General features: G+C 70.4%; 51 protein-coding genes and 1 pseudogene (2 of these 52 only partly in view). 16 read left to right on the forward strand and 36 right to left on the reverse strand.

Annotation, left to right across the window (positions count from 1 at the left end; all coding sequences use genetic code 11):
• The 3 genes and pseudogenes from ACZ5CR_RS15505 to ACZ5CR_RS15515 all read right to left on the reverse strand — a co-directional run.
• Positions 1–131 carry the 5' portion of a response regulator transcription factor gene (locus tag ACZ5CR_RS15505; protein WP_468857610.1) on the reverse strand. Its footprint begins 523 nt before the window's first position, so only the first 131 of its 654 coding nucleotides appear in the window; the start codon lies at positions 129–131; the stop codon falls past the left edge of the window.
• A 358-nt stretch (positions 132–489) separates the two neighbouring features.
• Positions 490–2,805 (reverse strand): helix-turn-helix transcriptional regulator, encoded by a 2,316-nt coding sequence (locus ACZ5CR_RS15510; protein WP_468857804.1) that lies wholly within the window; start codon positions 2,803–2,805, stop codon positions 490–492.
• Positions 2,806–2,982: 177 nt separating this feature from the next.
• Positions 2,983–3,423, reverse strand: a pseudogene (locus ACZ5CR_RS15515) (ATP-binding protein); the annotation flags it as partial.
• A 547-nt stretch (positions 3,424–3,970) separates the two neighbouring features.
• Here ACZ5CR_RS15515 and ACZ5CR_RS15520 point away from each other — a divergent pair.
• Positions 3,971–4,756 (forward strand): SAM-dependent methyltransferase, encoded by a 786-nt coding sequence (locus tag ACZ5CR_RS15520; protein WP_468857612.1) that lies wholly within the window; start codon positions 3,971–3,973, stop codon positions 4,754–4,756.
• Positions 4,757–4,832: 76 nt separating this feature from the next.
• On the opposite strand, the gene ACZ5CR_RS15525 is transcribed toward ACZ5CR_RS15520, so the two are convergent.
• Positions 4,833–5,240 carry a winged helix-turn-helix transcriptional regulator gene (locus tag ACZ5CR_RS15525; protein ID WP_468857614.1) on the reverse strand — a complete coding sequence of 136 codons (408 nt, stop codon included), beginning with the start codon at positions 5,238–5,240 and terminating at the stop codon, positions 4,833–4,835.
• Positions 5,241–5,343: 103 nt separating this feature from the next.
• Between ACZ5CR_RS15525 and ACZ5CR_RS15530 the strand changes: the two genes are divergently transcribed.
• On the forward strand, positions 5,344–6,252 hold the full coding sequence (locus tag ACZ5CR_RS15530; RefSeq protein ID WP_468857616.1) for an alpha/beta fold hydrolase: 909 nt from the start codon (positions 5,344–5,346) through the stop codon (positions 6,250–6,252).
• Between the two features lie 4 nt (positions 6,253–6,256).
• Here the strand turns inward: ACZ5CR_RS15530 and ACZ5CR_RS15535 are convergent, their stop codons facing one another.
• Together ACZ5CR_RS15535 and ACZ5CR_RS15540 are read right to left on the reverse strand one after the other, a co-directional pair.
• Positions 6,257–7,420, reverse strand: a complete 1,164-nt coding sequence (locus ACZ5CR_RS15535; RefSeq protein WP_468857618.1) for an FAD-dependent oxidoreductase — start codon at positions 7,418–7,420, stop codon at positions 6,257–6,259.
• A 46-nt stretch (positions 7,421–7,466) separates the two neighbouring features.
• Entirely contained in the window at positions 7,467–8,168 is a 702-nt protein-coding gene (locus ACZ5CR_RS15540; RefSeq protein WP_468857620.1) for a TetR/AcrR family transcriptional regulator, read from the reverse strand.
• A 239-nt stretch (positions 8,169–8,407) separates the two neighbouring features.
• On the opposite strand from ACZ5CR_RS15540, the gene ACZ5CR_RS15545 reads away from it, so the two are divergent.
• The 4 genes from ACZ5CR_RS15545 (at position 8,408) to ACZ5CR_RS15560 (ending at position 10,907) form a co-directional block, all read left to right on the forward strand.
• Positions 8,408–8,881: an ATP-binding protein gene (locus ACZ5CR_RS15545; RefSeq protein WP_468857622.1), complete on the forward strand. Its 474-nt coding sequence runs from the start codon at positions 8,408–8,410 to the stop codon at positions 8,879–8,881.
• Positions 8,882–8,935: 54 nt separating this feature from the next.
• Positions 8,936–9,292: a DUF779 domain-containing protein gene (locus tag ACZ5CR_RS15550; protein ID WP_468857624.1), complete on the forward strand. Its 357-nt coding sequence runs from the start codon at positions 8,936–8,938 to the stop codon at positions 9,290–9,292.
• A 199-nt stretch (positions 9,293–9,491) separates the two neighbouring features.
• Complete coding sequence (locus ACZ5CR_RS15555) at positions 9,492–10,676, forward strand: phosphodiester glycosidase family protein (RefSeq protein WP_468857627.1); 1,185 nt, start codon at positions 9,492–9,494, stop codon at positions 10,674–10,676.
• Between the two features lie 63 nt (positions 10,677–10,739).
• Positions 10,740–10,907, forward strand: a complete 168-nt coding sequence (locus ACZ5CR_RS15560; protein WP_468857629.1) for a hypothetical protein — start codon at positions 10,740–10,742, stop codon at positions 10,905–10,907.
• A gap of 36 nt (positions 10,908–10,943) precedes the next feature.
• Here ACZ5CR_RS15560 and ACZ5CR_RS15565 read toward each other — a convergent pair whose 3' ends face one another.
• From ACZ5CR_RS15565 to ACZ5CR_RS15625, 13 genes are all read right to left on the reverse strand, one after another.
• Positions 10,944–12,524 (reverse strand): hypothetical protein, encoded by a 1,581-nt coding sequence (locus ACZ5CR_RS15565; RefSeq protein WP_468857631.1) that lies wholly within the window; start codon positions 12,522–12,524, stop codon positions 10,944–10,946.
• Between the two features lie 84 nt (positions 12,525–12,608).
• The gene (locus tag ACZ5CR_RS15570; RefSeq protein ID WP_160503040.1) at positions 12,609–12,803 is read right to left on the reverse strand and encodes a hypothetical protein; all 195 of its coding nucleotides are present in this window, start codon (positions 12,801–12,803) and stop codon (positions 12,609–12,611) included.
• A 157-nt stretch (positions 12,804–12,960) separates the two neighbouring features.
• Positions 12,961–13,818, reverse strand: a complete 858-nt coding sequence (locus ACZ5CR_RS15575) for a phosphatidylinositol-specific phospholipase C/glycerophosphodiester phosphodiesterase family protein (RefSeq protein ID WP_468857633.1) — start codon at positions 13,816–13,818, stop codon at positions 12,961–12,963.
• 135 nt (positions 13,819–13,953) lie between these two features.
• Positions 13,954–14,646 carry an ABC transporter ATP-binding protein gene (locus ACZ5CR_RS15580; protein WP_468857635.1) on the reverse strand — a complete coding sequence of 231 codons (693 nt, stop codon included), beginning with the start codon at positions 14,644–14,646 and terminating at the stop codon, positions 13,954–13,956.
• Positions 14,639–15,553, reverse strand: a complete 915-nt coding sequence (locus ACZ5CR_RS15585) for an ABC transporter ATP-binding protein (RefSeq protein ID WP_468857806.1) — start codon at positions 15,551–15,553, stop codon at positions 14,639–14,641. The genes ACZ5CR_RS15580 and ACZ5CR_RS15585 overlap by 8 nt, the downstream gene beginning before the upstream one ends.
• An 86-nt stretch (positions 15,554–15,639) precedes the next feature.
• The gene (locus ACZ5CR_RS15590) at positions 15,640–16,518 is read right to left on the reverse strand and encodes an ABC transporter permease (protein ID WP_468857637.1); all 879 of its coding nucleotides are present in this window, start codon (positions 16,516–16,518) and stop codon (positions 15,640–15,642) included.
• Positions 16,511–17,476: an ABC transporter permease gene (locus ACZ5CR_RS15595; protein ID WP_468857638.1), complete on the reverse strand. Its 966-nt coding sequence runs from the start codon at positions 17,474–17,476 to the stop codon at positions 16,511–16,513. Before ACZ5CR_RS15595 ends, ACZ5CR_RS15590 begins: the two co-directional genes overlap by 8 nt.
• Before the next feature lie 32 nt (positions 17,477–17,508).
• A complete protein-coding gene (locus ACZ5CR_RS15600; RefSeq protein WP_468857640.1) occupies positions 17,509–19,122 on the reverse strand; it encodes an ABC transporter substrate-binding protein in 1,614 nt (537 codons plus the stop codon).
• Between the two features lie 124 nt (positions 19,123–19,246).
• Positions 19,247–20,401 (reverse strand): acyl-CoA dehydrogenase family protein, encoded by a 1,155-nt coding sequence (locus ACZ5CR_RS15605; protein WP_468857642.1) that lies wholly within the window; start codon positions 20,399–20,401, stop codon positions 19,247–19,249.
• Entirely contained in the window at positions 20,398–21,579 is a 1,182-nt protein-coding gene (locus ACZ5CR_RS15610; protein ID WP_468857808.1) for an acyl-CoA dehydrogenase family protein, read from the reverse strand. Before ACZ5CR_RS15610 ends, ACZ5CR_RS15605 begins: the two co-directional genes overlap by 4 nt.
• A gap of 8 nt (positions 21,580–21,587) precedes the next feature.
• Positions 21,588–22,556, reverse strand: a complete 969-nt coding sequence (locus ACZ5CR_RS15615) for an NADPH:quinone oxidoreductase family protein (RefSeq protein ID WP_468857644.1) — start codon at positions 22,554–22,556, stop codon at positions 21,588–21,590.
• Positions 22,557–22,635: 79 nt separating this feature from the next.
• Entirely contained in the window at positions 22,636–23,307 is a 672-nt protein-coding gene (locus ACZ5CR_RS15620) for a helix-turn-helix domain-containing protein (protein ID WP_468857645.1), read from the reverse strand.
• A gap of 31 nt (positions 23,308–23,338) precedes the next feature.
• The gene (locus tag ACZ5CR_RS15625; protein ID WP_468857646.1) at positions 23,339–23,923 is read right to left on the reverse strand and encodes a TetR/AcrR family transcriptional regulator; all 585 of its coding nucleotides are present in this window, start codon (positions 23,921–23,923) and stop codon (positions 23,339–23,341) included.
• 206 nt (positions 23,924–24,129) lie between these two features.
• On the opposite strand from ACZ5CR_RS15625, the gene ACZ5CR_RS15630 reads away from it, so the two are divergent.
• Entirely contained in the window at positions 24,130–25,182 is a 1,053-nt protein-coding gene (locus ACZ5CR_RS15630; RefSeq protein ID WP_468857648.1) for an aldo/keto reductase, read from the forward strand.
• Positions 25,183–25,223: 41 nt separating this feature from the next.
• Positions 25,224–26,147 carry an SDR family oxidoreductase gene (locus tag ACZ5CR_RS15635; protein ID WP_468857650.1) on the forward strand — a complete coding sequence of 308 codons (924 nt, stop codon included), beginning with the start codon at positions 25,224–25,226 and terminating at the stop codon, positions 26,145–26,147.
• A 39-nt stretch (positions 26,148–26,186) separates the two neighbouring features.
• Here the strand turns inward: ACZ5CR_RS15635 and ACZ5CR_RS15640 are convergent, their stop codons facing one another.
• The 8 genes from ACZ5CR_RS15640 to ACZ5CR_RS15675 form a co-directional block, all read right to left on the reverse strand.
• A complete protein-coding gene (locus ACZ5CR_RS15640) occupies positions 26,187–27,023 on the reverse strand; it encodes an enoyl-CoA hydratase/isomerase family protein (RefSeq protein WP_468857652.1) in 837 nt (278 codons plus the stop codon).
• A 73-nt stretch (positions 27,024–27,096) separates the two neighbouring features.
• Positions 27,097–27,849 (reverse strand): PIG-L deacetylase family protein, encoded by a 753-nt coding sequence (locus ACZ5CR_RS15645; protein WP_468857653.1) that lies wholly within the window; start codon positions 27,847–27,849, stop codon positions 27,097–27,099.
• A 41-nt stretch (positions 27,850–27,890) separates the two neighbouring features.
• Complete coding sequence (locus ACZ5CR_RS15650) at positions 27,891–29,225, reverse strand: alpha/beta fold hydrolase (RefSeq protein ID WP_468857654.1); 1,335 nt, start codon at positions 29,223–29,225, stop codon at positions 27,891–27,893.
• A gap of 49 nt (positions 29,226–29,274) precedes the next feature.
• Complete coding sequence (locus ACZ5CR_RS15655; protein WP_468857656.1) at positions 29,275–30,291, reverse strand: LacI family DNA-binding transcriptional regulator; 1,017 nt, start codon at positions 30,289–30,291, stop codon at positions 29,275–29,277.
• Between the two features lie 57 nt (positions 30,292–30,348).
• A complete protein-coding gene (rhaS, locus tag ACZ5CR_RS15660; RefSeq protein WP_468857657.1) occupies positions 30,349–31,452 on the reverse strand; it encodes a rhamnose ABC transporter substrate-binding protein in 1,104 nt (367 codons plus the stop codon).
• A 45-nt stretch (positions 31,453–31,497) separates the two neighbouring features.
• Positions 31,498–32,496: an ABC transporter permease gene (locus ACZ5CR_RS15665; protein WP_468857658.1), complete on the reverse strand. Its 999-nt coding sequence runs from the start codon at positions 32,494–32,496 to the stop codon at positions 31,498–31,500.
• Positions 32,489–33,529 carry an ABC transporter permease gene (locus ACZ5CR_RS15670; RefSeq protein WP_468857660.1) on the reverse strand — a complete coding sequence of 347 codons (1,041 nt, stop codon included), beginning with the start codon at positions 33,527–33,529 and terminating at the stop codon, positions 32,489–32,491. The genes ACZ5CR_RS15665 and ACZ5CR_RS15670 overlap by 8 nt, the downstream gene beginning before the upstream one ends.
• Positions 33,526–35,022 carry a sugar ABC transporter ATP-binding protein gene (locus tag ACZ5CR_RS15675; protein WP_468857661.1) on the reverse strand — a complete coding sequence of 499 codons (1,497 nt, stop codon included), beginning with the start codon at positions 35,020–35,022 and terminating at the stop codon, positions 33,526–33,528. Before ACZ5CR_RS15675 ends, ACZ5CR_RS15670 begins: the two co-directional genes overlap by 4 nt.
• 331 nt (positions 35,023–35,353) lie before the next feature.
• Between ACZ5CR_RS15675 and ACZ5CR_RS15680 the strand changes: the two genes are divergently transcribed.
• The 8 genes from ACZ5CR_RS15680 to ACZ5CR_RS15715 all read left to right on the forward strand — a co-directional run bounded on the left by ACZ5CR_RS15680 (position 35,354) and on the right by ACZ5CR_RS15715 (position 47,632).
• Positions 35,354–38,560 (forward strand): alpha-L-rhamnosidase, encoded by a 3,207-nt coding sequence (locus ACZ5CR_RS15680; RefSeq protein ID WP_468857663.1) that lies wholly within the window; start codon positions 35,354–35,356, stop codon positions 38,558–38,560.
• 33 nt (positions 38,561–38,593) lie between these two features.
• On the forward strand, positions 38,594–39,763 hold the full coding sequence (gene rhaI / locus ACZ5CR_RS15685) for an L-rhamnose isomerase (protein ID WP_468857664.1): 1,170 nt from the start codon (positions 38,594–38,596) through the stop codon (positions 39,761–39,763).
• Positions 39,764–39,768: 5 nt separating this feature from the next.
• Positions 39,769–41,808, forward strand: coding sequence for a bifunctional aldolase/short-chain dehydrogenase (locus ACZ5CR_RS15690; protein ID WP_468857809.1), 2,040 nt, complete (start codon positions 39,769–39,771; stop codon positions 41,806–41,808).
• Between the two features lie 141 nt (positions 41,809–41,949).
• Positions 41,950–43,476: a rhamnulokinase gene (locus tag ACZ5CR_RS15695; protein WP_468857665.1), complete on the forward strand. Its 1,527-nt coding sequence runs from the start codon at positions 41,950–41,952 to the stop codon at positions 43,474–43,476.
• A 65-nt stretch (positions 43,477–43,541) separates the two neighbouring features.
• Positions 43,542–44,303 (forward strand): (Fe-S)-binding protein, encoded by a 762-nt coding sequence (locus ACZ5CR_RS15700; RefSeq protein ID WP_468857811.1) that lies wholly within the window; start codon positions 43,542–43,544, stop codon positions 44,301–44,303.
• A 5-nt stretch (positions 44,304–44,308) separates the two neighbouring features.
• Positions 44,309–45,796 carry a lactate utilization protein B gene (locus ACZ5CR_RS15705; RefSeq protein ID WP_468857812.1) on the forward strand — a complete coding sequence of 496 codons (1,488 nt, stop codon included), beginning with the start codon at positions 44,309–44,311 and terminating at the stop codon, positions 45,794–45,796.
• Positions 45,793–46,446: a LutC/YkgG family protein gene (locus ACZ5CR_RS15710; RefSeq protein ID WP_468857666.1), complete on the forward strand. Its 654-nt coding sequence runs from the start codon at positions 45,793–45,795 to the stop codon at positions 46,444–46,446. The genes ACZ5CR_RS15705 and ACZ5CR_RS15710 overlap by 4 nt, the downstream gene beginning before the upstream one ends.
• A gap of 22 nt (positions 46,447–46,468) precedes the next feature.
• The gene (locus ACZ5CR_RS15715) at positions 46,469–47,632 is read left to right on the forward strand and encodes an ABC transporter ATP-binding protein (protein WP_468857667.1); all 1,164 of its coding nucleotides are present in this window, start codon (positions 46,469–46,471) and stop codon (positions 47,630–47,632) included.
• Positions 47,633–47,700: 68 nt separating this feature from the next.
• Here the strand turns inward: ACZ5CR_RS15715 and ACZ5CR_RS15720 are convergent, their stop codons facing one another.
• From ACZ5CR_RS15720 to ACZ5CR_RS15760, 9 genes are all read right to left on the reverse strand, one after another.
• Positions 47,701–48,666 carry an ABC transporter substrate-binding protein gene (locus ACZ5CR_RS15720; protein WP_468857669.1) on the reverse strand — a complete coding sequence of 322 codons (966 nt, stop codon included), beginning with the start codon at positions 48,664–48,666 and terminating at the stop codon, positions 47,701–47,703.
• The gene (locus ACZ5CR_RS15725) at positions 48,663–49,343 is read right to left on the reverse strand and encodes an ABC transporter permease (RefSeq protein ID WP_389913791.1); all 681 of its coding nucleotides are present in this window, start codon (positions 49,341–49,343) and stop codon (positions 48,663–48,665) included. Before ACZ5CR_RS15725 ends, ACZ5CR_RS15720 begins: the two co-directional genes overlap by 4 nt.
• A complete protein-coding gene (locus tag ACZ5CR_RS15730; RefSeq protein WP_249591883.1) occupies positions 49,340–50,020 on the reverse strand; it encodes an ABC transporter permease in 681 nt (226 codons plus the stop codon). The genes ACZ5CR_RS15725 and ACZ5CR_RS15730 overlap by 4 nt, the downstream gene beginning before the upstream one ends.
• A gap of 112 nt (positions 50,021–50,132) precedes the next feature.
• Entirely contained in the window at positions 50,133–51,053 is a 921-nt protein-coding gene (locus ACZ5CR_RS15735; protein WP_468857814.1) for a SigB/SigF/SigG family RNA polymerase sigma factor, read from the reverse strand.
• A 36-nt stretch (positions 51,054–51,089) separates the two neighbouring features.
• Positions 51,090–51,953, reverse strand: a complete 864-nt coding sequence (locus tag ACZ5CR_RS15740) for a VOC family protein (protein ID WP_468857671.1) — start codon at positions 51,951–51,953, stop codon at positions 51,090–51,092.
• A gap of 152 nt (positions 51,954–52,105) precedes the next feature.
• The gene (locus ACZ5CR_RS15745; RefSeq protein ID WP_468857673.1) at positions 52,106–53,470 is read right to left on the reverse strand and encodes a GH1 family beta-glucosidase; all 1,365 of its coding nucleotides are present in this window, start codon (positions 53,468–53,470) and stop codon (positions 52,106–52,108) included.
• Positions 53,471–53,523: 53 nt separating this feature from the next.
• Positions 53,524–54,420, reverse strand: a complete 897-nt coding sequence (locus tag ACZ5CR_RS15750; RefSeq protein ID WP_468857675.1) for a carbohydrate ABC transporter permease — start codon at positions 54,418–54,420, stop codon at positions 53,524–53,526.
• A complete protein-coding gene (locus tag ACZ5CR_RS15755; RefSeq protein ID WP_468857676.1) occupies positions 54,413–55,444 on the reverse strand; it encodes a carbohydrate ABC transporter permease in 1,032 nt (343 codons plus the stop codon). Before ACZ5CR_RS15755 ends, ACZ5CR_RS15750 begins: the two co-directional genes overlap by 8 nt.
• Before the next feature lie 5 nt (positions 55,445–55,449).
• A protein-coding gene (locus ACZ5CR_RS15760) for an ABC transporter substrate-binding protein (RefSeq protein ID WP_468857677.1) crosses the window boundary here: on the reverse strand, positions 55,450–56,455 show its 3' portion. The gene runs 314 nt beyond the window's last position; only the last 1,006 of its 1,320 coding nucleotides appear in the window; its start codon lies off the right edge, out of view — the gene reads right to left on this strand; it ends in the stop codon at positions 55,450–55,452.

Consider the following 56,455-nt stretch of genomic DNA (forward strand, 5'->3'; position numbering starts at 1 on the left):
TCGACAACCATTGTGCGCTCCAGTGCGTCCGACCCGTCGTACACGACGTCGACCGCCATCCCTTCGCGGCGCAGCACGCGCGCCACCGAATGTGCGAGCTCGGCGTGATCCTCGACCACCAGTACCCTCATCGCCCACCCCTCGTCCGGCACGTCACGAACGGAGGGGAGGAGGGGCGGACAACGCCGCCGCGGCAGAGGCTGATCATGCGGCACCACGTTGCCCGATCCCACGTCACACACCGGTCACAGCTCCGGCGACGGCCCCCCGCCAACGTGCTCTCGTGTTCGACCTTCCGCTGACGAAAGCCTACCGCCGCGGTGGCGGATCCTCCGGTCACAGATTCGCGGACCGCAGTGTGACCGCCCGCCGCGTAGAAACGGAAGCACGTTCGCAACGCCCGTACCTGGAACGCCCGTACCTGGTCGGAGAGAGGAGATGCAGGCCGTGGTCACCAACCCGCACGGCGACCCGCATCTCCCGCATCCTCTACACGACGCGAAGACGGTCGCAGGCCCCACCGTCCTTCCGCCCCTCGCGGTGCCCCTCCCGGCGCCCCTCCCGCCTGCCGGGCACCGCGACGGGTACGGGAACGGGGCTGAGTTTCGCCGCCAGGTCAGCCCGGCGTTGGACGGCGAGCTTGCGGTAGGCGCGCGTGAGGTGCTGCTCGACGGTACTGATCGTGATGAACAGCTTGTCGGCGATCTGCCGGTTGGTGTGGCCGCGGGCCGCGAGCGTCGCCACGCGCAGCTCGGCGTCGCTGAGCTCGTCGGCCTTGCGGCGGGCGCCGGACGGCCATGGCTCGGCGGCGGTGAGGGAGTTCCCGGTGTCGGCCACCGACGACACCCTGGGGACGGGAACCCCGCACTCCCGTCCCAACTGCTGTGCCTTGCGGGCCAGTGCCCGTGCCTGACCGCTGTTGCCGAGCTCTCGATGGGCGCGGGCCAGCTCGTCCGTCGCGCGCGCCAGCTCCACGCGGTGGCCGCGCTCCCGCAGGATGTCGATGGCTTCGCCGAGGAGCGGCAGCCTGCGCCCCGGGCGGAGCGCGCTCGCGAGGACCCGCAGCGAGACGCCTCGCGTCCACGCCTCCGGTCCGGGCTTGCCGCCGGACAGGACCAGTTGCTCCTGCGCGAGAGTCCGGGCCCGGTCCTCGTCACCGAGCAGCAGGTGGGCCTCGGCCGCGTCGGTCCGCCACGGGACGAGGGCGGGCAGGTCGAACTCCCAGCGGGCCATGAGGTCGCCGCAGGTGTGGAAGTCGTCGAGCGCGGCATAGGGGCGTCCGGCGGCGAGGTAGTAGTGACCGCGCGCCCGGAGGTAGAGCAGTCCGTCGGGGGTGTGGAACGCCGTCTCCGGTATCGGGACGCCCAGTTGGGCCGCGGCCTCGTCGAGCCGTCCCATGGCGGTCTTGGCGTAGACCGAGGTGGCGATCGGCGAGGCGATGGCCACGCCCCAGCCCTCGGGGGGTACGAGCGTGACCGCCAGGTCGGCCGACTCCGCCGCGGCGGCGAGCCCGCCCAGCCTGAGTTCGATGCGCGCCTTGGCCGCGGCGAGCAGGGCCTGCCACATGGGTGCGCGACGCTCGGCGGCTTCCTCGCACAGGGTCTCGCACCAGAAGGCCGCCGTGTCCAGACGGTCCGCGAGGACAAGGGAGTTGAGGGCGACCATGAGCGCCGTCAGCGTGCCGTCGTCGAGGCGGGTGCTCTGCAGGATCTGCTCCGCCCGGACCACCACGTCGTCGCCCGCGCCGTCGAGAACCGACTTCATCAGGGTCGCCGCACGCTGATGGGGACTGCGCGCCGGAGTCCGCGCGCGCCGCTCGGTTTCGCCGTGGCGGGCACGGGCGCGCGCGGAGCCGGGGAGTCCCGGATATTCGTACGCCATCCAGGACCGGACGGAGTCGAGCCCGCGCGAGGCTTCCGCCTCCGGCTGCCGGGAGACTTCGGCGCCGGTCCCGGTGCCGGTGCTGGTTCCGGTGCCGTTCCGCTCTGCGGCGCCGAGTATCTCCAGGGCCGGGTCCACCTGGCCGAACCAGAGCAGGTGGCAGACGAGTTCGAGGGTTTGCCGGCGGCCGAGGCCGCCGTCGAGCGCGTCGGCGGTGAGCTCGGGCAGATGCCGGGCGGCGGTGGCCGGGTTCTGCCGCCATCCGGCCCGGGTGAGCGCCTCCCTGATCGCCACGGACTGCCGGGCGTCGGTGCAGGTGTCGCGTGCCGCGCGCAGGCAGGTGAGGGCCAGCTCGACCTCGTCGTCGGCCAGCGCGCGCTCGGCCGCTTCGAGGAGCGTGCTGAGCGCCCATGGGGCGTCGATGGGCTCGGCCGCGATCAGATGCTGCACCACCACGGTCGCCGCCTCGCCGTGCTCGTGCAGCACTTGGGCGACGCGGGCCTCGAGGCGGGCGCGGTGTGCGGGCTCCATGCTCCGCAGGACCGCTGTCTTGCCCGCTTCGTGGCGGAACCAGCCGGAGTCGAGCAGCCCCGCGTCGTTCAGGGCGCGCAGGCTGCGGTGGACCGACTCCCGGCTGGTTCCCAGGACTTCCACCAGTTCGGCGAGCGGCACGTCCGGGCCGACGACCGCAAGGGCCCACGCGGTGTGCCGCGTCGACACGTCGTTGCGGAACAGGCCGGTGGCGACGGCCCGTGCGAAGGCCTCGCCCGGCACGAGGCCCGTGGTGCCGCAGCCGCCGCCGTCCGCCGCACGGCGGTCCTCGATCAACGCCCGCGTGAGGAGCGGGTTCCCGCCGCCCGTCCGATGGAGCTCCGAGACAAGCTGGCGCGTCCCCCACCCCTCGCCACCGAATCCAGAGATCATTTCGGCCACTCCATGCCGCCCGAGTGGCCCGAGCCTGATACTGCGGCAGCCCGGCAGACGCAGCAAGTCAACGTGCAATCGCGTTTTTCCGGCCAGAAATCCGCTGTTCTCTCCCAGGACCACCAGAATGCGGCTGGCGTCAAGTCGACGCGCCAGGTACAGAACGCATTCCAGGGAGTGCCTGTCGGCGTGATGCACGTCGTCGATGCTGAGGACCACGGGCCTTTCTCTGGCCTGCTCCAGGACAATCCCGCAGAGCTTGGGAATCTCATTCATCATGGCGGCCGGCAACACCCCCTCGGCCCGCCGAATCTGTGCGGCCACCGCCATCAGCTCCACGAGGCGGGCCGCCCGCTTGGCGTCGGCCCCCGACAGATCCGCGCCGAGCAGCAACTGCCCCATCACGCCAAGAGGCAGATCACTCTCCGCCTCTGACGCCGTGGCCTGCAGGAACAACGCACCCGCAGCATTTGCGCGTTCACTGAACGCGCGCAACAGCGCGGTTTTCCCGCTGGCCACCGCGCCGCTCACCAAGAGAACTCCACCATGCCCCGCCACGCAGGCGTCGAGCATGCCATCCATGATCGAGAATTCTTCCCCACGCTCCACCAAGTTCATGAGCCGACTTCTCCCCCGTGCCTGACGGCTGATCCTAGAGCGGCCGGACGGTCAGCCGGTTCTCACCTTTCGACTTGCCCGGCCACTTGCTTGAATACTCTGCCATATCTGAAAATCAACCACCAGCGTTATTTGACTCAATGGTGTCGAATAACCGTCGTGAACGCGCCACTCGGCCGATGACCGGACCTCCCTGTTCCATATCGACGACAAACTCCCGCGATATTGCCGGAGACACGGAAAACAATGGATTCTCGGATGGTTCTCCCGGAGCCGCGCAAAGAGACGCCAGAGACGGCGGACAACCCCTGTGACGGTTGAACCGACAGAACGATTGGCGCGATCGCCACGGCTCGGCCGCACGGGGCGTGACTGATTCATCACCCTCGCGCACTTGCGACGGCGTCCGCATCGCCCGTCGCTTCCCCACTGTGTGCGACGCATCCGTGACCTGCGGCGATCGGCGCCCAACACCCCATGCTCAAGGTGATGTTGCTATGGCAGACTGCGGCCATCCACGCGTCACTCAGCAGCAACGGAGTACGTCATGAACGCAGATGCGCCCAGGCAGACGATCGACACAAGCCACCCGCATCCCGCGCGTGTCTACGACTGGCTGCTCGGCGGCAAGGACAACTACCCCGTCGACGAGGCGGTGGGCGAGAAGCTGCCGCCCGAGGCGAAGGACGCCGCGCGGCAGAACCGCGCGTTCATGAACCGCGCGGCCGCCTGGCTCGCCTCCCAGGGCGTGGACCAGTTCCTCGACATCGGCACCGGGATCCCCACCGCGCCGAACCTGCACCAGATCGTCCAGGACGTCGTGCCGTCGGCGCGGGTCGTCTACACCGACAACGACCCCATCGTGCTGCGCCATGCGGAGGCCCTGCTGGTCAGCCGTCCCGAGGGGATGACCGACTACATCCAGGCGGATGTCCGCGAGCCGCAGGAGATCCTCGACCACGCCCGCACCCTGCTCGACTTCGAGCGCCCGATCGCCCTCTCCCTGATCGCGCTCATGCACTTCCTGCCCGACGACCAGGACCCGTACGGCATCGTGGGCACACTGGTCGGCGCCCTGCCCTCCGGCAGCCACCTGGTCCTCTCGCACGCCTCGTCCGACATCTTCCCGGAGCTGTCCGCGCAGGTCACCGCGGAGTACGCGAAGGGCGGCATCGAGCTCGGCTTCCGCACCCGCGCCGAGTTCGGCCGCTTCTTCGACGGCCTCGACCTCGTTGAGCCGGGCCTGGTGACGGCCACGGAGTGGTTCAAGGACACCGCGCGGCCGGACACGGCGGACGGCGGGATCTACGCCGCGGTGGCGCGCATTCCCTGACCCGCACGAGAGTGCCGGTCACCTGGTCCGGGGCGCAGAGGCTCAGGGTGAACACTGAGCCTCGTACGCCTCGGCCTCAGCCGTCACCCGAGCCGTCGGCCGCCGCTTCGCTGCGCTCATTGGCGCGGTCGATCTCCACCATGTGCTCCTCCGCCCACGCCCTGACCGCGGCGAGCGGAACCTCCAGGGAAAGCCCCAGGCCGGTCAGCCGGTAGTGCACGCGTGGCGGCACGGTCGGCTCCACCCGGCGGGCGACCAGGCCGTCGCGCGCCATGCCCTGCAGGGTCGTGGACAGCATCTTCTGCGATACGCCCGGCATCCGGCGCCGCAGCTCGGCGAAGCGCACCTCGTCCGGCTCGGCCTCCGCGAGGATCTTGACCGCCATCGACGTCCACTTCGTACCGATGCGGTCGAGGAGCCGACGCGTCGGGCATGCGGGATCGAAGAGATCGCCGCGCGTCCCCGCCTTGGGAGGGGTGGTCACTTCGGGCTCACCACCTGTCGAGAAAGTGCCTTCTTGGCAGGCCAGGCACGGTTACCTAACCTCATGCAGTCACCAATGGTAACCACATCGGAGCCAACCCACCATGCGCCTCCCCCCAGCTGAACCCGCCACCCCTGCGTCCGCCGTCTCCCCGCCTGGCATCTCCCTGCGGCAGATCACCACCAACGGCATCACGGCCAATGTGGCGATCGCCGGCACCGGCCCCGCCGTCCTGCTGCTCCACGGCTTCCCCCACACCTGGCAGCTCTGGAGCGAGGTCATACCGCGGCTCGCCCTGCGGCACCGCGTCATCGCCCCGGACCTGCGCGGACTCGGCGCCAGCACGCGCGCGGCCGACGGCTACGACGCGGGCACCCTCGCCACCGACGCCGAAGGTCTCCTCGACGCGCTCGGCGAGCGGAGTGCGGCGGTCGTCGGCATCGACGCGGGCACGCCGCCCGCCTTCCTTCTCGCACACCGACGGCCCGATCTCGTACGCGGGCTCGTCGTCATGGAGTCACTTCTGGGACCGCTGCCCGGCGCGGAGGACTTCCTCGCCGGTGGCCCGCCGTGGTGGTTCGGCTTCCACTCGGTGCCGGGGCTCGCCGAGCGCGTCCTGGCCGGGCACGAGGCGGAGTACGTCGACTGGTTCCTGAGCGCCGGCACGCAGGGCCGCGGTGTCCCCGAGTACGCCCGGGACGCCTTCCTCGGCGCCTACACCGGCCACGACGCTCTGCGTTGCGCCTTCTCCCACTACCGGGCCATGCCCACGAGCGGGCGGCAGATCCAGGACGCCGCCGCACACGCCCGGCTCACCGTGCCGACGATGGCGATCGGCTCCCACCCCGTCGGAGCGGCACTCGAACGGCAGCTGCGCCCCATCGCCGACGACCTGACCGGCCACCTCATCGAGGACTGCGGCCACATCATCCCGCTGGACCGCCCCCAGGCCCTGCTCGACCTGATCGGCCCTTTCCTCGCCGCCGATCGCCCCGGCCGGGAGGCCCGGTGACCGGCTAGTGACCGGCGAACATGTCGAGAAGGCCCTGCGGCGCGTCGTCCCGGAAGCAGCGGACGAGGCTGTCGGCGGACTCGGCGGCGGCGTTCTCGCCGCGCGGGAACAGCGCCTCTTCGTAGGCGGCGAGCGCGGCTTCGGTGTCGCCGGGGCGCGCGGCGATGGCACCGGCGAGTTCGGCTCCGTCGAACATGGCGAGGTTGGCGCCCTCCCCCGCGAAGGGGGACATGAGGTGGGCCGCGTCGCCGAGCAGCGTGACGCCCGGGACGCGGTCCCAGCGGTGGCCGATCGGCAGGGTGTGGACGCGGCGCGGGATCAGCGCGCCGTCGGCGTCGGCGACGAGCGCCTGGAGGCTCTTGTCCCAGTCGGCGAAGTGCTCGAGTACGGCGGCCTTGGCGAGGTCGGTGCGGTCGGGGGTGAAGTCGATGGAGGAGATCCAGTCCTCCGGGGCCTTGAGCGCGGTGTAGATGTGCAGGCTTCCGTCGATCTCGCGGTGGGCGAGGAATCCCTTGCCCTCGCCGAGCGCGAAGAGCATGCCGTCGCCCACGACGGCGGCGCTGTCGGGGTGACGGACGTCGGCGTCGACCAGGTCCACCTCGACGAAGGAGATGCCGGAGTAGGCGGGGGAAGCGTCCGAGACCAGGGGGCGGATCCGGGACCAGGCCCCGTCGGCGCCGATGAGCAGGTCGGTGGTGAAGGCGGAGCCGTCGGCGAGGGTCACCTCGTGGCGACCGCCACCGAGCGGACGGGCCCCGGTGACCTTCGCACCCCAGTGAACGGCGCCGTCGGGCAGCGAACCGAGCAGGAGGTCGCGCAGTTGGCCGCGCTCGACCTCGGGGCGCCCGCCGTCCCCGTCGTCCGACTCCTCCATGCGGACGACGGCGTCCTTGTCGAGGACGCGCATGGCCTGGCCACCGGAGTGGATGAGCGCGCGGAAGTCTTCGTACAGCTCGGCGGCGCGCAGGGCTGCCTGCCCGGACTCCTCGTGGATGTCGAGCATGCCGCCCTGGCTGCGGGCGGCCTGTGACGCCTCCAGGTCGTACAGGGCGGCGTCGATGCCGTTGACGTGCAGAACGCGGGCGAGGGTAAGGCCTCCGAGGCCCGCGCCGACGATGGCGATGGGGTGATGAGGCCGGTGCGCGGTGCGGGAGTGGTGGGCGGTCATGGCGTTGCTCCTTGGCGTGGCGGGGGTGCGGTGGGGGTGTCGGCGCTCAGCTCCGGATGCCGTCGGCCGGGACGGGCGTATTCAGGATTCCGTTGATCAGCGCGCGGAAGCCCCAGGAGACGCGGGCCTCCGGTCGGCCGGAGAGGAGCTCGGCAGCCAGCCCGGCGACGTGCGGATGTGTCTCTTCCGACGCGCCCCTCAGCGCTCCGGCGACCGCGTCCCACTCGCCCTGGGCGGCGCCGGGGGCCCGGTCGTCCGGGGAGTGCTCGGCGGCGGTCGCTGTGGCGTACTGCAGCAGCAGGTCGACGCCCCAGGCCGCCTGCCCGGACGGGGCCCCGCCCTCGTCGAGCAGGGCGAGCAGCGTCTCGATCAGACGCAGGTAGTGCTCACCGCTCGGCCGCGCCACCAGCGCGGCCCTGGCGAGGCCGCGGTACCGGAAGAGCACGGCGGTGTAGGAGGTGAGCACCTCCTCCAAGCGCTCGCGCCAGTCGCCCCCGTCCGGCGCCGCCTCGACCGTGCCGAGGAGCTCGTCGAGGATCGCCGCGTGCAGCTCGGCGGTGTTGCGGACGTAGACGTAGAGGGAGGCGGGCCCGGTGTCGAGCTCCTGGGCGAGCCGACGCATGGTCACCTTGCCCAGGCCGTCGGCGCGCGTGATCTCCACGGCGACGGCCACGATCCCGGCCCGTGTCAGGGCCGGTTTCGCCGGGCGCTCACGGCGGCTGCGCGGGGCATCGGAATCAGCTGTCATACGACCAGCGTAACGAACATGTTCGTCACGAGCACGTTCGGAGCGAACATGTTCGCCCTGACATCGCTCACAGGGTCGCGCGACGCTGTGACATCCGCGCTTGCAGGGGCTTGGTTGGCGATCAGCAGGGGCGGGCATCACCGTGGGGCAGGATCGACCACGCAAGACATGCCGGGGGCCCGGTGAGTGGATCCCGTCACGAACGCACCGGTTGTCCCAGGGGAGGGAAGTGAGTCGCCATGCGTGCGTACCAGCGCGCCCATCGGCACGTCGCCCGTGTCGAGTACGCACTGCCACAGGAAGCCGCATCGGCGGGCCGGGCGCGGAGGTTGACCTCCGCGTTCCTGACCCGGCCCCGTCGGCATCTGACGGAAGTGGACGCCGAACGGGTGGACGACGCCACGCTGATCGTGTCCGAACTCGTCACCAACGCCACCCAGCACGGCCACAGCCCATGCCGCCTGCGCCTTGAGGTGTCCGACGACCACGTGACCGTGGAAGTCCACGACGCGAGCCCCGTCGGCCCACGGGTCCTCAAGCCGAGCACCGAGCGGGACAGCGGACGGGGCCTCGCGATGGTGCGGCACCTCGCCGCGCGCCTCGAGGTCGTCGGCAGCGGCCGCCACGGCAAGGCGGTCCGTGCGGTGCTCGCCCTACGGCACCTGGAGCCCCGGCCTCGGCTGCAACGTCCGCGCAACCTCGTCCGGAGTTGACTGGGCCACCGCCTCGATGGCGGCCCGGTGACCGTGACCAAGGAGCGGCAGCCCATGACCGACGACCCGCGCGTGGAGCTGACCCCCGCCGCAGCCGATCTGCTGCGGCGGCTGCGGGAGGCCCACGGACCGCTGATGTTCCATCAGTCTGGCGGCTGCTGCGACGGCAGCGCGCCCATGTGCTTCCCGGAGGGCGAGTTCCGGACCGGCGACTCCGATGTGCGCCTGGCGTCGCTCGACGTCGCAGGCGTGGCGGAACCGGTCGCGTTCTGGATGTCGAAGAGTCAGTTCGACGTGTGGAGCCATACCCGGCTGATCGTCGACGTGGTGCCGGGCCGTGGCAGCGGCTTCTCGCTCGAAGCCCCGGAAGGCGTACGTTTCCTCATTCGTTCCCGGCTGATCAGCGCCTAGCCACCGGCCTTGCACCCGTCCGGCGGTGCCCTCTGGTGCGCTCTCCGACCGGCGCTCACACTGGGGCAGTTGGTCGGCCAGGGCGACTTCAGGGGGCACGGTGGCGACACGGCACAAGCAGACCTCAAGACGGTTCAGAACAGCGAGAGTCGCACTCTCGGCACTGACGGCATTCGGCACGCTGGCCGGTGCGGCTCTGATGGGAGCGGCACCGGCCGGCGGCGTGGAGGCGGACGGAAAGACGGTCCCGTCGCGGATCGCGCCGGGCGTGCAGTACTGGCACTTCGACATCCCGGCGTCCCACGGCACGACCCGCGCGCACGTACTCGACATCGACCTGAACGATCCCCGGACCGGCGTCGGACTGCTCTATCCGGGTGAAGTGGGCGCCCGTTCCGCCGTCTCCACGCTCGCGGACGGGGCGGGAGCGGTCGGCGGGATCAACGGCGACTTCTTCAACATCTCCGAGGGCCAGCATCCGGGCGTCGAAGCCACCGGCGCGCCCGTCGGCCCGGCGATCGCGCAAGGCCGCGCCCTCAAGGGTGCGGTGCCGGACGGTCAGCGCTTCGGCCCCGCGATGCCTCCCGGTGTGACCACCCAAGCGGTGCTCGGCGTGGGCTTCGACCGCCGGGCCCGCCTGGACAACCTCCGGCTCGAAGGCGAAGTACGCACCCGCCAGACCCGGCTGCCGCTCGGCGGGCTCAATCAGTACGCCCTTCCCGTGGGTTCCGTCGGCGCGTTCACCAGCGACTGGGGCAGCACCTCCCGGGTGCGCTCCACCTGCGGCACCGACACGAATCGCGGCGCCCCCTGCAGCACGGACACCCATGAGGTGACGGTGCGCGGCGGGCGTGTCGTGGAGTCGGCGGACACGCCCGGCAGCGGAGCCGTCGCCGCCGGCACCACGGTCCTCGTCGGGCGTGAGGCGGGCGCGCAGGAGTTGCGCAAGCTCTCGATCGGCGACCGGGTGCACGTGTGGCACCGCCTGGTGGCGGCCCAGTCGCACATCCCGTTCCGTTTCGCGCTCGGCGGCTTTCCGGTCCTGCGCGGCGGCGCCCCGCTGCCCGGCCTCGACTCCGTCACCTCGGCCGTGCGGACGGCTGCCGGAATCTCCGCCGACGGCAGACGCCTCCTGCTCCTCTCCCTCGACGGCTCCCCCGAGTTCCGTACGGGGCTGACCATCGCCGAAGTGGCTCAGACGCTCCAGGGGTTGGGCGCGCGGGAGGGCTTCAGTCTGGACGGCGGCGGTTCCTCCACCCTGGTCTCGTCCGCCACCCTGGTCGCGAGGGCCCCGGGCGCGGAGGCCGTCACCGTACGCAATCACCCGAGCGGCGGCGCCGAACGCCCGGTGGCGAACGGCATCGGAGTGTTCTCGCGGGGCTAGGACTCGCCCGCGAGGCCCGAGCTGCGTGCCACCCTCTTCCGGATCCTCGCGGACACCCTCGGCGTGAAGCTGATCGGTGACGTCGAGGACAGCAAGGGACGCCCTGGCGTCGCCTTCGAGATCAGGCGGTCGACGATCGGGTACGCGACCGGGCAGGGCAAGGACGTGAAGTACCGGACGACGGACCGCTACACCTGGCTGAGCCCGGGCCCGGCCGACCGCGTCGGCTGAGCCTCGGCCCATCGTGCGCGTGCGGGCGGGGCACCTTCACCCGGTGTCCCGGACCGCCACCAGACCGTTGAACACGCCCACGTACGCCGTGCCGTCCGGCCCCAGGGTGACCGGCGCCCAGTTGTTGTCGTACGCGATGCCCGTGCCGGCGAGACGCTTCCACTTGGTCTCGCCGGTGCGGAAGTCGACGGCCGTCAGGTACCAGGCATCGATGCCGAGGCTGTTGGGCTCCTTCGTGTAGAAGTACAGCAGTCCGGAGGCGGTCGACAGTTTGGGCACGTTCGAGGGGGCGCGGACGTCGCTCTCCCACACGGTGTCGCAGCCGCTGCCGTCCTCGCGTACGTCGATCCTGCTGACGCCGCCGACGACGCTGCGGCCGAAGGTGAGCGAGGTGATGTTCTCGTAGCCGTAGTTGTTCTCGACGACGAGGCTGTTGCCCCAGGTGATCAGCGAGTTGTCGGTGGTGGACGCGCCGGAGCCGAAGACGGGGACCTTGCACACGAGGCGCTTGTCGTCGGCGACGTCGGCGTCTCTGCGGTAGACGAGGACGTTCATGCGGTCGTCGGCGTTGTCGGTGATGGCCACGTAGTCGGCGTCGCCCTTGCCGAAGAGGTCGGGCGTGGTGCCCGAACCCTGGTTCACCGAGCCGGGCTTGGTGCCTGTCCCCCGGTCGTAGGTCTGGCGCCAGACGGCCTTCGGGGTGCCGTCCCCGTCGGCCCGGAAGCTGTAGAGCGCGTGGTCGGAGACGATCGACACGCCGTCCTGCGCGACGGAGAACGAGTTCTGGATCTCCTCGCCGTCGAGCCGGATGGAGTGGATGTCACCGGACCCGGGGTCGACCGTGCCGACGCGCCCCTGCCGGGTCACCCACCAGATGCGGCCTTCCCAGTCGGGCATCACCGAGGTGACCGGGTCACATTCGCCACTCGGGTAGAGATGTGACCAGGTGACGCAGTCGTGCGGGACGTGCGCCGTCAGATCCCAGTCCTTGTCGACGACGAAGCGCCAACTGCCGTCCGCCGCCTGCTCGTGCGCGAGCCGGACGATGTGCTGCCGGGAGTCGGCCAGGACGAGCCGGTCCTCGTCGTCGAGATACGAGTAGGCGCCGCCCGAGGTGTCCTTGAAGATCTTCGAGAAGTCGAGGCGCGTGATGGCCTCGACGGTGGAGGGGCGCTGCGGCAGCTTGTACTCGGCGAGCGTCGTCATCGTGTCCGGGGCGAGCAGCTTGACCAGGAAGCCGGTGAACGTGCCGCAGACAGTGACGATGCGGCCGTCCTTGTCGAAGGTGACGGTGGCGCACTCACCGCCGAGCGCCGCCATCTTCTCGCTGCTGACCTGCGGCTTCTTCCCCAGGGGTCCGTTCCAGGGGTACGTTCCGCTGCCCGCCGCGTCCGCGTGCATCCCGCTGCGGCCGTTGGCTGCCAGGTACGGGTGCTGGGGTGGCTGTTCGCCGGGCAGGGGGCGGGCGTCCGCGGGCCCGCCGGTGTACTGGTCGACGAGCCTGTGCCCCGGCGCCTTCGGTATGTCGTCCGCCTGGGCGGGATACGCGAAGGACGCGCCGAAGACCGTGAGCGCGGTCAGGGCGAGGGCACTGCTGAGGGTTCTGCGACGCGGCATGCGCCGAAGCTAGGGCCAGGTCCCTGAAGTGTCCATGGAAAGATGACAGTTGTTCATGAACACGCAATGATCATGACTGAGCGATCACGGTTGCAAGCCGCTGACGATGTCCGCGGCGGCCGTGACCCCGTTGTGAATGGTCGGCGCCATGCTCGAACTCGCCAGATAGAAGCCGAGCAGCGCACAGACCAGGGCGTGCGAGAACTTCAGTGCGCCGTTGCGCAGAAAGACCACCGCCAGGATCACCAGCAGCAGCACCACAGAGACCGAAATGGCCATGGGGACAACCTCCTCCGCCGCGTCAGCACCGCGGCTCTGGGCCGAGTGTGGCGCAGCGAAGGGACCGTCCGGGCGACCGGCATGTCCTCCGAACGGGTGTTATGTGCCGGGGCGTTGCTTCAGCCGAACGGCATCCGAACCGTATCCGGGCCGGGAACTACTGTCCGTGGGCTTCGAGGAAGGCCTCGAGCCCCGCGAGGTCGTCCGTGTTCAGGTGGTCGACACCGGCGGCGAGGAGCTCGCCCCACACCGCGTCGCGTGCCGGTCCCGCCAGATCCGGTGTCGCCCAGAAGCGGACGCGCTGCCCGCGCTTGTGGGCGGCCGAGACGATGCCGCGCAGCTTGTCGCGTTCGGCGGCGGGAATCTCGCCGACTCCCTGCCAGCTGAAGTTGAGCGTCCAGTTGTCGCTGATCAGCGGGATGAGCGAGGCAGCCGCCGCGCTGCCCAGGTCGGCGAGGCGGCCGTCGTAGAAGGCGCGGCGCACGCGCTGTGCCTCCATCGGCGCGCGGGCCGCCCGGTCGCCGGATATCACCGCCGTCACGGGGCCGCGGCGCACCTTGCCGTAGGAGTACGTGGTGAACAGGTGCCGGTAACGCCTCAGGTGACGGTCGAGTTCGAGGTACGTCGCCGCGCCCTCGGTCTTGATGTCGATCAGGAGTTGAAAGGGGGTGCGGTGGTGACCCCGGTACACGGACCCGCGGTTGGCGCGCACACGGGCGGCCAGGGGGTCCAGGTAGAGCGATTCGAGGGTGCGGGTGGGGTCGAGGTCGATCGGGTCGTGCGCGACCAGGAGTTGGCCGTCGACGAGGTAGATGTCGGCCTCGACACTGCCGAAGCGGTGGTCGAGCGCGTCGAACAGAGGCCGGGGGTGGTCGTAGTCGTTGTGCGCGTGGGCGCGGGTGAGGGGGCGGGGGCCGTGTCCGCGCTCGCTCGCCTGGGCGTACGCGGGGACGGCGGCGGTGCCGGCGAGTGCGGCGCCAATGGTGAGGGCTCTACGACGGGTGACAAGTGCCATGGAGACTCCAGGAAGGGGCAGGGACGACGGGCGGGCCTCAGTGAGTATGAGGCCATGCCCGCGTCAAGAAACCCCTCACAGAGCGGAGTTGGCGCTTTCGACGCTTTGCGTTGACTCCGGGAATAGCGCGCCGCCTCACGCCCGTCCCGCAGCACCTCGGGCCACGTTCTCATCGGCGACAAGATCGCCCCAGTGGACGGTCCGTTCGCACCAGCGCTCCAGGAGCACCCGGTCGTGCCCGACAGCGAGCAGCCCCGCGCCGCTCCCCCGCCGGTACTCCTCCACGGCGTGCACGAGTGCCGCCGTCGTCGAGGCGTCCAGCATCGCCGTCATCTCGTCGCAGATCAGCCAGCGCGGCCGGAGCACCAGGGCGCGGGCCAGGCAGGCGCGCTGCAACTGGCCGTCGCTCACCTCGTGCGGCCTGCGGCTCAGGAGGTCGTCGCCGAGTCCGACTGTGGCCGCCAGTTCCCGTACACGTGCGGCGGCTTCGCTCCCGCGCCCGGTCGCGCGGAGCGGTTCGGCGATCAGGTTCGAGAGAGTGAGGCGCGGGTCGGCGGACAAGCGGGGCTGCTGGAAGACGACGCCGAAAGCGGTGCGCTGGGCGCGGGGAGCACGGTGCCGCCAGCCGCGCGCGGGCTCGCCGTCGATGACGACACGACCCGCGTCGGGCTTGTGGAGCAGGGCGGCGACCCGGGCCAGGGTCGACTTGCCGCAGCCGCTGGGGCCGAGGAGGCCGACGGAGGCGCCGGGCGCGAGGGTGAGGTCGACGCCGCGCATGACGGGGGCGCGGCGGTCGTATCCGGCGGTGATGGAACGGAGTTCAAGCACGGGGCGCCTCCAGCACGGCCGCCGGGTCGGGGTGGTGGCAGGCGACGCCGCTCACGGGTCGCGGCACGGCTTCGCAGGCCTCGTCCGCCCTGGGGCAGCGCGCCGCGAACGCGCACCCCGAGGGCAGCGCGGAGAGTTCGGGCGGCATGCCGGGGATGGGCGTGAACTCCCGCTCCGGTAGGGCGTTCAGGAGGCCGCGCGCGTAGGGGTGCCGGGGCCCGGGGGCACCGAAGAAGTCCTCGGCATCCGCGATCTCGACGATGCGTCCCGCGTACATCACGGCGACGCGGTCCGCGATGCGTTCGGCGGCGGCCAGATCGTGGGTGATCAGGAGCAGCGCGCGGTCGTCGCCGACGTGCCGTCGCAGCTCGTCCACCGTGCGGTCGACGAGGTCGCGGTCGAGGCCCGTCGTCGGCTCGTCGGCGAGCAGCAGCGGCGCGTCACCGATGAGCGCGAGCGCGGTGGCGGCGCGCTGGGCGAGGCCGCCGGAGAGCTCGTGCGGGTAGCGGTCCAGGTGTCCGGCGGGGAACGCGGCACGCTCGGCGGCGGCCTCGGCTGCACTCCGCAGCTGCGGGCGGCGTACACCCGTCAGCTCCCGCAGGGTCTCCTCCAGCTGGGCGCGGACCGTCCGCACCGGCGTCAGGTGCGCGGCCGGGCTCTGCGGTACGAGACCGACGCGGCGCCCCCGGACCGTGCGGGCCAGGGTGCGTTCGTCGGCGGTCGGCAGGTCCACGTCGCCGATGAGCGCGGACCCGGCCGTCTCCGCGTTCCGCGGAAGGAGTCCGAGCAGCGCGGACGCGAGCACGGACTTTCCGCAGCCGCTCTCGCCGACGAGGGCCAGGCACTCCCCCGCCGCCAGGTCGAAGTGGGCGTCGGTGACGGCGGAGACGAAGGTGGCGCCGCGCATACGGAACCGTACGGAGAGACCTCGTACGGAAAGCACCGGGGACGAAGGAGATGAGGGCGAGAGGGACGGGTTCGAGACGGGCTCGGTCACAGCATCAGCTCCGATCGGCGCCGGGGATTGATCCGTTCCCGCCAGGCGCCCGCGAGGCCCGCGATCGCCAGGGTGGGCACGATGATGAACAGGCCGGGGAAGAGCGTCGGCCACCAGTCCCCCGCGAGGAGCGAGCCGCGCGCGCTCTGCACGAGGGTGCCAAGGCTCGCCTGGTGGGTGGGGAGTCCAAGTCCCAGGAAGGACAGCGCGGACTCGTGCCAGATGGCGTGCGGCACCATCAGGACGGCGGCGAGTCCGGCCTGCGGAAGGACGCCTGGCAGCAGATGGCGCAGGGTGACGCGTATGCGGGAAGCGCCGCCGGAGATGGCCGCGTCGACGTACGGACGCGAGCGCAGCGACAGGACCTCGGCGCGCACGATGCGGGCCGTGGACAGCCAGTGCGTGAGCGCGACGGAGACGACCACCGGCCACACGCCGGGCCGGAACATCGCCACGATGAAGATGCCGAGCAGCAGGTGCGGTACGGACGAGAAGACGTCCACGAGCCGCATCACGACCCGGTCCACCCAGCCGCCCGACGCGGCGGCGAGCGCGCCCACGGCCGTACCGATGACGGTCGCCACGACCGCCGCCACCACACCCACGAGCAGCGAGACCCGCAGCCCGTACACACAGCGCAGGAGCAGATCGCGCCCTACGTCGTCGGTGCCGAAGGGGTGTGACCAGGAGGGTGGTTGAAGCTTGGCCGCGAGGTTCACGGCCTGTTCGTCGAGGTTCACCAGCGGCGGTACGAGGAGCACGGCGAGCACGATGGCCGCGACGATCACCGCGGATGAACGCACCCGCCACGCGCGCGTGGAGCGAGTTCGGGAGGCGCCGCCCGAGGAGGGGCGCCACGTCGTCGTCTCAGCCATCGAATCCCACCCTCGGATCGGCGAGTCCGTACAGCAGGTCGGCGAGGAGGTTGCCCAGGAGTACCGCCACCGTGGCGAGGACCGTGAGCGCGGCGAGCAGCGGGAAGTCCACGGCGGTCGCCGCCGACACGGTGGCCGCCGCGATGCCGGGCCAGCTGAAGACGGTCTCCACCAGGAGCGCCCCGGTGATCAGTTCGGGCACGCGCGAGCCGATCAGGGTGAGTACCGGCAGCATCCCCGAGCGCAGTGCGTGTCCCAGGAGCACGGTCCGCTCGGCGAGGCCACGCGCGCGTGCACCTCGGACGGGGTCGTCACCGAGTGCGTCGCCGACCCCTTGGCGTACGTAGAGCACGAACCACGGAAGCTGCGAGATCGCCAGGACGGCGGCGGGCAGCACGAGATGGCTCGCGACCTGTCCGGCCGTGACGGCCGAGCTCGCGGTGTCCGTGAGCCCGCCCGATGGCAGCACCCCCAGCTTCAGGGCGAAGAGCCAGACGGCGAGCAGGCCGATCCAGAACGGCGGCGCCGCTTCGAGTGTGTACGCCAGCGAGGTCACGGCGCGGTCGAGCCAGCCGCCGGGGCGGCGCGCGGCGAGGACGCCGAGCGTGGTGCCGACGAGGATGGCGAGCAGGAACGCGGTCGCGGCGAGCAGGACGGACCAGCCGATGCGTTCACCGATGACGTCGGAGACGGGCTGGCGCAGGGTGCTCGAGTCCCCGAGGTCGCCGCTCACTGCCGACGTCAGCCAGTGCCACCAGCGCTGCACGAGCGGCTGATCGACGCCGAGGTTGGCGCGCAGCTGGTCGAGGTTCTCCTGCGACGCGGTGAGTCCGGCGGTGCCCGCGTACGCCTTGACGGGGTCGAAGGGGGACGCGGCGGCGATCACGAAGACGCCGAAGGTCACGGCGAGCAGGACCGGGACGGCGAACAGGGCCCGCCGTCCCGTCATGCGCGCCATCGGCCCCCAGGGGAGCTTGTGGAGCGCGGACCTCACTGCTCGGGCTGCCAGTCCTCGACGTTCCACCACGGCCCGGAGGCGAGGCCGTGGTCGTGCGGCTCGGTCTGGGTCGTCAGGTCGCCGAAGCGCTTGTCGACGACGTAGAGGTGGTCGATGTGGGTGAGGAAGGTGTAGCCGGGGTTCTTCACGAGCTCACGCTGGACGGTGTCGTACGCGGCCTGCCGCTCGGCGTGGTCACCGCTCTCGCGGGCCTCGTCGAGCGCCTTGTCGACCTTGGGGTTGTCGTAGTGGGCCATGTTGTTGAAGCCGTCACCGGCGAGCGAGGACTTCAGGAGCGTGTACTGGTCGAAGTCCGGGTCGGCCGGGGAGCCGCCGCCCGCGAGGACCGCGTCCTTGGGCATGCGCGGCTGGATGACCTCCCACGTACCGGCCTGCACCGCGACCTTGATGCCGAGCTTCTTGGCGTCGGAGGCGTAGGCGAGCGCGTGGTCCTGGCGGAGCTTGTCGCCGGAGAGGTACCAGAGCGGGAACGCGGCCTGGACGCCGTCCTTCTCGCGGACGCCGCCCTTGCCCGGCTTCCAGCCCGCCTTGTCGAGGATCCTCTTCGCCGCGGCGAGGTCGTGCTCCCGCTCGGTGCCCTTGGTGAACCAGGGGCTGTCGGTCGGGACCGGTCCGTAGGCCTCCTTGCCCGCGCCGTCCAGGATCGAGTCGACCATCGCCTTGCGGTCGACGCCGGTGTCGAGCGCGCGCCGGATGTCGGCGTCGCCCGCGACCTTGTTGCCGGTGGGCAGGGTCACCACGCGGTAGTCGAAGGTCTTGGCGGCGTACGAGGCCAAGTTGCCGTCGTTGTCGTCGTTCTTGTACTTCTTCGCCAGGTTGGGCGGCAGGATCGCGCCGTCGAGCTCACCGGCGTCGAGCCGGGTGGCCCGGATGTCGTCGTCCTTGATGATCGCCATGGTGAAGTTCTTGACCTTCGGGGCCCCGCCCCAGTAGCCGGGGTTGGCCTTGAAGGTGAGCTTCTCGCCCTTGGACCACTTCACGAGCTTGTACGGGCCCGTGCCGACCGGCCTGGTGGTGAACTCACCGGTGTTCACATCCTGCTTGCCCGCTATGTGCTCGGGCGCGATCGGCAGGACGGTGCGCTCGGCGAACGGCGCGTAGGGGTACTTGAGGTGGAAGACGACGGTGTCGTCACCCTTCGCCTCGACGTGTCTGACGGCGTCGAGCTCGGTCTTGGCGGCGTTGTTGGTCTTCTTGTCGAGGATCGTCTCGTAGGTGAAGACGACGTCCTTGGCCGTGAAGGGCTTCCCGTCGCTGAACTTGACGCCTTCGCGCAGCTTGAAGGTGTAGGTCTTGCCGTGGTCGCCGACCTTGGGGAGCGCGGCGGCGAGCGCGGGCCTCAGCTTCATGTCGGCGTCGTGCGTGAGCAGACCGTCGAAGATCTTGGAGTTGCCGTCCTTGCCGTAGCCGAGGAGCGGGCTCAGGGTGTCCGGTTCGTACGCGATGCCGACGACCGCTGTGTCTTTGGCGGCCTTCGCACCACCCGCGCCCTTGCCGTCGCCCGGCGCCGAACAGGCCGAAGCGGCGACCGCCAATGAGGCGGCCGCCGCTACCGCGCCCGTACCCCGTATCGATCGGGCCCTCATGCTCCACACCCCTACTGAAGATCAAACGTTATTGCGAACGATTCGCAATTATGCCTGAAGTAATGGGTGGGTAAACCGCACGGGCCGTACCGAGTGGATCACGGTGACCGCGCCGTCGTCGGGGTCAGGGCGCGGGCAGGTCGACCAGTGCGGCCAGCTCCTCCCGGTGGCGCCCCACCGTGCCGAGCGCGATCGAGTCGGCCTTGGCCCGCTTGAGGTAGAGGTGGACGGGGTGCTCCCAGGTCATGCCGATCCCGCCGTGCAGCTGGAGAGCCTCCTCGGCGATGTGCACCGTGGCGGGCGACGCGTACGCCTGCGCGAGAGCCGCCGCGAGAGCCGCGTCCTCGCTGTCGGCGGCCAGCGTGTCGGCCGCGTTGCGGGCGGCGGCACGCATGTTGACCACCTCCAGCCAGAGCTGGGCGAGCCGGTGCTTGAGCGCCTGGAAGGAGCCGACGGGCCGGTTGAACTGATGCCGTTCCTTCGTGTGGCGGACGGTCTCGGTCAAGCACCAGTCGGCGAGGCCCAGTTGCTCGGACGCCAGGAGCCCGGCCCCCGCCCGCAGTCCTCGCCGTACGGCGGGTCCGGATTCCGCACCGACCACGCGCGCGCGTGCCCCTTCGAAGGTGACCGTGGCGAGCGGCCGCGTGAGGTCGAGCGAGGTCTGCGGCGCGATGGTCACGCCGTCCAGGGCCGCGTCCACCGCGAAGAGCCCGGCGCTCGTCGGCACGAGGAGCACATCTGCGGCGACCGCGTCGGCGACACCGGTGAGGCTGCCGTGCAGGGCCTGGCCCTCCGCCCGTACGTCGGGCAGGACGCCGCCCGGAGCGGTGGCCAGCGGCACGGTGAGCACGCCGATCCTGCGTCCCGACGCGAGCGCGCCCAGGAGCTCCCTCGCCGCGTCGCTGTCGCAGGCCAGGAGCGCCTCGGTCGCGATGACGGCACTGGTCAGATAGGGCACGGGCGCGACCGCGCGACCCAACTCCTCAAGGACGACGGCGACTTCGCGGTGCGTGGCCCCCTGTCCGCCGAGCTCGTCGGGCACGAGCAGACCGGCGAGACCCATACCGTCCGTGAGCGCCTTCCACAGCTCACGGTCGTGCGGCTCGGCGGACTCGGTGCGGGTGATCACGGCGGTGGCGTCGCAGTGGTCGGCGAGCAGACCGCGCACCACCGCGCGCAGCGCCTCTTCGTCCTCGGAGTACAGGAGGTCGCGCTGCGAGCTCTGTGATGTCGGCGTTGACGGCGTTGACGGTGTTGTCGGCGTTGACGGCGTGCTCATCGGGCGAGGTCCTTCCACGCGACGTCCTTGTCGGTGCGCGGCTCGGAGGGCAGCCCGAGGACGCGCTCGGCGACGATGTTGAGCAGCACTTCGCTGGTGCCGCCCTCGATGCTGTTGCCCTTGGCCCGCAGATAGCGGTAGCCCGCGTCACGACCGACGAAGTCGACCTTCTCGGGGCGCCGCATCGTCCAGTCCTCGTACAACAGCCCTTCCTCGCCGAGGAGTTCCACCTCGAGGCCGCTGATCTCCTGGTTCAGGCGCGCGAAGCCGAGCTTCATGCCCGACCCCTCAGGACCCGGGTGCCCCGCGACGAGCTGCTGACGAAGTCGCTCCCCGGTGACCCGGGCGACCTCGGCCTCGACCCACAGCTTGAGGAGCCGTTGGTGCAGGTCGTGCGTGCGCAGTTCGGGGCGCTCCCGCCAGGCGTCGACCACCGGGCCGATCATGCCGCCCTCGCGCGGGATGCGGGAGCCGCCGATGGACACGCGCTCGTTCATGAGGGTGGTCTGCGCGACCTTCCAGCCGTCGCCGATCTCTCCGAGGCGGTGCGCGTCCGGAATCCTCACATCGGTGAGGAAGACCTCGTTGAACTCGGCCTCTCCGGTGATCTGCCGCAGCGGGCGCACCTCGACGCCGGGGTCGGTCATGTCGCAGACGAAGTAGGTGATGCCGCGGTGCTTGGGCACCTCCGGGTCGGTGCGGGCGATGAGGATGGCCCAGCGGGCGGCGTGCGCGCCGGACGTCCACACCTTCTGCCCGTTGACCACCCAGGCGTCGCCGTCACGAACGGCGCGGGTCCCGAGCGCCGCGAGGTCGGACCCGGCACCCGGCTCGCTGAAGAGCTGGCACCACACCTCGTCGCCGACCCACAGCGGACGCAGGAAGCTGCGCTTCTGCTCTTCGGTGCCGAAGCGCAGGATGGTCGGTGCCGCCATGCCGAGGCCGATCCCGATACGGCGCGGGTCGTTGTCGGGCGCGCCCGCTGCCTCCAACTCGGCGTCCACGACAGCTTGCAGGGAGCGCGGGGCCCCGAGCCCGCCGAGCCCTATCGGGTAGTGCACCCATGCGAGTCCGGCGTCGAAGCGGGCTTTGAGGAACACCGCGCGCTCCGTCGTCGCGGGCGGATGCGCGGCGAGGAACTCCTCGGTGCGGCGGCGCAGTTCAGCGGCATCCGCCACGGCACCCGTCATACGTCGCCTCCCTCGGGGAGCACGGCCACCCGTCCCGTGGTGACTCCGTCGGCGACCCGCTGGACAGCGGCGGCAGCGTCGCTCAGCCGCACGCGCTCGCTGATGAGCGGCTTGATCGCACCCTTCGCCGCGAGCTGCGTGAGCTCCTCGTGGCAGCGGAGGATCGCCTGCGGGTCCTTGGCGTTGTACAGACCCCAGTGCAGGCCGACGACCGAGTAGTTCTTCACCAGGGCGTGGTTGAGGCCGGGCGTCGGGATGACACCGCTCGCGAAGCCGACGACGACGATCCGCCCCTCGAAGGCGACACACTTGGTCGACTGGAGGTACGCGTCGCCGCCGACGGGGTCATAGATGACGTCGGCGCCACGGCCGCCGGTGGCATCCTTGACGGCGCCGATGACATTCTCCGTACGGCGGTCGATGACCACGTCGCAGCCGAGCTCGCGCGCGACCTCGGCCTTCGCGGCGCCGCCGACGACACCGATGACCTTGGCGCCCGCCGCCTTGCCGAGCTGTACGGCGGCGGTGCCGACGCCGCCGGCGGCCGCGTGCACCAGAAGGGTCTCGCCCTCCTGGAGGTGCGCGCGGCGGTGCAGGCCGAACCAGCCGGTCTGGTAGCCGATGTGCAGCGCGGCGGCTTCCGCGTCGTCCAGGGCGTCGGGCGCGGGCAGTACGGCCGCCGCGTCCGCGATCGCGTACTCGGCGAAGCCGCCGTACGGAAGAGCGGGGTTGGCGATCACGCGCCGCCCGTCCTCGGTCTCACCGCAGATCTCCACGCCGGGCGTGAACGGCAGCGGCGGCGTGACCTGGTACTGCCCGCGGCAGAGCAGCGCGTCGGGAAAGTTGATGTTCGCGGCGCGGACCTTGAGGAGCAGTTGCCCCTCGCCCGGCACCGGCCGGTCCACCTCTTCGAGGCGCATCACCGCGCTCGGCTCGCCGTTCTGGTGCACTTGCCATGCCTGCATGCGGGGCCTCCACGGGGCTGTCGTAGACCGGGCTCCGTCGCATACTAAGCGGTCGCTTGCGTGCAGGGGAACCGTCTCGTCAGTCCGCTTCGGGCTTGGGCCGCGCGGACCGCTGAGTGGGCCGCGCCCGTACGTGCATCCGCTCCCCCTGCGGCCCGAACAGGCTGAGGAACTCCGCGGGCCCCTCCCCCGTGGACCCGAACCAGTGCGGAAGGCGCGTGTCGAACTCCGCGGCCTCGCCCGCCGTGAGGATCACGTCATGATCGGCGAGCACGAGCCGCAGCCGCCCGGACAGGACGTACAGCCACTCGTACCCCTCGTGCGTCTGCGGATCGGGCCGGACGGAGCGGGAGGGTTCGACCACCTTGTACGCCTGGAGGCCACCGGGCTGTCGGGTCAGCGGGACCATCGTGCGGCCGTGGCGGACGATCGGCTTGGCCCGCACCCGGGGGTCGCCGACGGGCGGGGCGCCGACGAGCTCGTCCAGGGCGACCTGGTGGGCGCGGGCGATGGGGAGCAGCAGTTCGAGGCTGGGCTTGCGGTGTCCTGACTCCAGGCGCGAGAGGGTGCTCACGGAGATGCCGGTGGCGGCGGCGAGGCCCGCGAGCGTCGCGCCGCGCTCCTTGCGGATGCGGCGCAGGCGGGGGCCCACCTCGGCAAGGACGCCGTTCACGGCCGAGTCCCCTCCGTCGCCCTCCACGCCGTCGGCCCCGGTGGTGGTCGCGGTCTCGGTGCTTTCGGTCGCCTTCATGACTCCATTGCAGAATCAGCAAAGGCACGTGTCAATCCCTGCTCCTGCCCGAGCGGGTGACGCCGTCCATCAGAAGGTCGAGCAGCCGCTCAGCCTGCTCGCGCTGATGGGCGGCCCCGGCCGCGAGGGTGACCCCCGCAAGGGCCATGAGGATGTCGGGCGAGGGCACGTCCGCGCGGATCACGCCCTGAGCGATCCCGGCGAGACGGAACTCTTCGATCGCGCCGGTCAGCTGCTCGCGCGTCTGCGAGCTCAGCCGCTCGTCGTTCCGCAGAAGAGTCTTGAGCGTGTCGGCCATCCCGTGCTTGGCGGCGAGATAGTCGAGCACCTGGGACATCCACGTCCGCAGGGCCCGGTCGGCGGGCAGCTCACCGAGGAGGTCCGACGTCCGGGCGGCGAGCCGAGCCGTCTCGTAGCGGTAGGTGGCGTCGACCAGTTGCTCGCGGGTCGGGAAGCGTCGATACAGGGTGGCGATCCCTACGCCCGCGTCCTTCGCGATCTGCTTCAGGGTCGCGGCTCCGCCGTCACGGGCGAAGGCCAGGGCTGCCGCGGCGAGCAGCTTGTCCTCGTTGGCCCGCGCGTCGGCTCGGATCGGTCGGCCTGACGGCTCAGGCATGCGGTTCTTCCTCTCGGCTTACAGCTCTCAGCTTCAGTTGCGGCTTGCGGCTTGCGGCTTGCGGCTTGCGGCTTGCGGCTTGCAATACGGAGTCGGCTCCGTTTAGCGTGAGGAGCAAGCGGAGCCGACTCCGTTTAAGTGGACGGTAGCAGGTTCCCCAAGCCGTTCCCTCGCACCAGCGCGACCACAGAAGGGCCGCCCACGTCATGCGGTACCGCACGCTCGGCAGTACAGGAGTCCACGTCAGCGCGTTGTGTCTGGGCGCGATGATGTTCGGCGAGTGGGGCAACCCGGATCACGACGACTCGATCGGCATCATCCGCACGGCACTCGACGCGGGCGTCAACATCATCGACACGGCCGACGTCTATTCGGGCGGCGAGTCCGAGATCATCGTCGGGAAGGCGGTCGCCGGACGGCGCGACGATGTCGTCCTGGCGACCAAGGTGTCCAGCCCCATGGGCCCTGGCCTCAACGAACGCGGCGCTTCACGGCGCTGGATCGTCCGGGCCTGCGAGGAGAGCCTGCGCCGTCTGGGCACCGATCACATCGACCTGTACCAGGTACACCGGCCCGATGAGGCGACCGACCTCGACGAGACCTTGGGCGCGCTCTCCGATCTCGTCCGCGCGGGAAAGATCCGCTATGCGGGCTCCTCGACGTTCGCCGCCTCGACGATCGTGCAGGCGCAGTGGACCGCCGAGCGGCGGCATCGCGAACGCTTCGTCTGCGAACAGCCGCCCTACTCCCTCCTGGCCCGGGGCATCGAGGGTGACGTACTGCCCACCTGCGAGACGTATCGGATGGGGGTGCTCGCCTGGAGTCCGCTGGCCGGAGGCTGGCTCTCCGGCCGCTGGCACCGCGAGGCGGCCGACCTCACCAGTCACCGCACACGGACGATGCCCTTCCGCACCACGCTCTCCCATTACGACCTGGACGTACCGGGCAACCAGGCCAAGCTCGACGCCGCCACCGAACTCGCCGGCATCGCCGACGAAGCGGGCCTGACACTGATCCAGCTGGCGCTGGCCTTCGTCACCACGCACCCCGCGGTCACCGCGGCGATCATCGGCCCCCGCACCGCCGGACACCTGCACGACCAGCTCAGCGCCGCGGACATCGTCCTGGAGCCCGACGTCCTCGACCGCATCGACCGCGTCGTGGCACCCGGCACCGACCTCAACTCCGAGGACGCGGGCTACCACGCGGCCGTCCTGGCCGACCCGAAGCGCCGCCGCCGTACCCCCGAAGCGCCTTGAGGGCATGGCACTTTGAGGCGTTCCGCGATATCGATGCGGCCATGACGGACGATGCGAACGAAGGGACCCCGCCGGGGCTTCCGGCTCCCGCCCCGGCGGGCACGAGCGCCTTGCCGGAGGGGACGTACGACGGGGCGGTCGTCCTCGTGACCGGTGGCGGGACAGGCCTGGGCAAGGCGATCGCCGCGGAGTTCGCGCGGCTCGGCGCCGACCTGGTGATCGCCGGCCGCAAGGAGGAGCGGCTGAAGGCGGCGCGGGACGAACTCGGCGCCCTCGGCGGGCGGGTGGCGGCGGTGGCGTGCGACATCCGGGACCCCGAGCGCGTCGCCGAGGTCTTCGACGCGGCGCAGGACGCGTTCGGCCTGCCAGGCGTCCTGGTCAACAACGCGGCGGCGAACTTCCCCGTACCGGCCGAGGACATGTCCCCGAACGCGTGGCGAGCGGTCGTGGACATCACCCTGACGGGGACGTTCTTCATGACGCGCGAGTTCGCCCGCCGCCATCTCGCGGCGGGCTCACCCGGCTCGGTCATCAACATCGGGGCGTCGTACGCGTGGACGGGCGGCCCCGGCTTCGCACACAGCGCGGCGGCGAAGGCGGGCGTGAAGAGCCTCGTCGAGAGCCTGGCGGTGGAGTGGGGTCCGTACGGGATCCAGGTCAACGGCCTGGTGCCGGGACTGATGCCGCACGAGGACATGACCGACGACATCCGCGGCAATCTGGATAGGGCGGCGCCCGCACAAGCTGCGCAGGCGGGGCAGTTGGGCGCTCGCCAGCCCGCCCTCCGCGTCGGCGCCCCGCGCGAACTGGGCTGGGCCGCGACCTTCCTCGCCTCGCCCTACGCCCGCTTCATCACCGGGCACACGTTGGTGGTCGACGGCGCGAACTGGCAGCGGCGGGGTCTGGTGAGCCCGGAAGTGGTGACGGTGCGCGAACAGATGGGGCGAGGTCGTTTCGAGCGATAGCCACGCTCCTCACCCTCCATCGAGCGATAGCCACGCGCCTCACTTCCCCTCGAACGTCGCCGACCGCGTCTCCCGCTTCGCCGCGTACCCCGCACGCGAGTCCTCCGACGTCAGCGTGATCGCCGCGTTCATCGCGACCCGGTCGAGGGCGGCGTCCATCCCCGCGTCCGCGTACGCGTCGATGGCCCGCTTGATGCCCTGGACGGCCAGCGGGCCATTAGCCGCGATCTCCGCGGCGACTTCGCTGGCCATCTCCGTCAACTCGGCTTGCTGGGTGATGAGTTGGACGAGGCGAAGCCGCTCGGCCGTGGCCGCGTCGATGCGGCGTCCGGTGAGCGAGAGCAGCTTGGCCCAGCCCGCGCCCGCGTCGCGCGCGATGCGCAGATCGCCGCCCGCGTCCACCGCGACGCCGATCTGCGCCTCGGGCAGCGCGAACACCGCGTCGTCGGACGCGATCCGCACGTCCGCCATCAGCGCCAGCTCGAAGCCGAAGCCCAGGCAGTATCCCTGCACAGCGGCGACGATGGGCTGCGGCAGACCCGCGAAGGCACGGAAACGTTCGTGGACCCAGCGCAGGCCCTCGTAGTAATTGCGGGTGCGCTCCGCTCCCGAACGTCCGCCGATCGCGCCGCTGTTGCTCGCGGTGACATCGATCCCGGCGCAGAACGCCCGCCCCTCGGCCCGCAGGAGAACCACCCTGATCGAGTCGTCGAAACGGATCCGGTCGGCGAAGATGCCCAGCTGACGTGTGGACTCCCAACTCCACGCGTTGAGCTTGCGCGGACAGCAGAGGGTGAGGACGCCGATGCCGTCCTCGATGTCGAGGCGCAGCCGTTCCTCACCCTCCGGGATGTCCGTACCGATGGTGTCGATCATCCAGGACCAGCTCCTGCCAACGCTCTGACGGACCATCAATTGAATGACGGCCCGTCAGCGTAGCGGGAGCCGCTCAGCGGCTGAAGACCTCGAAGGACACCGCGGGCTTCCCGCCGAAGCGCGGAGCCAGCCGCTCCGCGTTGCCGGTGAGGAACTCACGGCAGTACTTCTCGGGGTCCTCCCGCGTCAACACCTCGATGTACGTGCGGTGTTCGAGGAGCGAGCGCACGGAACGCTCAAGACCGGCCGTCGCGTCCGCCGCGTGCGTGGGCGACGAGGAACCGGCGACGGCCACCCATCGCACACCGTCCCAGGGCTCGAGCCCGTCCTTCTCGATGAGCTCGGGGAAGATCCAGCGGTTGCCCGCGTCCCCCACGGCGTCCAGAGTGGCGCGGCCGACGGCGACGTGGTCCGGGGTGTTCCAGGCGACGCCGCCCCAGGTGTCACGGTGGTTGAGCGTGATCACTAGCTCGGGGCGGTGCCTGCGGACCGCGGCGGCGATGTCGCGGCGCAGGGCCGTCCCGTACTCGATCACGCCGTCCTTGTGGTCGAGGAACTCCACGGTCGACACACCGACGACCGCCGCGCTTGCCCGCTGCTCCCTCTCGCGCAGCGGCCCGCAGGTGGCGGGGTCCAGGGTGTCGATGCCCGCCTCACCGCGGCTGGCCAGGAGGTAGGCGACCTCGCGACCGCCGTCCGTCCAACCGGCGATCGCGGCCGAGCAGCCGTACTCCAGGTCGTCGGGGTGGGCCACGACGGCGAGGGCGCGCTGCCAGTCCTCGGGCATGGGTGTGAGCTGGTCGTTCACATGCAACGGCTCTGTCATGCCCGCAGCCTAGCTTCGCGGGGCCCCCGGGCGGGGTGACCTCAGGCCTCGCCCCGGGCGAGCGCGAGGAGCCGGTCCAGGACGCGCGGTGAACCCACCCGCAGGCCGTCGTGCTCGTACTCGTCGGTGACCCAGGTCCGCAGGCCGCGGATGGAGCGAGCCGTACGCAGGGATTGTTCGGTGTCCACGTACAGGTCGTCGTGGTAGATGGCAGCGGCGGCGGGCACCTCGTTCGCGGCGAGGCGTGCCGTGTCGTACAGGGGCGCCCAATCGGTGCGTGCGGCGAGGAGTTCGGCGGTCTCGCGCAAGGGCCGCAGGGCCGGATCGCAGTCGAACTGCCAGCGCTGGACCGCTTCCCCGGTGAACAGCAGCGGCGCCTCCCCGGCGAGTGTCCTGCCGGGGTCGAACCGCGGGAACTCGCCGCGCAGCCGCTCGGCCGACCAGTCGGTGGGCCGCTCGCCCTGGCCGTAGATCGTCTCGTGCATCAGCGCGAAGAGCGGGCGGCTCGCGAGCGACAGGTTGGCCTGTACGTCTTCCTGGAACGCGTCGGAGAGCGCGGGCCCCGCCGGGGTCCGTACGAAGGCGTCCTCGATGAGGTAGTGCAGGCGGTGGCTGCCGTCCTTCGAGCCGAGCAGCATGCCGAGGGACTGGAACGCCTCGACGGTGAGGCGGTAGCCGCCGTTCAGGACCGGCTCGTGCTCGGCGAGGTGGGCGGCGATGCGGCGGGCGCGCTCGACGTCCTGAGGGTAGCGGGCGTAGTGGGCGGCGGTCTTGCGTTCCATGCGCGGGTAGGCGGCGCGGTAGACGTCGTCCGCGTGACCGTCGAGCGTGGGCAGGCCGCCGGTGATGAGGGCGGTGTGCAGGCCTTCGGGGGCCGCCGACAGGTAGTGGGTCGCGCAGAAGCCGCCGAAGCTCTGGCCGAGGACGGTCCAAGGGGCACCGCCTGTCAGCTCGCGCCGGATCAGCTCGCAGTCGCGGACGATGGAGTCGGCGCGGAAGTGCGTGAGGTAGTCGGCCTGTTCGCGGGGGCCGCCGCGCAGCGGAAGCGTCTGGCGCGTGGCCGGAGTGGAGCTGCCCGTTCCGCGCTGGTCGAGAAGCAGCACCCTGAAGTCCTGCAGCGCCCGGCCGAGCCACGCCTCCTTGCCCGCGAACCGGTTGGCCCCGCATCCCGGGCCGCCCTGCAGATACACCAGCCACGGCAGGTCCGCGGCGTCCCCGTGCGCGCTCGCCACGGCCTCGCGGGCGAAGACCTCGATCCGCTCCCCCGCCGGGTCGCCGTGGTCGAGGGGAACGGAGAAGCGGTGGTCGGTGAGGACGACTCCGGGCTGACGGTAGGAGGCGGTGGCGGTCAAGAGGGCTCCTGGACGTGGGCGCATGCGGAACGGGACACTTCGCCCCAGTTCAGCACACCCGCCGCGGGAGCGTTCAGCGGGGCGCCAGGCTGGAGCGCCGCACCACCAGCTCCGGCTGGAGCACCACGCGCCGGTGATCATGTTCTTCGGAGTCGGCGTCCGACTCGGACTCCTCCAGGAGGAGTTCCGCGGCCATCGCGCCCATCTTGATGGCGGGCTGACGCACCGAGGTGAGCGGGACAACGGCCGCGGCGGCGAATTCGATGTCGTCGTAACCGACGATGGCGATGTCCTCGGGCACGCTGACCCCGGCCGCGTACATCGCCTGGAGCACCCCGAGGGCGAGCAGGTCGTTGGCGCAGAAGACGGCGGTCGGCCGCTCGGCGAGCCCCAGGACGCGGGCGCCCGCGTCGCGTCCCGCGGCCACGTCGAGGCGTTCGGTGGGCAGTTCCCGCAGCGCCGACGCAGGCAGACCGGCCTCGGCCAGGGCCTGCAACGCTCCCTGCCTGCGGTCCTTGACCTGGTTGAGTCCGGGCGGACCGCTCACGTACGCGATGCTGCGGTGCCCCGTGTCGACGAGATGGCGCACGGCAAGCGCTCCCCCGAGGACGTCGTCCACGGAGACGGAGCACTCGGTGGCGCCTTCGGCGACCCGGTCGACCAGGACGAACGGGATGGCGTGTCTGCGGAACGCCTCGATGTTGCGCCCCGTCGCGTCGGCCGGGGTCAGCAGGACGCCACGTACTCGCTGTTCCGCGAAGAGCGCCAGATACTCGGCCTCTTCGGAGGGGCTCTGTCCGCTGTTGCACATCATGACGCGGAGCCCGGCGTCGCGCGCGGCCCGCTCGGCACCGCGCGCGACGTCCACGAAGAAGGGGTTACCCATGTCGAGCACGAGGAGCGCCATGATGCGGCTCTGGCCGGCGCGCAGCTGCCGTGCGGACTCGCTGCGGACGTAGCCGAGCCGTTCGATCACGGACTGCACCCGGTGGCGGGTCTCCTCGGAGACCACGTCCGGACGGTTGATCACGTTCGACACCGTGCCCACCGACACACCGGCGTGCTTCGCCACGTCCTTGATGCCGACCATGCGTCCCCTTGTTCCTCTGCTCGTGCGGCGCCTTGTGCGGCGCCGCGTGCGATCCCCTCAGAATTTGTACTGGTCGATGTTCTTCTTGTCGAAAACGGTCGGTTCGCCGAGATCGACGACTCCCTTGTCACCGATGGTGAAGCTGCCGAGGTCGCCCGCCTCGAACTCCTCGCCCTTCTTGCCCGTGATCTGGCCGGACTTCAGGGCTACGGCGGCGTGGGCGGCGAGCGCGCCGAGCTTGGCCGGGTCCCACAGTTCGAAGCCCTCGACGGTGCCGTTCTTCACGTACTGGCGCATGTCGTTGGGCGTGCCGAGGCCGGTGAGCTTCACCTTGCCCTTGTACTTGGATCCCGAGAGGTACTGGGCGGCCGCCTTGATGCCGACCGTCGTCGGCGAGATGATCCCGGCCAGCTTCGGGTGCTCCTGCAACAGTCCCTGGGTCTGCTGGAAGGACTGCTGGGCGTCGTCGTTGCCGTAGGCCGTCTTGACCAGCTTCATGTTCTTGTACTTGGGCTTCTTCAGCTCCTTCTTCATGTAGCCGATCCAGGTGTTCTGGTTCGTCGCGGTCTGGGCGGCGGAGAGGATCGCGATGTCGCCCTTGTAGCCGAGCTGCTTGCCCAGGAGCTCCACCTGGGTGCGGCCGAGCGCCTCGGCGCTGGACTGCGAGACGAAGACGTCACGGCATCCGGGGTTGGTGTCGGAGTCGTACGTGACGACCTTGATGTCGTTCTTCATGGCCTGCTTGAGGGCGGTGCACAGGGCGCCGGGGTCCTGTGCGGAGACGGCCATGGCGTCGACCTGCTGCTGGGTGAGCGTGTTGACGTAGCTGACCTGTCCGCTGGTGTCGGTGGCGCTGTTGGGCCCTGTCTCCTTGTATGAGGAACCGAGCTCCTTGAGCGCCTTCTCGCCGCCCTTGTCGGCGACGGTGAAGTACGGGTTGTTGACCTGCTTGGGCAGGAAGGCGACGGTGAGGCCCTTCTTGGTGGCCGCGCCCGGGTCGGCCTTGGCGTTCGAGGCCTTGCCCGCGTCGTCGTTCTTCGAGGACTCCTTGGTCGTACCTGAGCAGGCGGTGGCGGTGAGGGCGAGCGAGGTGACGGCGGCCAGGGTCACGCAGGCGCGGGTGAGGGCGGAGCGGCGGACAGATCGGCGGGGAGAGAGCATCGTTGGTCCCTTTCGGACGTGTCGACTTGTCGGCGGTACGAGGAGTCAGCGGGCGGGTGCGGCGGCGCGGCGGACCGCTCTGGCGACGGCGATCTGGCGGGCCACGCGCGGCCCGAGCACGGAGACCACGAGCAGCACGCCGGTGACGACGATCTGCGACTGTGCGGAGACATTGAGCAGGCTCATCGCGTTCTGTAGGCCGCCGAGCAGGAAGACTCCGGCGATCGCGCCGCCGAGGGTCCCCTTGCCGCCGTCGAAGTCGATGCCGCCGAGCAGTACGGCGGCGACGACGGACAGTTCGAGCCCGGTGGCGTTGTCGTAGCGGGCGCTCGCGTAGTGCAGGGCCCAGAAGATGCCCGTGAGCGAGGCCATGAGCCCGGTGAGGACGAACAGCCACAGCTTGTGCCGCTTGACGCGGACACCGGCGAACCGCGCCGCCTCCTCGTTGGCGCCGATCGCGAAGAGCGAGCGGCCGAAGGGAGTGGCGTGCAGGACGACTACGGCGATCGCGAGCAGCGCGAGGAAGGGCAGGAAGGCGTACGGCAGGAAGGTGTCGCCGACTCGTCCGGCCGCGAAGTCCAGGTACTGCGAGGGAAAGTCGGTGACGGCGTCGGAGCCGAGGACGATCTGTGCGATGCCCCGGTAGGCGGCCATGGTGCCGATGGTCACGGCGAGCGAGGGCAGCCCCAGACGGGTCACCAGGAGGCCGTTGACGAGGCCGCAGACCACTCCGAGGAGGAGCACGAGCGGAATGATCGTCTCGATGGCCATGCCCGCGTTCCAGAGGGCGCCCATCACCGCTCCGGAGAGCCCCGCCGTCGAGGCCACCGACAGATCGATCTCTCCGGAGACGACGAGGAGCGTCATCGGAAGGGCGATGAGGGCGATGGGCAGCGTGTTCCCGATGAGGAACGACAGGTTGAGGGCGTTTCCGAAACCGTCCACAAAGGAGAAAGACATCAGGAGGAGGACGACAAGGAGAGCGCCGACAACGGTGTCCCAGCGGATGGCGCGCGTCAGCGTGAGCCGGTTGGGGTCAGCCATGGCGGGCGTTCCTCTTCTTCAGGGCCTTGGCGACGCGCAGGGCGACGACCCGGTCGACGGCGATGGCCAGGACGAGCAGTACGCCGTTGATGGCGAGCACCCATACGGAGCTGACGCCGAGCGCGGGAAGCACGCTGTTGATGGACGTGAGCAGCAAGGCGCCGAGTGCCGCACCGTAGACGCTGCCGGAGCCGCCGGTGAACACGACGCCGCCGACCACGACGGCGCTGACGACGGTGAGTTCATAGCCGTTGCCTGTGGCGGAGTCGACGTTGCCGAAGCGGGCCAGGTAGAGCGCGCCGGCGAGTCCGGCGAGCGCTCCGCACGCCGTGTAGGCGGCGAGGATGCGCTTGCGTACCGGGATGCCCGCGAGCCGCGCGGCCTCGGGGTTGGAGCCGAGGGCGTAGAGCTCGCGTCCGCCGCCGAAGTGCCGCAGGTAGTACGCGACCGCGACCAGGACGGCGAGCGCGATCAGCGCCAGATACGGCACGGCCGAGATCCCGCCGGAGCCGAAGTCGACGAAGCCGTCCGGCAGGTCGGACGCGGTGATCTGCCGGGAGCCCACCCAGATCGAGTCGATGCCCCGGATGACGTAGAGGGTGCCGAGTGTCACGACGAGCGCGGGCACCTGGCCGAGGCTGACGAGCGCTCCGTTGAGCAGGCCGCAGCCGACGCCGAGCGCGACGGCGAGGAGGATCGCGACCGTCGGGTCGCCGCCGCCCTGGAGGTGGTTGCCCGCGGCGAAGGCGCTGATCCCGAGCGTGGAGCCGACCGACAGGTCGACGTTGCGGGTGATGACGACCAGGGCCTGTCCGGTCGCGACGAGGACGAGAATGGTCGCGTTCAGGAGCAGGTCCTTGATGCCCTGCTCGGACAGGAACTCGCTGTTGCCCGCCTGGGTGATGCCGATCATCACCAGGAAGACAAGCAGGATGGCCAGTTCGCGCATCTTGAAGACGCGGTCGACCAGGCGCGTGCCCGCGGCCTTCTCGGGGTCGACGGCGGGTGCGGGGTTCCGCGTGGTCACGCTCATGCCGTCCTCCCTGTGGCGGCCGCCATCACGGTCTCCTCGGTCGCCCGCGCGCGCGGGATCTCGGCGGTGAGCCGTCCTTCGTGCATGACGAGGACCCGGTCGGCCATGCCGAGGATCTCGGGCAGGTCGGAGGAGATCATCAGGACCGCGACCCCCTCGGCGGCGAGTTCGGAGAGCAAGCGGTGCACTTCGGCCTTGGTGCCGACGTCGATGCCGCGGGTGGGTTCGTCCACGATCAGCACTTGGGGCCTGGTGGCCAGCCACTTGGCGAGGACGACTTTCTGCTGGTTGCCGCCTGACAGGGTGCCGACGGCGTCGGCGATCCGCGCGTACTTCACCTGGAGCCGCACCGCCCAGTCGAGCGAGCGGCTGCGTTCGGCGCCGCGGTCCATGAGACCGGCCCGCACGGTCGTGCGCAGCCCGGTGAGCCCGATGTTGCGCTCGATGGACATGTCCATCACCAGGCCCTGCGCGCGGCGGTCCTCGGGGACGAGCGCGAGCCCGGCGGCCATGGCGGTACTGGGGGCGCCGTTGATCAACGCCTTCCCCTGCACCTCGACCGTTCCGGCATCCCACCGGTCGACGCCGAACACGGCCCGCGCGACCTCGCTGCGACCGGCGCCGACGAGTCCCGCGAGGCCGACGATCTCGCCGCGCCGCACGTCGAACGACACGTCGGTGAAGACGCCCTCACGGGTCAGCCTGCGGACGCTGAGCGCGACTTCGCCGACCTCTGTGTCCTGCTTCGGGTAGAGCTCGTCGAGATCGCGGCCCACCATGCGGCGTACGAGATCGTCCTCGGCCAGGCCGTCCAGCGGCTCGCTCGCGATCAGGCCACCGTCCCGGAGCGTGGTGACGCGCTGGCACAGCTCGAAGATCTCCTCGAGACGGTGCGAGATGAAAAGCACCGCGGCGCCCTGTTCGCGCAGGGTGCGCACGACGCCGAAGAGGCGGGCCACTTCGCTGCCGGTGAGCGCCGCGGTCGGTTCGTCCATGATCAGGACCCGGGCGTCGAAGGAGAGCGCCTTGGCGATCTCGACGATCTGCTGGTCGGCGATGGAGAGCCCGCGAGCGGGCTGCTCGGGGTCGAGGTCCACGGCAAGACGCTTGAAGAGCGCGTCGGCCGCCGCGTGTACGGACTTGTGGTCGACGCGGCCGAAGGAGCGGCGGGGCTGGCGCCCCATGAAGATGTTCTCCGCGACGGAGAGGTCGGGGAAGAGCGTCGGCTCCTGGTAGATGACGGCGACGCCCGCGTCCCTGGCGTCACCGGGGCCGTGGAAGACGACCGGGGACCCGTCGAGCGACAACTCCCCCGTGTCCGGCCGGCGGACCCCGGCGAGGGTCTTGATGAGGGTGGATTTCCCTGCGCCGTTCTCGCCCGCGAGGGCGTGCGCCTCACCGGCGTACAGCTCCAGGGAGACATCGTGCAGGGCGCGCACGGCCCCGAAGGACTTGCTCAGGCCCTGCACGGCAAGGACGGGGGGCTCTCTCATAGGTAGCACCGATCGGTCACGAAGGGCATGCCGCTCTGGCATGGGGGATCAGGTGTCGGGCGTACGGCATCCGACGCGCTGGGCGTCGAGTGCCGGGTGTCGGACGTCATGGGGAGTCACTCGCCGGACACGTGGCGTGAAAGGTTTCAATCAATTTTCAGGGAAGCTAAACCCGCACCAACTCCGGCGTCAATGGTCGTGACTTGAGAATCCTGTTGTCACTCCGTGCACCAAGGGTGAAGCACTCAAGTCCCCTTGACAGGAGTCGGCGATCTCCCTAGCTTCGCCTCTCGTGAAACGATTCATCGTCGAGTCGTTACGGAGTCGAGTTGTGATCAGCAGAAGACGACTGCTCAGCACCACCGCCACGGCCGCCCTGGGCACTGCCATGGCCGCCGGAGCCGTTTCCCCCGCACAGGCCGCCGGGGCCGCCCCCTCCGCCGGAGGGCGCTCCCTACGTGTGACCAGACCGACCGTCGAGTACGTGAGAAACCCGCTCGGCCTCGACGTGCCGCGCCCCAGGCTGAGTTGGCCCCTGACGTCCGACAAGGACGGCCAGGAGCAGTCGGCCTACCAAGTGCGCGTTGCCACCGCCCCGGGCCGCCTCACCGAGCCCGACGTCTGGGACAGCGGCAAGGTCGCGTCCAGCGACTCCGCCCTGGTCCCGTACGCGGGCCCCGGCCTCAAGTCCCGTACGCGCTACTACTGGTCGGTCCGGGTCTGGGACGCCTCGGGCAAGGCCTCAGCGTGGAGTGAGCCCTCCTGGTGGGAGACCGGGCTCTCCGCGGCGAAGGACTGGTCGGCACAGTGGATCGGCGCACCCGCCTCCCTGGTGGGCGCGCCCGCCCTGGACGACGCCTCGTGGATCTGGTTCCCCGAGGGAGACCCCGCGACCAGCGCCCCTGCGGCCACCCGTTGGTTCCGCGGCCGCGTCGATGTCCCCGAAGGGGTCACTCGCGCACGGCTGGTCATGACGGCCGACGACGGCTACACCGCGTACGTGAACGGCGCGCGGGTGGCCCACAGCGAAGCGGACAGCGCCGCCGACAACTGGCGCCGCCCCGTGGTCGTCAACGTGACCGACCGGCTGCGCCCCGGCGCCGCGGTCGTCGCCGTCTCGGCCACCAATGCCACGACAGGGCCCGCCGGTCTGCTCGGCGTGCTCGAACTGACGACCGCCGACGGCGTACGCACCCTCACCACCGACGGCACGTGGAAGACGACCGACAAGGAGCCGTCGGGCGACTGGCAATCGACGGGGTACGACGACGGCTCCTGGGCCGCGTCGAAGACCCTCGCCCCGTGGGGTTCGGGCCCCTGGGGCAAGGTCGCTCCAAACCACTGTCCCGCCGCCCAACTGCGCCACGAGTTCCGTCTGCGGGCGGGCAAGAAGGTCGCGCGGGCCCGGCTGTACTCCACGGCTCTCGGCCTCTACGACGCGTGGCTCAACGGCGAGCGTGTCGGCGACGACCGTCTGGCGCCGGGCTGGACCGACTACGACAAGCGGGTCCAGTACCAGACGTACGACGTGACCAAGCAACTCAAGTCCGGCGCCAACGCGCTCGGCGTGACGGTCGCGGTCGGTTGGTACGCGGGGAACGTCGGCATGTTCGGTCCGCACCAGTACGGCGATCGACCGGCGTTCCTCGGCCAGCTGGAGGTCACGTACACCGACGGCTCGACCGACCGTGTGCTCTCCGGCACCCGATGGCGCACCGCCACCGGTCCGGTGACCGCCGCCGACCTGCTGTCGGGCGAGGACTACGACGCCCGTCTGGAGACCGCGGGCTGGACGCGCGCCGGGTTCGACGACTCGGAGTGGATCGCGGCGGACGCCATCGACACGGTCAAGGCCGCCGTCGTGGCCCAGATCGACGGGCACGCGCGCGTGGAGAGCGAGATATCGGCCCGGAAGGTGAGTGAGCCGAAGCCCGGTGTGTTCGTCTTCGACCTCGGTCAGAACATGGTCGGCGCGGTCCGCCTCAACGTCTCCGGTAAGGCCGGCACGAAGGTCCAGCTCCGCCACGCGGAGGTCCTCAACCCCGACGGCACGCCCTACACCACCAATCTGCGGACCGCGCGCGCCACGGACACCTACACGCTCAAGGGCGGCGGCAAGGAGACGTACGAGCCGCGGTTCACCTTCCACGGCTTCCGCTACGTCGAGGTGACGGGCTACCCGGGCAAGCCACCGCTTGACGCGGTGGTGGGCCGCGTGATCCACACGTCGGCGCCGTTCACCATGGACTTCAAGACGAACGTCCCCATGCTCAACCAGCTGCACAGCAACATCACATGGGGGCAGCGCGGCAACTTCCTCTCCATCCCCACCGACACCCCCGCACGCGACGAGCGGCTCGGCTGGACCGGCGACATCAACGTCTTCGCGCCGACCGCCGCCTACACGATGGAATCGGCGCGCTTCCTCACCAAGTGGCTCGACGACCTGCGCGACGGGCAGCCCGACGACGGTGCCTTCCCCGACGTGGCCCCGTTCGTCGGCACGGTGGGCAAGGGCGTGGCCGGCTGGGGCGACGCCGGAGTGACCGTCCCCTGGGCGCTGTACCAGGCCTACGGGGACAAGCGCGTCCTGGAGCAGTCCTGGTCGTCGATGCTGAAGTGGCTGGAGTACCTGGAGAAGCACAGCAGCGGATACCTGCGCCCCGCCGAGGGCTACGGGGACTGGCTCAACATCCAGGACGAGACCCCCAAGGACGTCATCGGCACGGCCTACTTCGCGCACAGCGCCGATCTGGTCGCGCGGACCGCCGAAGCCCTTGGCAAGGACCCTGCCCCGTACAAGAAGCTCTTCGGCAGTGTCCGGGACGCCTTCCGTGCGGCGTACGTGAGCGGCGGCGGCCGGGTGAAGGGCGACACGCAGACCGCGTACGTCCTGGCTCTGTCCATGGACCTGCTCAAGGACGGCGACCGCGCACCGGCGGCCACCCGCCTGGTGGAGCTCATCAAGTCCAAGGAATGGCACCTGTCGACGGGCTTCCTGGGCACCCCGCGCCTGCTGCCCGTCCTCACCGCCACCGGCCACACGGACGTGGCCTATCGCCTCCTCGTCCAGAGGTCCTTCCCCAGCTGGGGTTACCAGATCGACAAGGGCGCCACGACGATGTGGGAGCGCTGGGACTCCATCAAGCCGGACGGCAGCTTCCAGGACGCCGGCATGAACTCCTTCAACCACTACGCGTACGGCTCGGTGGGTGAGTGGATGTACGCGAACATCGCGGGCATCGCACCGGCCGACCCGGGCTTCCGCAAGATCCTCGTCCGCCCGCGCCCCGGCGGCGGCGTGACCGAGGCGACGAGCAGCTTCGACGCGCTTTACGGCCCCGTCACCACCCACTGGAAGACGGACTCCGACGGATTCCGTCTCACTCTCACCCTGCCCGCCAACACCACCGCGGAGGTGTGGATCCCCGCCGACGAACGCACGCAAGTGAAGCACGACGCGGCGGAGTTCCTGCGGATGGAGGACGGCTGCGCCGTCTTCGCCGCCGCCTCCGGCACCCACCGCTTCTCCAACTGACCCACCTCGACCGCTCTTTCGGAAGGCTGCGCGATGACCGCCGGAACCAGCAAGGACGCCGTGAAAGCGGCACTCACCACCCAGGCCCTGGAGACCCCGTCCTGGGCGTACGGCAACTCCGGTACGCGCTTCAAGGTCTTCGCGCAGCCAGGTGTCCCCCGCACGACCCGGGAGAAGATCGATGACGCCGCCCGGGTGCACGCACACACGGGCGTGGCTCCCCGGGTGGCTCTGCACATCCCCTGGGACAAGGTCGACGACTACGCGGCCCTCGCGGAGTACGCCACCGGGCAAGGTGTGCGGCTCGGAGCGATCAACACCAATGTCTTCCAGGACGACGACTACAAGCTCGGCTCGGTCACCAACCCGGACCCGGCGATCCGGCGCAAGGCACTCGGCCATCTCCTGGAGTGCGTGGACGTCATGGACGCGACGGGTTCACGCGACCTGAAGCTCTGGTTCTCCGACGGCATCAACTATCCCGGCCAGGACGACATCCGCAGCCGCCAGGACCGCCTGTCCGAAGCCCTGCGGGCCACCTACGAACGCCTCGGCGACGACCAGCGCATGCTCATCGAGTACAAGCTCTTCGAGCCGGCCTTCTACGCGACGGACATCCCGGACTGGGGCACGGCGTACGCGCACTGCCTGAAGCTCGGGCCCAAGGCACAGGTCGTCGTCGACACCGGCCACCACGCGCCCGGCACCAACATCGAGTTCATCGTCGCCACGCTGCTGCGCGAGGGCCGTCTCGGCGCCTTCGACTTCAACTCGCGCTTCTACGCGGACGACGACCTGATGGCGGGCGCCGCCGACCCCTTCCAGCTGTTCCGGATCATGTACGAGGTCATCCGCGGCGGCGGCTTGGACTCCGACATCGCGTTCATGCTCGACCAGTGCCACAACATCGAGGCGAAGATCCCGGCGATCATCCGCTCGGTGATGAACGTGCAGGAGGCCACGGCGAAGGCACTCCTTGTCGACGCCGACGCGCTGGCCGAGGCCCAGCGGACCGGCGACGTCCTCGCCGCCAACGCCGCCCTGATGGATGCCTTCAACACGGACGTACGTCCCCTACTGGCAGAAGTCAGGGAGGACTCGGGGATCGACCCGGATCCCATGAGGGCCTATCAGCGGTCAGGCTGGCAGGAGCAGATCGTCAAGGACCGCGTGGGCGGCGAGCAGGCCGGATGGGGGGCATGAGCGACATGACACAGCACGCACGGATCAAGGAACTCCTGGAGCGCGCACACCGCTTGGGCGCCGACCCGCGCAACACGAACTACGCGGGCGGCAACGCCTCGGCGAAGGGCACGGCCCCCGACCCGGTCACCGGCGCGGACACGGACCTGATGTGGGTCAAGGGCTCGGGCGGCGACCTGGGCACCCTTACCGAGGAGGGCCTCGCGGTCCTGCGCCTCGACCGCCTCCACGCACTCAAGGAGGTGTACGGGGGCGCGGACCGTGAGGACGAGATGGTCGCCGCCTTCGACTACTGCCTGCACGGCAAGGGCGGCGCGGCCCCTTCCATCGACACGGCGATGCACGCCCTGGTGGACGCACCGCACGTGGACCACCTCCACCCCGACTCGGGCATCGCCCTGGCGTGCGCCGCGGACGGCGAGAAGCTGACGGCCGAGTGCTTCGGCGCCACGGTGGCCTGGGTGCCCTGGCGCCGCCCCGGCTTCCAACTGGGCCTGGACATCGCCGCAGTGCAGGCGGCGAACCCCGATGCCATCGGCTGCGTCCTGGGCGGTCACGGCATCACGGCGTGGGGCGCCACAGCGGACGAGTGCGAGCGCAACTCTCTGCACATCATCCGCACGGCGGAGGCGTTCCTCGCGGAACGCGGCAAAGCCACCCCCTTCGGCGACCCCCTGGACGACTACGCCCCTCTCCCCACCGCCGAACGCCACCGGCGCGCGGCCGAACTGGCCCCGCACATCCGCTCGCTGGCCTCGCGGGACCGCGCCCAGATCGGCCACTTCACCGACACGGACACCGTCCTCGACTTCCTGGCCTCCACCGAACACCCGCGCCTGGCAGCCCTGGGCACCTCCTGCCCGGACCACTTCCTCCGTACGAAGGTCAGGCCGCTGGTCCTGGACCTCCCGCCCACCGCCCCGCTCTCGGAGGCCATCACCCGCCTCAAGGAGTTGCACACCGCGTACCGAGAGGAGTACGCGGCCTACTACACCCGCCACGCCGATCCTGCCTCTCCCGCGATGCGCGGTGCCGACCCGGCGATCGTCCTCGTTCCTGGCGTGGGGATGTTCTCCTTCGGCAAGGACAAGCAGACAGCGCGCGTGGCGGGCGAGTTCTATGTGAACGCCATCAACGTCATGCACGGCGCCGAAGCCGTCTCCACGTACGCCCCGATCGACGAGTCGGAGAAGTTCCGCATCGAGTACTGGCCGCTGGAGGAGGCAAAGCTCCAGCGCCTGCCCAAGCCCAAACCGCTGGCCACCCGGGTGGCCCTGGTGACCGGCGCGGGCAGCGGCATCGGCAAGGCGATCGCGCACCGCTTGGTCGCGGAGGGTGCCTGCGTCGCGGTGGCGGACCTCAACACGGAGAACGCCGAGACCGTGGCGGAGGAGTTGGGCGGCCCCGACAAGGCCATCGCCGTCTCCATGGACGTCACGTCCGAAGACCAGATCACTGCCGCCTTCAACGCCACAGCCCTGGCTTTCGGCGGAGTGGACCTGGTGGTGAACAACGCGGGCATCTCCATCTCCAAGCCGCTGCTCGACACCACGGCCCGTGACTGGGACCTGCAGCACGACATCATGGCCCGCGGCTCCTTCCTCGTCTCCCGCGAGGCGGCCCGCATCATGCGGGATCAGGCCCTGGGCGGCGACATCATCTACATCACGTCCAAGAACGCGGTGTTCGCGGGCCCGAACAACATCGCGTACTCCGCCACCAAGGCCGACCAGGCCCACCAGGTCCGCCTCCTGGCAGCCGAGTTGGGCGAGTTCGGCATACGTGTCAACGGCATCAACCCGGACGGCGTGGTCCGCGGCTCGGGGATCTTCGCGGGCGGCTGGGGCGCGCAGCGCGCGGCAACGTACGGGATCGAGGAGGAGAACCTGGGCGCCTTCTACGCCCAACGAACCCTCCTCAAGCGCGAGGTGCTCCCCGGGCACGTGGCCAACGCGGTCTTCGCCCTGACGGCGGGCGACCTCACTCACACGACAGGCCTGCACATACCGGTGGACGCGGGCGTCGCGGCAGCGTTCCTCAGGTAGCCACAGCCCCCTCCGGTCGGCGCAGCACACCCGGCCGGAGGGACGCTCCCGAGTCGGCCGAGAGGACACCGGCCCGCAGCCGCACCCGCACCCTCACCCTCACCCACCCTCGACCTCGACCTTGAACCCTTGCGAGCCCCGATGCCCATCGTCAGCCCCAACGCCAAAGCCGGCCCTCGCTCACCCCACCGCTTCGCCGCGATCGACCTGGGCGCGTCCAGCGGACGCGTCATGGTGGCCCGGGCAGGCCCCGACACCCTCGACCTCCAAGAGGCACACCGCTTCCCCAACCGCCCGGTCCGCGCCGCCGGCACCCTGCACTGGGACGTCCTCTCCCTGTACGCCGGAATTCTCGACGGCCTCCGCGCCGCAGGCTCTGCCGCCCCCCTCACCTCCATCGGCATGGACGGCTGGGCAGTCGACTACGGCCTGCTGGACGCCGACGGCGCGCTCCTCGGCAATCCGGTGCACTACCGGGACCCTCGCACCGAGGGCATCGCGGCCAAGGCATGGACGACCGTCCCGGCCACCGAGCTCTACGCCGCAACGGGCATCCAGCACGCCCCCTTCAACACCCTGTACCAACTCATGGCCGCTCAGGGATCGGCCCAACTGGCCGCCGCGCAGCACCTGCTGCTCATCCCGGATCTGCTGACGTACTGGCTGACGGGCGAACTCGGCACAGAGCTGACCAACGCCTCCACCACGCAGCTCATGGACCCCGGCACAGGAGACTGGTCTCAGGAGGTGGCGACGCGTCTCGGCATCGACCTCGGGCTGTTCCCGCCCCTGCGACACCCGGGCGACCCCGCGGGCCACCTGCTTCCGCGGGTACTGCACGACACCGGCCTGAACACTCCCACCCCCATCACCACGGTCGCCTCCCACGACACCGCGTCAGCGGTAGCCGCCGTCCCCGCCACCACCGAGAACTTCGCCTACATCTGCACCGGCACATGGTCGCTCGCGGGCCTGGAACTGACCGCCCCCCTTCGCACGGAGGAGAGCCGCGAAGCCAACTTCACCAACGAGCTCGGCATCGACGGCACGGTCCGCTACCTGCGCAACATCATGGGCCTGTGGCTGCTCCAGGAGTGCCTGCGCACCTGGGCCACCGGCACCGGCAACTCCACCACTACCGGTGCCCCCGACCTGCAAACCCTCCTCCACGACGCCGCCCCCGCCCCCGCCCTCCGCTCACTCGTCGACGCGGCCGACCCCGCCTTCCTCTCCCCCGGCAACATGCCGCACCGCATCGCCCAGGCCTGCCGGGCCACGGGCCAGCCCGCCCCCGGCACCCCCGCCGAGACGACGCGCTGCATCCTCGACTCCCTGGCCCTTGCCCACCGCCGCGCCATCGAGGACGCCCAACGCCTCGCGGACCGGGCCGTGGACGTCGTCCACATAGTCGGCGGCGGTGCCCGCAACGCCCTCCTGTGCCAACTGACCGCGGACGCCTGCGGGCTGCCCGTCGTCGCGGGCCCGGCAGAGGCGGCCGCGCTCGGCAACGTACTCGTACAGGCGAGAGCGCACGGCCTCCTGCGCGACCGCCATGAGATGCGCGCCCTGCTGGCCCGCACCCAGCAGCTGACTCGCTACGAACCGACCGGCGACCCGGCGCGCCGCGCGGCATGGGACGAGGCCGCCCGACGCGTCCCGGCATCATGACTCCCGCGAAGCGCGCGTAGCGCATACGCTGCATCCATCCGATGACCGACGAGGAGGAACCCGCGATGCGAGTCGCCCTGTTCCTGACCTGTGTCAACGACACGCTCTATCCGGACACAGGACGAGCTGTGGTGAAACTGCTGACCAGACTGGGAGTTCACGTCGACTTCCCGATGGCGCAGACCTGCTGCGGGCAGGCGCACTACAACACGGGTTACCGTCACCAGGCAGAGCCGCTCGCCCGCCACTTCTCCGATGTTTTCGGTTCGGACGAGTACGACGCGATCGTGACGCCCTCCGGCTCGTGCGGCGCGATGGTCCGCGAGCTGTACCCCCGTATGGGAGAACGGGCCCGTTCCGAGGGACGCGGGAACGGCCTCGCGGCCACGCTGGCCCCCGTCGTCCCCAAGACGTACGAACTCACCGAGTTCCTGGTGGACATCCTCGGTGTGACGGACGTCGGGGCATACTACCCGCACACGGTGACGTACCACCCGACCTGCCACGGGCTGCGCAGTCTCGGACTGGGCGACCGTCCCACGCGGCTGCTTCAGGCGGTCAAGGGTCTTGAACTGGTCGAGCTCCCCGGCGCGGAGGAGTGCTGCGGTTTCGGCGGCACCTTCGCGATGAAGAACTCCGATGTCTCGTCGGCGATGGGCACGGACAAGGTGCGCAACGCCGAGTCGACGGGCGCCGACACCCTGTGCGCGGCGGACAACTCCTGCCTGATGCACATCGGGGGCACGATGACCCGCCTCAGGAGCGGCGTACGCCCGGTCCACATCGCGGAGATCCTGGCGAGCACGGAAGAGGAGCCCCTGTCATGAGCGGCATGAGCAGCACGTTCGTAGGCATGCCCGCCTTCCCCGTGGCGGCCCGCGAGGCCGTGGGCAACAAAACCCTGCGCGCCAATCTGCGGCACGCCACGCACACCATCCGCGACAAGCGGGCCCGCGCGGTCGCCGAGCTTGACGACTGGGAACAGCTCCGCGAGGCGGGCAAGCGGATCAAGGACGAGACCCTGCGCCATCTCGACCGCCACCTGGTCCAGCTGGAGGAGTCGGTCACCGCGGCGGGCGGCACCGTGCACTGGGCGGCGGACGCCGACGAGGCGAACCGCATCGTGACAGCGCTGGTCAAGGACACCGGCGAGACCGAGGTGGTCAAGGTCAAGTCGATGGCCACCCAGGAGATCGGGCTCAACGAAGCGCTGGAGGCCGAGGGCATCCACGCCTACGAGACCGACCTCGCCGAGCTCATCGTGCAGCTCGGCAAGGACCGCCCCTCGCACATCCTCGTCCCCGCCATCCACCGCAACCGCGGCGAGATCCGCGAGATCTTCGCGCGTGAGATGAGCGAATGGGGCCGCCCCGCCCCGGACGGACTCACCGACACCCCTGCCGAACTCGCCGAGGCCGCCCGTCTCCACCTCCGGGAGAAGTTCCTGCGCGCCAAGGTCGGCGTCTCCGGGGCGAACTTCATGGTCGCCGAGACGGGCACGCTGGTGGTCGTCGAGTCGGAGGGCAACGGCCGTATGTGCCTCACGCTCCCCGAGACGCTGATCTCGGTCGTCGGCATCGAGAAGACCGTGCCGACCTGGCGGGACCTGGAGGTCTTCCTTCAGACGCTCCCGCGCTCCTCGACGGCCGAGCGGATGAACCCGTACACGTCGATGTGGACCGGCACCACTCAGGAGGACGGCCCGAGCACCTTCCACCTGGTGCTCCTCGACAACGGCCGCACCGACACGCTCGCCGACGAGGTGGGCCGCCAGGCACTGCGCTGCATCCGCTGTTCGGCCTGCCTCAACGTCTGCCCCGTGTACGAACGAGCGGGCGGGCACGCGTACGGCTCGGTCTACCCCGGTCCTATCGGAGCGATCCTCAGTCCTCAACTCCGCGGCACGCAGAGCGAGATCGACGCCTCGCTCCCCTACGCATCCTCCCTCTGCGGCGCCTGCTACGAGGTGTGCCCGGTCGCCATCGACATCCCCGAAGTCCTCGTCCACCTGCGGGAACGGGTGGTCCAAGGCGGCGAAGTGGTGCGGCACGGCACGAAGGTGACCCTGCGGCCCGCGAAGGGGCACGCCGCCGAGCGGGCCGCGATGCGCGCGGCGGGCTGGGCGTTCGGACGTCCGGGGGCGCTGCGGGCCGGGCAGCGGCTCGCGTCCGGGACCCGGCGCTTCCACCCGCGCACGCTTCCCGGGCCCGGCCAGGCGTGGAGCGCGACGCGGGATCTGCCGAAGGTGCCTGCGGAGCCGTTCCGCGACTGGTGGCGGCGTACGAACGGCGACCAGGCGGAGAAGGGCGGTGCGAAGTGAGCAGCAGGGACCAGATCCTGGGCCGCGTCCGACGGGCCCTCGCGGACGTACGGGACGTGGAGCAGAAGGACACCTACGACACCTCCGTCCCCCGCGACTACCTGCGCGAGCACGGTGACCGCACGACCGAGCAGACCGTCGAGCTGCTCGCGGAGAACCTCGCCGACTACCGCGCGCTCGTGCACCGCTGCGCTGAGGAGGAGCTGCCCGAGCTGCTCACTCGTCTGCTCGCGGCACGCGACGCGCGGACCGTGCTCGTGCCGCCCGGCCTGCCGCCGCACTGGCTCGAGACCGCCGACGCGACCCGTGTCGCCGACCGCGCCACGAGCACCCCGGGCGATCTCGACGAAATCAGCAGCGTCGTCACCGGCTGCGCGGTGGCCGTGGCCGAGACCGGCACGATCGTCCTGGACGGCGGCCCCGACCAGGGCCGTCGGCGCATCACGCTCGTCCCCGATCACCACATCTGTGTCGTGCGGGTCCCTGACCAGGTCGTCTCCTCCGTCCCGCAGGCACTCGAACGGCTCGATCCCGTCCGCCCACTGACCTGGATCTCGGGACCGTCCGCGACCAGCGACATCGAACTGGACCGGGTGGAGGGCGTGCACGGCCCGCGCACCCTGGAGGTGGTGCTGGTGAGCGGAGTCTGAAGGCCGCGGTTAGCGTGAGTGCATGATCCGGTTCGAGCAGGTGAGCAAGCGCTACCCGGACGGCACGATGGCCGTGGACGAGCTGTCCTTCGAGGTCGCCCAGGGTGAACTGGTCACGCTCGTCGGACCGTCCGGGTGCGGCAAGACGACCACGATGATGATGGTGAACCGTCTCATCGAGCCGACCGCGGGCCGCATCTTCGTGAACGGCGAGAACATCGCGGACGTCGACCCGGTCCGCCTCCGCCGCCGTATCGGCTATGTCATCCAGCAGGTGGGGCTCTTCCCGCACCGGACGGTCCTCGACAACACGGCGACCGTCCCCGCGCTCGTCGGCTGGAAGAAGGCGAAGGCGCGGGCTCGGGCGGCCGAGCTGCTCGACCTGGTGGGCCTCGACCCGAAGACGTACGGCTCCCGCTACCCCGAACAGCTGTCCGGCGGGCAGCGCCAGCGGGTAGGCGTGGCACGTGCCCTGGCCGCCGATCCGCCCGTACTCCTCATGGACGAGCCGTTCGGGGCGGTCGACCCGGTGGTGCGCGAGCAGTTGCAGGACGAGTTCCTGCGGATGCAGGCGGCGGTCCGCAAGACGGTTCTCCTGGTCACGCACGACATCGAGGAGGCCGTCAGGCTCGGTGACCGGATCGCGGTGTACGGGCGGGGGCGCATCGAGCAGTTCGACACGCCCGGGGCGGTGCTCGGCACCCCGGCGACGCCGTACGTCGCCGAGTTCGTGGGCGCCGACCGAGGCCTGAAGCGTCTGTCGGTCACCGAGATCCAGGCGGACGACCTGGAGCAGCCGTCGGTGGTGCGCCTGGACGAGTCGGCAGCGCACGCCGCGGCCCGCCTTCGCGAGCAGGACGCCCGCTGGGGCGTCGTCCTGGACACGGACGGAGATCTGCACGGCTGGGTCGGCATCGACGAGGTGGCGCTCGCCGGTGAGGGCGGCAGAGTGCGCGATCTGGCCCACCGTATGAAGGCGTGGGTCCCGGTCGGCGCCCCGCTCAAGCAGGCGTTCGGCGTGATGCTCCAGCATGACGCGGGCTGGGTCGCGGTCCTCGACGGGGCACGCTTCCTCGGCGTGCTGACCCCGGCGAAGCTGCACGAGGCACTGCGCCGCTCGGTGGACGCCGACGCGCAGGGCGTGGCCCGGGATCAGGTGGCTTTCGACTCCGTGGCCGACGCGTAGACCTTGCTGGTCGTGGGCCGCGGGCCGGTCGTGGGCCGGTCGTGGGCCGGTCGTGGGCCAGTCGTGGGCTACAGCAGCCCCTTGTCCTCCAGGTAGGTCCGAGCCACGTCCTCGGGCAGCCTGCGCCAGCTGTCCACCTGTTCGTTCATGGACGCCAGGTCCGCCGTCGTCAGTACGGCGTTGAGGCGGCCGAGTGCCTTCGCGACGCCCTCGCTGCCCGCGCGGGAGCGGTTGACGACCGGGACGATGTAGTCGGCGTTCTGGAGCTTCTTGTCGTCCTTCAGGAGGACGAGCCCGAAGTCGTCGAGCGTGGCGTCCGTCGACGTGGTCAGGACCATCTGGTCCTGACCGCTCTGCACGGCCTTCTTCGCCTGGGTCGTGCCCACGCCCTTGGGGTCGACGGAGGTGATGTCGATGCCGTAGACCTTCTTCAGACCGGGTTCGCAGTACGGGCGTTGCACGCATTCGTCACCCGCGGCGAGGCGTACCTTCAGGCCGGATTTTCCGAGGTCGCTCAGTGTCTTCAGGCGGTGCTGCTCGGCGTAGGAAGCGGTGACGGCGAACGCGTTCTGGTCGACGGCCTCGCCCGGGTCGAGGACGGTGAGGCCGCGCGGCGTCGCGAGGCCACGCAGGGCGCTCAGGGTGGCGTCGAGGTCGGGCGATCCGACCGGCTCGGCGTCCGCGCCGTTCTTCTTGGCGTTCAGCCAGTCCGCGAACGTCGCCGCGTACTCCGGGACGACGTCGATCTGCCCGGACTCCAGAGCGGGTTCGTACAGCTCGCGGTTGGCCACGGAGAGGATCTCCGCGCCGTATCCGGCCTTCCGCAGGAGCAGGGAGTACATCTGGGCGAGCAGATCGCTCTCGGTGAACCCGGCCGAGCCGACGACCAGGTGATGGCTGTCGCCGGGCGGTGCGGTGACCTCGCCCTGGGTCTCCAGGGACGGCCCCGACGCGCACCCGGAGAGCAGCAGAGCGATCCCGGCCGCGGCAGCCGTCGCGCCCCGCGCCGTACGCGGCCCCACGTCCCGCCTCATCCGGTCCGCCCTCGCCCCCGCGCCCACCCGGGGGCGAGCCGTTCGCCGATCTCGAAGAGTCCCTCGACGATCAGCGCGAACACGGCGACAAGGACGGCACCCGCCACCACCTGCGGGGTGCTCGCGAGGTTGAACCCGGCCGTGATGATCCGGCCGAGCCCCCCGCCACCCGCGAGCGCCGCGATCGTGGCGGTGGCCACGAGCTGCACGGCGGCGATCCGCACCCCGCTCAGGACCAGCGGCATCGCGAGCGGCAGCTCGACCCGCCACAGCATCTGCCGTCCTGTCATTCCCATGCCGCGAGCGGCCTGTACGACGCTGCGGTCGACCCCGCGCATCCCGACGTACGCGTTGGTGAGCAGCGGCGGCACGGCGAACAGGACGAGCGCGACGACGGTGGGCCCCTCGCCCCACTGTCCGATGGGGGTGAGCAGGAGCAGGACGAGGACCGCGAAGGTCGGGACCGCGCGGCCGACGTTGGAGATGTTGACCGCAAGGGCCCCGCCCTTGCCGAGGTGGCCAAGGACGAGTGCGACCGGAAGGGCGATCAGACAGCTCAGCACCAGACAGACCACGGTGAGGACGAGGTGCTGGGTGAGCCGGTGCCAGATGCCGTCGTCGCCGGCCCAGTGCGCCGAGTCGGTGAGCCACTGCCAGGCATCGCTGATGGTGTTCATGAGCGGACCGCCCTCGTCCACGGAGTGAGGATCCGCTGCACGCCCAGGAGCAGCAGATCTGCCAGTACGGCGATGACGACACACAGCACGGAGGCGGTGAGTACCTGCGCCTTGAAGTAGGTGTTCATGCCCGCGTAGATGAGGTTGCCGAGCCCTCCGAAGCCGACGATCGCGCCGACCGTGACCAGGGAGACCGCGGAGACGGTGGCGATGCGCAGGCCCGCCATCGCGGCGGGAAGGGCGAGCGGAAGTTCGACGGTGAGCAGCAGCCGGATCGGCCCGTAGCCCATGCCGCGGGCGGCCTGCCGGGTGTCCTCGGGGACGGCGCGCAGGCCGGCCAGGATGTTGCGGACGAGCAGCGTCAGTGAGTACAGGACGAGGCCCGCGACGACGAGGGACGCGGAGAGGCCGTACACGGGAAGCAGCAGCGAGAACATCGCGAGCGAGGGAATCGTGTAGAGGACCGTGGTCAGCGCGAGCACGGGACCGGCCGCCAGGGCCCAGCGGCGCGCGACGACGGCCAGCGGGACGGCGATGACGAGCGCGATGAGCACGGAGACCGCCGTCAGCTCCAGATGCTGAAGGACCGCGTCGACGATGATCTGGCGGCGGGTGCTCAGATACTCACCGCAGATCCACTCGTTGCGCGCGAGGCAGTCGTCCGGGGGCGCGGTCACCTCTCCATTCCAGCGGGAAGAGTCGGGGGTCAGCGCGTTCTGGTCCCCCGTACGGGCGTCAGGGCGATCCCCCCGCGCCGTCCCCGCTCACCTCGCCGCACCGCCCCCGCTCCTATTCGCGCGTCCGCATCCCTCTGCGCAGACGAGCGAGTGTCCGGGAGAGCAACCGCGACACGTGCACCTGCGAAAGGCCCATCGCCGTGCCGATCTCGGCCTGCGTCATCTCCTGGCCGAAGCGCATCTCGATGATCCGGCGCTCGCGCTCGTCGAGCTCCGCCAGGAGCGGCGCCAGGGCGTGGAGGTGCTCGAAGACCTCCATGGCGGGGTCCGGGGCACCCATGGCGTCGGCGAGCGAGCGGCCGCTCTTGTACGTGTCTGCGGCCTCACCCGGGTCCTGCGGGGCGTCAAGGGAGCCTGCCGCGTAGCCGTTGGCGGCCACGACCCCCTCCAGGACCTGCTCCTCGGCCACCGCGAGGTCGGCCGCGAGCTCCTTGACCGTCGGTTCACGGCCGAGCACGGAGGCGAGCCGCTCCTGGGACTTGACCAGTTCACCCCGGAGCTCCTGCAGCCTGCGCGGGACGTGCACGGCCCAGCTGGTGTCACGGAAGTGGCGTTTGATCTCCCCGAGGACGCACGGGACGGCGAACGAGACGAACTCGCACCCTCGGCTCACGTCGAACCGGTCGATCGCCTTGATGAGGCCGATGGTCCCGGCCTGGACGAGATCCTCCAGCTGACCGTTGCCGCGATTGCGGTAACGGCCCGCGACGTAGTGCACCAGGGTCAGGTTCATCTCGATCAGGGTGTCGCGCGTGTACGTGTGGTCGGGCGACCCTCGCTCCAGCGTCTGGAGCCGCTCGAAGAAGAGCTTCGACAGTTCCCGCGCGTCCACCGGCGCGACCTGGTCGGCCTCCTCGATCCACGGCAGCCCGACGGCCTCCCCCCGCGACCGCTCAGCCGGCCGCGCCGCGTCCGCCGACACCGCCGACACCGCCGAATCCGCCGACACCGCCGAATCTGCCGGGCGGAACATCGTCTGCCCGCCCTCCACGCTCTCGACCGGCATGCCTCACTCCGCCACGATCGCGAAGGGAATCCCTTCGTGGTCCGCCAGCACGGCCTCCCGCAGGGTGTGGGATCCCCGCGGTGGTGAGATGACACGCCCGCCGCAGACCACGGCCGCTTCCGCGGTCGCGTCGACATCGGCCACCCGGAAGCACGTGTGCCAGCGGTGCCGCCCCTCGAAGCCCGGCACCGCCTGCTCCCTGAGCGCGGCGACCGGGCGCGATCCGGCACGCACCACGATGTGCCCGCCGGTGTACTCCACCTGGCAGCTGTCACCGGACTCGCCTGTCCAGCCGAGCACGCCGCCGTAGAACAGGGCCGCCGCGAAGACGTCCCCCGTGTGCAGTTCGAGCCGGGCCACAGGGCCCTCCCCCACCGTCCAGCGGCGGTCTGGGGCCTGGTGCCGCAGACCGAACACCACGTCGTGGGGTCCGGCCGCCACGGCGGCACGTCCGGCCGCTGTGGTCAGCGGTCCGACCGCCACGGTGGCGCCCCGGTCACGGATCCGTCCCACCGCGCGATCCAGGTCGTCGACGGCGAAGTGCGGCATCCAGCCCGCGTGGACACCCAGGTCGCGGGAGGCCTCACTGATGGTCCCCACCGGCGCTCCGGCCTTCAGGGCCAGGGATCGTGCGGTGCCTGCCGAGCCGAGCAGCGGCACGTGGCACCAGCCGAGGACACGCTCGTAGAACTCCTTGGCGGCTTTCGCGTCACGCGCGGCCAGACTCAGCCAGCACGGCGCGCCGCCCGCTTTCCGCACGGCACGCGGCGCGCGGCTTCCCGCGCGCACGGCGGACCGCCGCTCACCGGACGCAACGGGACGAACCCTTCGTTCCCTCTCGTCGGTGGCCCCGATGTCCCTTGTCACAGCGCCTTCTCCTCACCCGAGTTTCCGCGGTCCTGACTGTGGTTCCGCGGGCGACGGGTTCGGATACGGGACCTTCTTCGCTGATCCCGGGGACCAAGGCCGTCTGACCGCGGGGCCGAAAGGCCCGAGCGGTCGGACGGCGTCGGGCCGTGTCAGGCGGCGCGGCGCACCTGCCCCTGGTGGCCGCGGATGATGTCGCTGTAGCGGCGGCCGCTGCCCTTGACGGTGCGGCGCTGCGTCTCGTAATCGACGTGTACGAGGCCGAACCGCTTGTCGTAGCCGTAGGCCCACTCGAAGTTGTCGAGCAGCGACCAGGCGTAGTACCCGGCGAGGGGCGCTCCCTTGCGGGCCGCGCTCGCACAGGCGGCGAGGTGGCGGACCAGGTAGTCGGTGCGCTCCGGGTCGTCGATCGTTCCGTCGGGGCGTACGACGTCGGGGTAGGCCGAGCCGTTCTCGGTGACGTACAGCTTGCGCGCCCCGTACTCGTGCGTGAGGCGCAGCAGGAGCGTCTCGATGCCGTTCGCGTCGATCTCCCAGTCCATGCCGGTGCGGGGCACGCCCTCGCGGCGCACCTCGTGGGCGTAGGGCGCGGGACCCGTGGGGTCGTCGGAGACGACGGCCGGGAAGTAGTAGTTCAGGCCCAGCCAGTCGAGCGGCTGCGCGATGGTCGCCAAGTCGCCTGCGCGCTCCGGGAGTTCGACGCCGTAGACCTCTCGCATGTCGGCGGGAAAACCGCGGCCGTGGACCGGGTCGAGCCACCAGCGGTTGGTGTGGCCGTCCACACGGCGGGCGGCGGCGACGTCCTCGGGGCGGTCGCTCGCGGGCTCGACCGTGGAGAGGTTGTTGACGATGCCGATCTGTGCGCCGGGCGCCGCGGCGCGGATCGCCTGGGTGGCGAGGCCGTGCCCGAGCAGCAGGTGGTACGAGGCGCGCACGGCGGCGGTCAGGTCGGTCAGGCCGGGTGCCATCCGGCCTTCGAGGTGGCCGATCCAGGCCGAGCAGAGGGGTTCGTTGAGCGTGGCCCACTGGGTGACGCGGTCGCCGAAGCGCTCGGCGGCGATGGAGGCGTACGCGGCGAAGTGCTCGGCGCTCTCGCGCTCGGGCCAGCCGCCGCGGTCCTGGAGGACCTGCGGCAGGTCCCAGTGGTAGAGGGTCACCGACGGCGTGATGCCCGCCTCGAGCAGCCCGTCGATCAGCTGGTCGTAGAAGTCGAGGCCCTTGGCGTTGGGCGGCCCGTCGCCGCCGGGCACGACACGCGGCCAGGCGAGGGACAACCGGTAGGCGTTGGTGCCCAGTTGCTTCATCAGCGCGATGTCCTCGCGCCAGCGGTGGTAGTGGTCGCAGGCCACGTCACCGTGATCGCCGTTGTCGATCTTTCCGGGGGTGTGCGAGAAGGCGTCCCAGATCGAAGGAGAGCGGCCGTCCTGGGTGACGGCCCCCTCGATCTGGTACGCCGATGTGGCCGTGCCCCACGCGAAGTCGTGCGGGAGTGCGGCAAGGTCGATGAGCTCGGACACAGACGTCCTCTCAGACGGGTTTGTTGCATGGCGATGAGACGGATGGGAAGGGGTCACTTGACGGCTCCGGCGGTGAGGCCGGCGACCAGATAGCGCTGGAGCAGGAGGAAGCCCGCCACCACCGGGATGCTCACGACCAGCGACGCGGCCATGATCTGGTTCCAGTAGACGTCGTTCTGCGTCGAGTAGCCCTGCAGGCCGATGGCGAGGGTGCGGGTGGCGTCGTTCGTCATGACGGAGGCGAAGAGCACTTCTCCCCACGCGGTCATGAAGGCGTAGACGCCGACCGCGACGATGCCGGGGATCGCGGCGGGAACGACGACCCTGAAGAGCGCGCCGATCGGCCCGCAGCCGTCGACGAGCGCCGCCTCGTCCAGATCGCGCGGCACCGAGTCGAAGTACCCGATCAGCATCCAGATCGAGAAGGGCAGCGAGAAGGTCAGATAGGTGAGGATGAGCCCGCCCCGCGAGCCGAACAGGGCGATCCCCGTGGCGTTGCCGATGTTGACGTACATCAGGAACAGCGGCAGCAGGAACAGGATGCCGGGGAACATCTGGGTGGACAGGACCGTCACCGTGAAGACGCGCTTGCCGCGGAACTGGTAGCGGCTGACGGCGTAGGCGGCGAAGACCGCGATCACCACCGAGCAGACGGTGGCCGCACCCGCCACGACCAGCGAGTTCATGAAGTACTTCGCCAGCGGAACGGTCTTCCAGATGTCGATGTACGGCCGGATCGTGAACCCGCTCGGAATCCAGCGGAACTTGCCCGACACGTCCTCGAGGGGCTTGAGCGAGCTGGACACCATCACGAACACCGGGAGCAGCACGAAGCCCGTGAGCAGCGTCAGGAAGATCCGCCGCGACCAGAGGAAGGACCGGGGAGCCGCCATCGGCGACCGGGGTTTCGCGGACCCGCGGGGCCGCGTGGCCATGCGGACGCTAGACATGCACGGACTTCCTCTCGCGCGACGTGACCCACAGATAGACGCCCGTCACCGCGAGCAGGAACAGGAGCAGCAGTACGGACATGGCGGAGCCGGTGCCGAAGTTCCAGGTGGCGAACGAGGACTGGTAGATGTGGATCGAGATCAGATCCGCCGCCTCGGGCGCCGACCTGCCGAACAGGACGTACGGAGTGTTGAAGTCGTTGAACGTCCACAGGAAGAGGACGAGCACGAGGACCTGGTTGACGGAGCGCAGGGACGGCAGTGTGATGCGGCGGATCTGCTGCCACATTCCGGCGCCGTCGAGCGCCGCCGCCTCGTACATCTCTCTGGGGATGTTCTGCAGTCCGGCCATCATGATGAGGAAGGCGAACGGCCAGCCCTTCCACACCGACACGGTGAGCAGCGCCACGAAGCTGTTGTCACCGATGAGCCAGAACGGCGCGGTGTCCGTGAGGCCCAACTGGTCGTGAAGGACGTGGTTGATGAGGCCGTTGTCACGCTGGAACATGAATCCCCAGGTGATCACGGCGGCATAGACGGGCAGCGCGTACGGGATGAGGAAGAGCGCCCTGAGGAAGCCCCGTCCCTTGAACGTCTCCTGCAGATAGATCGCGGCGGTCGTCCCGATCAGCCAGCAGAGGCCGACGGAGAGCAGGGTGAACGCGCAGGTGACGAAGAACGAGTGCAGCAGCGCCTCGCCCACCGGCGCGTCGAGGTCCACCGACACCTTGTAGTTGTCCAGGCCCGACCAGGGCGCGGCACCCCAGTCGCGGATGAAGAACTGGGTGAGCTCCTTGAAGCTCATCACGGCGCCGATCACGATCGGCAGCAGATGCACGAGGAGTTCGAGCAGGAGGGCGGGGAGCAGCAGGAGGTACGGGAGGCCGATACGGCGGAGCCGGCCGGGGCGGCGGGGGCGCCGGCCCCGCCGCCCCGCCTCCGGGGCGGTCTCGGGCGGCTCCTTCGCACCCTCGACGATGGTCGTGGTTCCAGTGGTTCCAGTAGTCCCAGTGTTCACGGTCATGTCGCTCACTGCTTGGACATCTGCTGCTGAGCCTTGACCAGTTCGGCCTTCACGGACGCGGTGGTGACCTCGCGGCCGTCCGCGGCGTTCGCGAAGAGGTTCTTCACGGCGGTGCCGACCGCGGTCTCGAACTGCGACTCGTTGGCCACCTGGGGCAGGGGCGCGGCACTCTTGGCCAGGGTGTCGCGCAGGACCTTCAGTTCGGGGCGGTCGAAGGCGGCGTCCTCCTGCGCGGCCTTGACGGGCGGCACGGAGCCGTAGGACTTGCAGAGGAGCTTCTGCTCCGCGTCGCTCGTCATGAACTTCACGAACTTCAACGAGCCGTCGATGTTCTTGGTGTTCTTGAAGACGGCCATGTTGATCCCGGCGACCATCGAGTTGGTGGCCTTGCCCTGGCCCGGAGCACCGGCCTTGACCGGCACGGGCGCCACGCCCCACTCGTCGTCGCTCATGCCCTGCGACTTGAAGGTGGTGGCGGCGGCCTGCCACAGCACCATCGCGGTCTTGCCCTTGGAGAAGTCGCTCAGGGACTGGTTCTGCGCGTACTCGGCGTTGCCAGGGGCGACGATCTTGTCCTTCGCCATCATGTCGACGTACTGCTTCACGGCCGCGACCGCGCCGTCGGAGGTGAAGTCGGGCTTGCCGTCCTCGGTGAAGAAGTCGGCGCCATGCTGCTTGCCGAGGGCGAAGACCTGGTGGATGTTGTTGGAGAGGTTCGCCCCCTCCGCACCGAGGGCCCACTTGCCGCCCTTCGAGATCTTCTTGCCGTCCTCGACCATCTCGTCCCAGGTGGCGGGCGCCTTGTCTATGCCTGCCTCCTTGAACATCTTTTTGTTGTAGTAGAGGGCGTACGCCATGGAGTACAGCGGGACGGCGGCCGGGTCCTTGTCCGGCGCCCCGGCCGAACCGAGCGCCGCCTCCACGAATCGGTCCTTGCCGCCGATCTTGGCGAAGTTCTTCTCGTCCCAGGGCAGCAGGGCTCCGCTTGCCTGCAGCGACGCGCTCCAGGTG

Source organism: Streptomyces sp. NPDC031274, from assembly GCF_055570235.1.

Bases quoted from the DNA above. Each gene is read 5' to 3' on its own strand.
- ACZ5CR_RS15510 (WP_468857804.1), bottom strand. From the start codon at position 2,805: ATGATCTCTGGATTCGGTGGCGAGGGGTGGGGGACGCGCCAGCTTGTC.
- ACZ5CR_RS15520 (WP_468857612.1), top strand. From the start codon at position 3,971: ATGAACGCAGATGCGCCCAGGCAGACGATCGACACAAGCCACCCGCAT.
- ACZ5CR_RS15530 (WP_468857616.1), top strand. From the start codon at position 5,344: ATGCGCCTCCCCCCAGCTGAACCCGCCACCCCTGCGTCCGCCGTCTCC.
- ACZ5CR_RS15535 (WP_468857618.1), bottom strand. From the start codon at position 7,420: ATGACCGCCCACCACTCCCGCACCGCGCACCGGCCTCATCACCCCATC.
- ACZ5CR_RS15540 (WP_468857620.1), bottom strand. From the start codon at position 8,168: ATGACAGCTGATTCCGATGCCCCGCGCAGCCGCCGTGAGCGCCCGGCG.
- ACZ5CR_RS15545 (WP_468857622.1), top strand. From the start codon at position 8,408: ATGCGTGCGTACCAGCGCGCCCATCGGCACGTCGCCCGTGTCGAGTAC.
- ACZ5CR_RS15550 (WP_468857624.1), top strand. From the start codon at position 8,936: ATGACCGACGACCCGCGCGTGGAGCTGACCCCCGCCGCAGCCGATCTG.
- ACZ5CR_RS15555 (WP_468857627.1), top strand. From the start codon at position 9,492: ATGGGAGCGGCACCGGCCGGCGGCGTGGAGGCGGACGGAAAGACGGTC.
- ACZ5CR_RS15565 (WP_468857631.1), bottom strand. From the start codon at position 12,524: ATGCCGCGTCGCAGAACCCTCAGCAGTGCCCTCGCCCTGACCGCGCTC.
- ACZ5CR_RS15570 (WP_160503040.1), bottom strand. From the start codon at position 12,803: ATGGCCATTTCGGTCTCTGTGGTGCTGCTGCTGGTGATCCTGGCGGTG.
- ACZ5CR_RS15575 (WP_468857633.1), bottom strand. From the start codon at position 13,818: ATGGCACTTGTCACCCGTCGTAGAGCCCTCACCATTGGCGCCGCACTC.
- ACZ5CR_RS15585 (WP_468857806.1), bottom strand. From the start codon at position 15,553: ATGCGCGGCGCCACCTTCGTCTCCGCCGTCACCGACGCCCACTTCGAC.
- ACZ5CR_RS15590 (WP_468857637.1), bottom strand. From the start codon at position 16,518: ATGGCTGAGACGACGACGTGGCGCCCCTCCTCGGGCGGCGCCTCCCGA.
- ACZ5CR_RS15595 (WP_468857638.1), bottom strand. From the start codon at position 17,476: ATGGCGCGCATGACGGGACGGCGGGCCCTGTTCGCCGTCCCGGTCCTG.
- ACZ5CR_RS15600 (WP_468857640.1), bottom strand. From the start codon at position 19,122: ATGAGGGCCCGATCGATACGGGGTACGGGCGCGGTAGCGGCGGCCGCC.
- ACZ5CR_RS15605 (WP_468857642.1), bottom strand. From the start codon at position 20,401: ATGAGCACGCCGTCAACGCCGACAACACCGTCAACGCCGTCAACGCCG.
- ACZ5CR_RS15615 (WP_468857644.1), bottom strand. From the start codon at position 22,556: ATGCAGGCATGGCAAGTGCACCAGAACGGCGAGCCGAGCGCGGTGATG.
- ACZ5CR_RS15620 (WP_468857645.1), bottom strand. From the start codon at position 23,307: ATGAAGGCGACCGAAAGCACCGAGACCGCGACCACCACCGGGGCCGAC.
- ACZ5CR_RS15625 (WP_468857646.1), bottom strand. From the start codon at position 23,923: ATGCCTGAGCCGTCAGGCCGACCGATCCGAGCCGACGCGCGGGCCAAC.
- ACZ5CR_RS15630 (WP_468857648.1), top strand. From the start codon at position 24,130: ATGCGGTACCGCACGCTCGGCAGTACAGGAGTCCACGTCAGCGCGTTG.
- ACZ5CR_RS15635 (WP_468857650.1), top strand. From the start codon at position 25,224: ATGACGGACGATGCGAACGAAGGGACCCCGCCGGGGCTTCCGGCTCCC.
- ACZ5CR_RS15640 (WP_468857652.1), bottom strand. From the start codon at position 27,023: ATGATCGACACCATCGGTACGGACATCCCGGAGGGTGAGGAACGGCTG.
- ACZ5CR_RS15645 (WP_468857653.1), bottom strand. From the start codon at position 27,849: ATGACAGAGCCGTTGCATGTGAACGACCAGCTCACACCCATGCCCGAG.
- ACZ5CR_RS15650 (WP_468857654.1), bottom strand. From the start codon at position 29,225: ATGCGCCCACGTCCAGGAGCCCTCTTGACCGCCACCGCCTCCTACCGT.
- ACZ5CR_RS15655 (WP_468857656.1), bottom strand. From the start codon at position 30,291: ATGGTCGGCATCAAGGACGTGGCGAAGCACGCCGGTGTGTCGGTGGGC.
- rhaS (WP_468857657.1), bottom strand. From the start codon at position 31,452: ATGCTCTCTCCCCGCCGATCTGTCCGCCGCTCCGCCCTCACCCGCGCC.
- ACZ5CR_RS15665 (WP_468857658.1), bottom strand. From the start codon at position 32,496: ATGGCTGACCCCAACCGGCTCACGCTGACGCGCGCCATCCGCTGGGAC.
- ACZ5CR_RS15670 (WP_468857660.1), bottom strand. From the start codon at position 33,529: ATGAGCGTGACCACGCGGAACCCCGCACCCGCCGTCGACCCCGAGAAG.
- ACZ5CR_RS15675 (WP_468857661.1), bottom strand. From the start codon at position 35,022: ATGAGAGAGCCCCCCGTCCTTGCCGTGCAGGGCCTGAGCAAGTCCTTC.
- rhaI (WP_468857664.1), top strand. From the start codon at position 38,594: ATGACCGCCGGAACCAGCAAGGACGCCGTGAAAGCGGCACTCACCACC.
- ACZ5CR_RS15690 (WP_468857809.1), top strand. From the start codon at position 39,769: ATGACACAGCACGCACGGATCAAGGAACTCCTGGAGCGCGCACACCGC.
- ACZ5CR_RS15695 (WP_468857665.1), top strand. From the start codon at position 41,950: ATGCCCATCGTCAGCCCCAACGCCAAAGCCGGCCCTCGCTCACCCCAC.
- ACZ5CR_RS15700 (WP_468857811.1), top strand. From the start codon at position 43,542: ATGCGAGTCGCCCTGTTCCTGACCTGTGTCAACGACACGCTCTATCCG.
- ACZ5CR_RS15705 (WP_468857812.1), top strand. From the start codon at position 44,309: ATGAGCAGCACGTTCGTAGGCATGCCCGCCTTCCCCGTGGCGGCCCGC.
- ACZ5CR_RS15715 (WP_468857667.1), top strand. From the start codon at position 46,469: ATGATCCGGTTCGAGCAGGTGAGCAAGCGCTACCCGGACGGCACGATG.
- ACZ5CR_RS15720 (WP_468857669.1), bottom strand. From the start codon at position 48,666: ATGAGGCGGGACGTGGGGCCGCGTACGGCGCGGGGCGCGACGGCTGCC.
- ACZ5CR_RS15725 (WP_389913791.1), bottom strand. From the start codon at position 49,343: ATGAACACCATCAGCGATGCCTGGCAGTGGCTCACCGACTCGGCGCAC.
- ACZ5CR_RS15735 (WP_468857814.1), bottom strand. From the start codon at position 51,053: ATGTTCCGCCCGGCAGATTCGGCGGTGTCGGCGGATTCGGCGGTGTCG.
- ACZ5CR_RS15750 (WP_468857675.1), bottom strand. From the start codon at position 54,420: ATGTCTAGCGTCCGCATGGCCACGCGGCCCCGCGGGTCCGCGAAACCC.
- ACZ5CR_RS15755 (WP_468857676.1), bottom strand. From the start codon at position 55,444: ATGACCGTGAACACTGGGACTACTGGAACCACTGGAACCACGACCATC.